Source organism: Streptomyces sp. NPDC020884 (assembly GCF_044333935.1).
In the GTDB taxonomy this organism is placed as follows: Bacteria; Actinomycetota; Actinomycetes; order Streptomycetales; family Streptomycetaceae; genus Streptomyces.
This window is the reverse complement of the sequence record NZ_JBIRRY010000002.1, coordinates 401,107-457,132: the sequence shown is the minus strand read 5'-3', so window position 1 is coordinate 457,132 and position 56,026 is coordinate 401,107. Positions and strand designations below refer to the sequence as shown.

Annotated in this window: 53 protein-coding genes (2 of these 53 running past the window's edge); 25 read left to right on the top strand and 28 right to left on the bottom strand. The window is 71.9% G+C overall.

Translation table 11 applies throughout. The features are described from left to right. The 3 genes from ACH4UK_RS08830 to ACH4UK_RS08820 all read right to left on the bottom strand — a co-directional run. Positions 1-646 carry the start of a glycosyl hydrolase family 18 protein gene (locus ACH4UK_RS08830; RefSeq protein ID WP_398355334.1) on the bottom strand. It extends 1,226 nt beyond the left edge of the window, so the window shows 646 of its 1,872 coding nt (coding positions 1-646); it begins with the start codon at positions 644-646; the stop codon falls past the left edge of the window. A 166-nt stretch (positions 647-812) separates the two neighbouring features. Continuing rightward, positions 813-1,463: a response regulator gene (locus ACH4UK_RS08825; protein WP_398355333.1), complete on the bottom strand. Its 651-nt coding sequence runs from the start codon at positions 1,461-1,463 to the stop codon at positions 813-815. After that, the gene (locus ACH4UK_RS08820; protein WP_398355332.1) at positions 1,460-2,659 is read right to left on the bottom strand and encodes a histidine kinase; all 1,200 of its coding nucleotides are present in this window, start codon (positions 2,657-2,659) and stop codon (positions 1,460-1,462) included. Before ACH4UK_RS08820 ends, ACH4UK_RS08825 begins: the two co-directional genes overlap by 4 nt. A 151-nt stretch (positions 2,660-2,810) precedes the next feature. On the opposite strand from ACH4UK_RS08820, the gene ACH4UK_RS08815 reads away from it, so the two are divergent. Continuing rightward, a complete protein-coding gene (locus ACH4UK_RS08815; RefSeq protein WP_398355331.1) occupies positions 2,811-3,377 on the top strand; it encodes a hypothetical protein in 567 nt (188 codons plus the stop codon). Between the two features lie 30 nt (positions 3,378-3,407). Here the strand turns inward: ACH4UK_RS08815 and ACH4UK_RS08810 are convergent, their stop codons facing one another. The 3 genes from ACH4UK_RS08810 to ACH4UK_RS08800 are packed head-to-tail and all read right to left on the bottom strand — an operon-like array spanning position 3,408 to position 5,536. Then, entirely contained in the window at positions 3,408-3,980 is a 573-nt protein-coding gene (locus tag ACH4UK_RS08810) for a cob(I)yrinic acid a,c-diamide adenosyltransferase (RefSeq protein WP_398355330.1), read from the bottom strand. Positions 3,981-3,993: 13 nt separating this feature from the next. Then, on the bottom strand, positions 3,994-4,743 hold the full coding sequence (locus tag ACH4UK_RS08805; RefSeq protein WP_398355329.1) for an ABC transporter permease: 750 nt from the start codon (positions 4,741-4,743) through the stop codon (positions 3,994-3,996). A 10-nt stretch (positions 4,744-4,753) separates the two neighbouring features. Beyond that, the gene (locus ACH4UK_RS08800; protein WP_398355328.1) at positions 4,754-5,536 is read right to left on the bottom strand and encodes an ABC transporter ATP-binding protein; all 783 of its coding nucleotides are present in this window, start codon (positions 5,534-5,536) and stop codon (positions 4,754-4,756) included. A gap of 90 nt (positions 5,537-5,626) precedes the next feature. Between ACH4UK_RS08800 and ACH4UK_RS08795 the strand changes: the two genes are divergently transcribed. The 4 genes from ACH4UK_RS08795 (at position 5,627) to ACH4UK_RS08780 (ending at position 10,646) form a co-directional block, all read left to right on the top strand. Next, positions 5,627-6,268, top strand: a complete 642-nt coding sequence (locus ACH4UK_RS08795; protein ID WP_398355327.1) for a TetR/AcrR family transcriptional regulator — start codon at positions 5,627-5,629, stop codon at positions 6,266-6,268. Positions 6,269-6,417: 149 nt separating this feature from the next. Then, positions 6,418-7,266: a 3-hydroxyacyl-CoA dehydrogenase family protein gene (locus ACH4UK_RS08790; protein ID WP_398355326.1), complete on the top strand. Its 849-nt coding sequence runs from the start codon at positions 6,418-6,420 to the stop codon at positions 7,264-7,266. A gap of 237 nt (positions 7,267-7,503) precedes the next feature. After that, positions 7,504-7,827 carry an STAS domain-containing protein gene (locus ACH4UK_RS08785; RefSeq protein ID WP_398355325.1) on the top strand — a complete coding sequence of 108 codons (324 nt, stop codon included), beginning with the start codon at positions 7,504-7,506 and terminating at the stop codon, positions 7,825-7,827. 314 nt (positions 7,828-8,141) lie between these two features. Further along, positions 8,142-10,646, top strand: a complete 2,505-nt coding sequence (locus tag ACH4UK_RS08780; protein ID WP_398355324.1) for an ATP-binding protein — start codon at positions 8,142-8,144, stop codon at positions 10,644-10,646. Between the two features lie 82 nt (positions 10,647-10,728). On the opposite strand, the gene nucS is transcribed toward ACH4UK_RS08780, so the two are convergent. Beyond that, complete coding sequence (gene nucS / locus ACH4UK_RS08775) at positions 10,729-11,400, bottom strand: endonuclease NucS (protein WP_398355323.1); 672 nt, start codon at positions 11,398-11,400, stop codon at positions 10,729-10,731. 272 nt (positions 11,401-11,672) lie between these two features. Between nucS and ACH4UK_RS08770 the strand changes: the two genes are divergently transcribed. Then, on the top strand, positions 11,673-12,065 hold the full coding sequence (locus ACH4UK_RS08770) for an SCO5389 family protein (RefSeq protein WP_398355322.1): 393 nt from the start codon (positions 11,673-11,675) through the stop codon (positions 12,063-12,065). 116 nt (positions 12,066-12,181) lie between these two features. Here ACH4UK_RS08770 and ACH4UK_RS08765 read toward each other — a convergent pair whose 3' ends face one another. Then, complete coding sequence (locus ACH4UK_RS08765) at positions 12,182-13,231, bottom strand: LLM class flavin-dependent oxidoreductase (RefSeq protein ID WP_398355321.1); 1,050 nt, start codon at positions 13,229-13,231, stop codon at positions 12,182-12,184. A 214-nt stretch (positions 13,232-13,445) separates the two neighbouring features. Here ACH4UK_RS08765 and ACH4UK_RS08760 point away from each other — a divergent pair, with 214 nt between their 5' ends. Next, a complete protein-coding gene (locus ACH4UK_RS08760) occupies positions 13,446-13,775 on the top strand; it encodes an ATP/GTP-binding protein (protein ID WP_398355320.1) in 330 nt (109 codons plus the stop codon). A 53-nt stretch (positions 13,776-13,828) separates the two neighbouring features. Here ACH4UK_RS08760 and ACH4UK_RS08755 read toward each other — a convergent pair whose 3' ends face one another. From ACH4UK_RS08755 to mce, 7 genes are all read right to left on the bottom strand, one after another. After that, a complete protein-coding gene (locus ACH4UK_RS08755; protein WP_398355319.1) occupies positions 13,829-14,677 on the bottom strand; it encodes an ABC transporter permease subunit in 849 nt (282 codons plus the stop codon). After that, positions 14,674-15,840, bottom strand: coding sequence for an ABC transporter ATP-binding protein (locus tag ACH4UK_RS08750; protein WP_398355318.1), 1,167 nt, complete (start codon positions 15,838-15,840; stop codon positions 14,674-14,676). Before ACH4UK_RS08750 ends, ACH4UK_RS08755 begins: the two co-directional genes overlap by 4 nt. Before the next feature lie 151 nt (positions 15,841-15,991). Further along, positions 15,992-16,771 (bottom strand): ABC transporter permease subunit, encoded by a 780-nt coding sequence (locus tag ACH4UK_RS08745; RefSeq protein ID WP_398355317.1) that lies wholly within the window; start codon positions 16,769-16,771, stop codon positions 15,992-15,994. A 5-nt stretch (positions 16,772-16,776) separates the two neighbouring features. Next, positions 16,777-17,784: an ABC transporter ATP-binding protein gene (locus tag ACH4UK_RS08740; protein ID WP_398355316.1), complete on the bottom strand. Its 1,008-nt coding sequence runs from the start codon at positions 17,782-17,784 to the stop codon at positions 16,777-16,779. 83 nt (positions 17,785-17,867) lie between these two features. Further along, entirely contained in the window at positions 17,868-18,806 is a 939-nt protein-coding gene (locus tag ACH4UK_RS08735; protein WP_398355315.1) for a cellulose-binding protein, read from the bottom strand. Positions 18,807-18,990: 184 nt separating this feature from the next. Then, positions 18,991-22,884 carry a polarized growth protein Scy gene (scy, locus tag ACH4UK_RS08730; protein WP_398355314.1) on the bottom strand — a complete coding sequence of 1,298 codons (3,894 nt, stop codon included), beginning with the start codon at positions 22,882-22,884 and terminating at the stop codon, positions 18,991-18,993. 242 nt (positions 22,885-23,126) lie between these two features. Further along, positions 23,127-23,555 (bottom strand): methylmalonyl-CoA epimerase, encoded by a 429-nt coding sequence (gene mce / locus ACH4UK_RS08725; protein ID WP_398355313.1) that lies wholly within the window; start codon positions 23,553-23,555, stop codon positions 23,127-23,129. Positions 23,556-23,689: 134 nt separating this feature from the next. Between mce and ACH4UK_RS08720 the strand changes: the two genes are divergently transcribed. Continuing rightward, a complete protein-coding gene (locus ACH4UK_RS08720; protein WP_398355312.1) occupies positions 23,690-24,895 on the top strand; it encodes an acetyl-CoA C-acetyltransferase in 1,206 nt (401 codons plus the stop codon). 37 nt (positions 24,896-24,932) lie between these two features. After that, entirely contained in the window at positions 24,933-25,901 is a 969-nt protein-coding gene (gene meaB, locus ACH4UK_RS08715) for a methylmalonyl Co-A mutase-associated GTPase MeaB (protein ID WP_398355311.1), read from the top strand. A 100-nt stretch (positions 25,902-26,001) separates the two neighbouring features. On the opposite strand, the gene ACH4UK_RS08710 is transcribed toward meaB, so the two are convergent. After that, on the bottom strand, positions 26,002-26,751 hold the full coding sequence (locus ACH4UK_RS08710) for a PepSY domain-containing protein (protein ID WP_398355310.1): 750 nt from the start codon (positions 26,749-26,751) through the stop codon (positions 26,002-26,004). Positions 26,752-26,870: 119 nt separating this feature from the next. On the opposite strand from ACH4UK_RS08710, the gene ACH4UK_RS08705 reads away from it, so the two are divergent. Next, positions 26,871-27,533: a response regulator transcription factor gene (locus ACH4UK_RS08705; protein WP_398355309.1), complete on the top strand. Its 663-nt coding sequence runs from the start codon at positions 26,871-26,873 to the stop codon at positions 27,531-27,533. Further along, positions 27,530-28,987, top strand: coding sequence for an ATP-binding protein (locus tag ACH4UK_RS08700; protein WP_398355308.1), 1,458 nt, complete (start codon positions 27,530-27,532; stop codon positions 28,985-28,987). The genes ACH4UK_RS08705 and ACH4UK_RS08700 overlap by 4 nt, the downstream gene beginning before the upstream one ends. A 39-nt stretch (positions 28,988-29,026) precedes the next feature. On the opposite strand, the gene ACH4UK_RS08695 is transcribed toward ACH4UK_RS08700, so the two are convergent. The 4 genes from ACH4UK_RS08695 to ACH4UK_RS08680 form a co-directional block, all read right to left on the bottom strand. Continuing rightward, positions 29,027-29,503: a MarR family winged helix-turn-helix transcriptional regulator gene (locus tag ACH4UK_RS08695; RefSeq protein ID WP_398355307.1), complete on the bottom strand. Its 477-nt coding sequence runs from the start codon at positions 29,501-29,503 to the stop codon at positions 29,027-29,029. Between the two features lie 147 nt (positions 29,504-29,650). Next, the gene (locus ACH4UK_RS08690; RefSeq protein ID WP_398355306.1) at positions 29,651-30,415 is read right to left on the bottom strand and encodes an AIM24 family protein; all 765 of its coding nucleotides are present in this window, start codon (positions 30,413-30,415) and stop codon (positions 29,651-29,653) included. Further along, complete coding sequence (locus tag ACH4UK_RS08685) at positions 30,412-31,062, bottom strand: AIM24 family protein (RefSeq protein ID WP_398355305.1); 651 nt, start codon at positions 31,060-31,062, stop codon at positions 30,412-30,414. The genes ACH4UK_RS08690 and ACH4UK_RS08685 overlap by 4 nt, the downstream gene beginning before the upstream one ends. After that, the gene (locus ACH4UK_RS08680) at positions 31,062-31,694 is read right to left on the bottom strand and encodes an AIM24 family protein (protein ID WP_398355709.1); all 633 of its coding nucleotides are present in this window, start codon (positions 31,692-31,694) and stop codon (positions 31,062-31,064) included. Before ACH4UK_RS08680 ends, ACH4UK_RS08685 begins: the two co-directional genes overlap by 1 nt. A 232-nt stretch (positions 31,695-31,926) precedes the next feature. On the opposite strand from ACH4UK_RS08680, the gene ACH4UK_RS08675 reads away from it, so the two are divergent. The 4 genes from ACH4UK_RS08675 to ACH4UK_RS08660 all read left to right on the top strand — a co-directional run bounded on the left by ACH4UK_RS08675 (position 31,927) and on the right by ACH4UK_RS08660 (position 36,515). Then, a complete protein-coding gene (locus tag ACH4UK_RS08675; protein ID WP_398355304.1) occupies positions 31,927-32,277 on the top strand; it encodes a DUF3817 domain-containing protein in 351 nt (116 codons plus the stop codon). Beyond that, positions 32,274-32,567 carry an MTH1187 family thiamine-binding protein gene (locus ACH4UK_RS08670; protein ID WP_398355303.1) on the top strand — a complete coding sequence of 98 codons (294 nt, stop codon included), beginning with the start codon at positions 32,274-32,276 and terminating at the stop codon, positions 32,565-32,567. Before ACH4UK_RS08675 ends, ACH4UK_RS08670 begins: the two co-directional genes overlap by 4 nt. A gap of 171 nt (positions 32,568-32,738) precedes the next feature. Beyond that, positions 32,739-34,556 (top strand): glycosyltransferase family 2 protein, encoded by a 1,818-nt coding sequence (locus ACH4UK_RS08665; protein ID WP_398355302.1) that lies wholly within the window; start codon positions 32,739-32,741, stop codon positions 34,554-34,556. Positions 34,557-34,559: 3 nt separating this feature from the next. Next, the gene (locus ACH4UK_RS08660) at positions 34,560-36,515 is read left to right on the top strand and encodes a galactose oxidase-like domain-containing protein (RefSeq protein ID WP_398355301.1); all 1,956 of its coding nucleotides are present in this window, start codon (positions 34,560-34,562) and stop codon (positions 36,513-36,515) included. A gap of 25 nt (positions 36,516-36,540) precedes the next feature. Here the strand turns inward: ACH4UK_RS08660 and ACH4UK_RS08655 are convergent, their stop codons facing one another. Both ACH4UK_RS08655 and ACH4UK_RS08650 read right to left on the bottom strand, forming a co-directional pair. Then, entirely contained in the window at positions 36,541-37,620 is a 1,080-nt protein-coding gene (locus tag ACH4UK_RS08655; protein WP_398355300.1) for a glycoside hydrolase family 6 protein, read from the bottom strand. Positions 37,621-37,743: 123 nt separating this feature from the next. Further along, positions 37,744-38,727 (bottom strand): DUF5937 family protein, encoded by a 984-nt coding sequence (locus ACH4UK_RS08650; RefSeq protein WP_398355299.1) that lies wholly within the window; start codon positions 38,725-38,727, stop codon positions 37,744-37,746. Between the two features lie 83 nt (positions 38,728-38,810). On the opposite strand from ACH4UK_RS08650, the gene ACH4UK_RS08645 reads away from it, so the two are divergent. From ACH4UK_RS08645 to ACH4UK_RS08630, 4 genes are all read left to right on the top strand, one after another. Then, on the top strand, positions 38,811-40,247 hold the full coding sequence (locus ACH4UK_RS08645) for an MFS transporter (protein WP_398355298.1): 1,437 nt from the start codon (positions 38,811-38,813) through the stop codon (positions 40,245-40,247). Positions 40,248-40,257: 10 nt separating this feature from the next. Further along, positions 40,258-40,767 (top strand): MarR family winged helix-turn-helix transcriptional regulator, encoded by a 510-nt coding sequence (locus ACH4UK_RS08640; protein WP_398355297.1) that lies wholly within the window; start codon positions 40,258-40,260, stop codon positions 40,765-40,767. A 65-nt stretch (positions 40,768-40,832) separates the two neighbouring features. Continuing rightward, entirely contained in the window at positions 40,833-41,159 is a 327-nt protein-coding gene (locus tag ACH4UK_RS08635) for a DUF3817 domain-containing protein (protein ID WP_398355296.1), read from the top strand. 74 nt (positions 41,160-41,233) lie between these two features. Next, positions 41,234-42,934, top strand: coding sequence for a methylmalonyl-CoA mutase (locus tag ACH4UK_RS08630; RefSeq protein ID WP_398355295.1), 1,701 nt, complete (start codon positions 41,234-41,236; stop codon positions 42,932-42,934). Here the strand turns inward: ACH4UK_RS08630 and ACH4UK_RS08625 are convergent. Together ACH4UK_RS08625 and ACH4UK_RS08620 are read right to left on the bottom strand one after the other, a co-directional pair. Then, positions 42,910-44,382: a sensor histidine kinase gene (locus ACH4UK_RS08625; protein WP_398355294.1), complete on the bottom strand. Its 1,473-nt coding sequence runs from the start codon at positions 44,380-44,382 to the stop codon at positions 42,910-42,912. The genes ACH4UK_RS08630 and ACH4UK_RS08625 overlap by 25 nt on opposite strands. Next, positions 44,379-45,083, bottom strand: a complete 705-nt coding sequence (locus tag ACH4UK_RS08620; protein WP_398355293.1) for a response regulator transcription factor — start codon at positions 45,081-45,083, stop codon at positions 44,379-44,381. Before ACH4UK_RS08620 ends, ACH4UK_RS08625 begins: the two co-directional genes overlap by 4 nt. A 63-nt stretch (positions 45,084-45,146) precedes the next feature. Here ACH4UK_RS08620 and ACH4UK_RS08615 point away from each other — a divergent pair, with 63 nt between their 5' ends. Together ACH4UK_RS08615 and ACH4UK_RS08610 are read left to right on the top strand one after the other, a co-directional pair. Then, positions 45,147-46,352, top strand: coding sequence for a UDP-N-acetylglucosamine--N-acetylmuramyl-(pentapeptide) pyrophosphoryl-undecaprenol N-acetylglucosamine transferase (locus tag ACH4UK_RS08615; protein ID WP_398355292.1), 1,206 nt, complete (start codon positions 45,147-45,149; stop codon positions 46,350-46,352). Continuing rightward, complete coding sequence (locus ACH4UK_RS08610) at positions 46,349-47,389, top strand: GDP-mannose 4,6-dehydratase (RefSeq protein ID WP_398355291.1); 1,041 nt, start codon at positions 46,349-46,351, stop codon at positions 47,387-47,389. The genes ACH4UK_RS08615 and ACH4UK_RS08610 overlap by 4 nt, the downstream gene beginning before the upstream one ends. 6 nt (positions 47,390-47,395) lie before the next feature. On the opposite strand, the gene ACH4UK_RS08605 is transcribed toward ACH4UK_RS08610, so the two are convergent. Beyond that, positions 47,396-48,022 (bottom strand): TetR/AcrR family transcriptional regulator, encoded by a 627-nt coding sequence (locus ACH4UK_RS08605; RefSeq protein WP_398355290.1) that lies wholly within the window; start codon positions 48,020-48,022, stop codon positions 47,396-47,398. A gap of 401 nt (positions 48,023-48,423) precedes the next feature. Here ACH4UK_RS08605 and ACH4UK_RS08600 point away from each other — a divergent pair, with 401 nt between their 5' ends. The 4 genes from ACH4UK_RS08600 to ACH4UK_RS08585 all read left to right on the top strand — a co-directional run bounded on the left by ACH4UK_RS08600 (position 48,424) and on the right by ACH4UK_RS08585 (position 52,671). Then, complete coding sequence (locus ACH4UK_RS08600; RefSeq protein WP_398355289.1) at positions 48,424-49,374, top strand: tetratricopeptide repeat protein; 951 nt, start codon at positions 48,424-48,426, stop codon at positions 49,372-49,374. Between the two features lie 652 nt (positions 49,375-50,026). Then, the gene (locus ACH4UK_RS08595) at positions 50,027-50,689 is read left to right on the top strand and encodes a DUF6230 family protein (RefSeq protein ID WP_398355288.1); all 663 of its coding nucleotides are present in this window, start codon (positions 50,027-50,029) and stop codon (positions 50,687-50,689) included. A 97-nt stretch (positions 50,690-50,786) separates the two neighbouring features. Next, positions 50,787-51,362, top strand: coding sequence for a DUF6114 domain-containing protein (locus ACH4UK_RS08590; RefSeq protein ID WP_398355287.1), 576 nt, complete (start codon positions 50,787-50,789; stop codon positions 51,360-51,362). Beyond that, the gene (locus ACH4UK_RS08585) at positions 51,352-52,671 is read left to right on the top strand and encodes a hypothetical protein (RefSeq protein ID WP_398355286.1); all 1,320 of its coding nucleotides are present in this window, start codon (positions 51,352-51,354) and stop codon (positions 52,669-52,671) included. The genes ACH4UK_RS08590 and ACH4UK_RS08585 overlap by 11 nt, the downstream gene beginning before the upstream one ends. Before the next feature lie 101 nt (positions 52,672-52,772). On the opposite strand, the gene pyk is transcribed toward ACH4UK_RS08585, so the two are convergent. The 3 genes from pyk to pta form a co-directional block, all read right to left on the bottom strand. Further along, on the bottom strand, positions 52,773-54,203 hold the full coding sequence (gene pyk / locus ACH4UK_RS08580; protein WP_398355285.1) for a pyruvate kinase: 1,431 nt from the start codon (positions 54,201-54,203) through the stop codon (positions 52,773-52,775). A 102-nt stretch (positions 54,204-54,305) separates the two neighbouring features. Further along, positions 54,306-55,517 (bottom strand): acetate kinase, encoded by a 1,212-nt coding sequence (locus tag ACH4UK_RS08575; RefSeq protein WP_398355708.1) that lies wholly within the window; start codon positions 55,515-55,517, stop codon positions 54,306-54,308. 41 nt (positions 55,518-55,558) lie between these two features. Next, positions 55,559-56,026 carry the end of a phosphate acetyltransferase gene (gene pta / locus ACH4UK_RS08570; RefSeq protein WP_398355284.1) on the bottom strand. Its footprint extends 1,614 nt past the window's final position, so only the last 468 of its 2,082 coding nucleotides appear in the window; the start codon falls outside the window, past its right edge; its stop codon occupies positions 55,559-55,561.

Here is a 56,026-nt window from a genome sequence, read left to right as displayed (position 1 = left end):
CCGCGGTCAGGCCGGTGTTGGTGTACGTGGTGCCGGTGACCGTGGCGACCTTCGCGCCGTCCCGCAGGACGTCGTAGTTCTTGACGCCGTTGTCGTCCGTCGCGGCGCTCCAGCTGAGCTTCACCGAGGTGTCGGTGACACCGCTGGTGGTGGGGGCGCCGGGAGCGGAGGGCGGGTTGTCGCCCGGCACGCTGCCGCCGTCACAGGAGGCGCCGTTCAGCTTGCAGCCCGAGGGGGAGCCGGAGCCGGTGCCGTTGAAGCCGAAGCTGATGCTGGCGCCGGGGGCCACGGTCCCGTTCCAGGACAGGTTCTTGGCGGTCCAGTGGTTGCCGCTGCTGGTGACGGTGGCGTCCCATGCGGAGCCGGCCGAGGTGCCCGAGGGGAAGTCCCACTCGATGGTCCAGGAGGAGAGCGCGGTGGTGCCGGTGTTCTTCACCGTCCACTGGCCCTCGAAGCCGGTGCCCCAGTCCGACTTCTTGGTGTACGTGGCGGTGGCCGACGCGGCCGCCGATGCGGGGGAGGCGAGCGTGACCATCGCGGCCAGTGGCACGACGAGCGCGGTCAGGGCCGCGACGACCTTGGATCTGCCGCTCGGGGTGGGGATCCATCTGAATCTGGAACGGCGTCTGGGGGATTCAGTGCTCAACGGTGCTCCTCGGGTGAGGTCCAACAAACGGGGGTAATTCGTGGACTGCAAACCCTGCGCCGCCCTGAGTACGGGTGCTCTCGTACTCACCGCAGTGTGTGTTCGGTGACAGTAGAAAGGTCTGGACCAACCGTCAAGAGGTCTGGACCAAAGATCGGGTACCCGATCAGATCCCCAACTCCTGGGCCAGAACGGCCGCCTGGACCCGGCTGCGCAGCTCCAGCTTCCCCAGCAGCCTGCTGACATGGGTCTTCACCGTGGCCTCGGCCATCGAGAGGCGCAGCGCGATCTCCGCGTTCGACAACCCCTCGCCCAGACACCCCAGCACCTCGCGTTCGCGCCGGGTGAGCGCGTCCAGCACCGCCGGATCGGCGGCCCCCCGGCCGCGTACGGATGTCGCCCCGGCGAACTCCGCGATCAGCCGGCGGGTCACGGCCGGGGCGATCAGCCCCTCGCCGCGCGCCACCGTCCGTACCGCCTCCAGCAGATCGCGGGCGTCGGTGTTCTTCAGCAGGAAGCCGGACGCCCCCGCGCGCAGCGCCCCGAAGACGTACTCGTCCAGGTCGAACGTGGTCAGCACGAGGACGTCCGCGAGCTCCTCGGCGACCACCTGCCGGGTCGCCGCGACCCCGTCCAGCCGGGGCATCTGCACATCCATCAGCACCAGGTCCGGGCGGAGTTCACGTGCCAGGCGCACCGCCGCCTCACCGTCCCCCGCCTCTGCGACGACCTCGATGTCCGGCGCGCTGCCGAGGATCAGCACCAGCCCCGCGCGCACTGCCGACTGGTCCTCCGCGACCAGTACCCGGATCGTCATTCCCGCATCGTCCTCTCCGTCACGGGCAGTTCGGCCCGCACCCGCCAGATCTTGTGGTCGTCGCCGTCCGGCTCGGCCGCGGCCCGAAACGTCCCGCCGAGCAGCGCGACCCGCTCCCGCATGCCCACCAGGCCCGCCCCGGAACCCGGCGCCGTGGGCCCCGGACGGCTCCCGAACACGCTGGTCACCTCCACTCTCAGCGCCCCCTCCGGGTGGGCGAGCCGTACGGTGACCGGGCCCGGCGCCGCGTGCTTGAGGGCATTGGTCAAGGACTCCTGCACGATCCGGTACGCGGCCAGCTCGACGGGCGTCGGCAGCGCGTCGGCCCCCGGGGCCCGGGTGTCCTCCAGGGTGCAGACGAGGCCGCTGGAAGCCCCGTTGACGTTCGTCTGCTCGACCAGGGCGTCCAGGGACGCGAGCGTCGGGGCCGCTGCCGGGGCGTCGTCCTCGCCGCCCTCCCGCAGCAGCCCGATCAGCCGGCGCATCTCCGCGAGCCCCTCGACGCTGTTCTCCCGGATCACCTTCAGCGCGTTCCGCGAGGTGTCCGGGTCGTCGATGGACAGGGCCGCCGTGGAGTGGATCGCCACGGCGGAGAGGTGGTTGGCCACCATGTCGTGCAGCTCCCGGGCCATCCGGGCGCGCTCGGCGACCACCGCCTGCGTCCGGTCCATCTCGGCGAGCCGCGCGGTCTGGCGGGCTGCCAGCCGGGCGGCCTCGGCGGCGACGCGGTGGTTGCGCACGACGACGCCGGTGATGGCGGGCAGGAAGGAGATCAGCCCCGTGACGACGCCGATCAGCAGCGCCTCGGGTCTGCGGAACCAGGCCAGGAAGCCGATCGTGCTCGCGACGGTGACCAGGAGCGTGGTCACCGGGATCCGGCGGGCCGCGGCCGGGGTCCCGTAGAGCACGGCCGCGTACATGACGTCCGTGAACATCAGGATGGTCGCCAGGCTGCCGCGGGTGAACTGGTCCGCGACCACCGCGAGGGTGCCGACGACCAGGGCCGTCTGCGGGGCGCTGCGGCGCAGCAGCTCCATCGCGGCCATCACCGTCAGCGGTACGAGGGCCATCCAGGGTGCGGCGAAGGGGCGGCCGACCTGGGTGTGCAGGCCGAGCAGCCACAGGAGCAGCCCCCCGAGCAGCCCGGAGGCGGCGAGGGCGACGTCGTCGCGGTGGGGGCGGAGGGCGGTGAGCACCCCTCCATCCAACACGCAGCACCGCCGCCGGGCCTCCCTTCAGGGGCCGATGCGCGGCTACATCGAAGGATGCAGTCCCGTTTCGTCACTGCCGACGACGTTTCGACGCGCGACGGCCGGGAGGCTGGAGGACAACGGGAGGAGAGACACTGTGATCGCGCTACTGGTCGTGCTCTGTGAGGTCGCGTTCTGGGTGCTGCTGGCCGCCGGGCTCGCGCTGCGGTACGTCGCGAGGAAGCCGAGGCTCGGCGCGGCCGTGCTGCTGTGCGAACCGCTGCTGGAGGTCGTGCTGCTGGTGGTGACGGCGATCGACCTGAGGAACGGGGCCGAGCCGGACTGGAAGCACGGCCTGGCCGCCGTCTACATCGGCTTCACGGTGGGCCTGGGCCACTCCACCATCACGTGGGTGGACGCGCGCGTCGCCCACCGCTGGTTCGGCGGCCCGCCGCCGGTGAAGCCGCCGAAGTACGGCATGGCGCGCGCCGTCCACGAGTGGCGCACCGCCGCCCGCTGGATCCTGGCCGCGGTGGTCGCGCTGGGCCTGCTCCAGGCGGCGGTCTGGTACGTCGGCGGGGGAGGGGACACCGGTTCGCTGCGGATGTGGCAGCAGAAGATGGGCTGGGTGATCGGCATCAACCTGATCATCGCGGGGGGCTACACGGTGTTCCCCAAGCAGGCCCCGAAGGGCGTTGCCGAGCGGGAGCCCGTCGACCGCTAGGGCCTCGCGACGAACTCCCGCCGGGCGGTGTCAGCGCTCGCCGCCCGGCACCCACAGCACGTCCCCGACCTCCTTGTTCGCGCTCCGCGCCAGGATGAACAGGAGGTCGGAGAGGCGGTTGAGGTAGGTGGCGGTCAGGGTGTTCATGGAGTCGCCGTGCACCTCCAGGGCCGCCCAGGTGGACCGCTCCGCCCGCCGGACCACGGTGCATGCCTGGTGCAGCAGGGCGGCCCCCGGCGTACCTCCCGGGAGGATGAAGCTGCGGAGCTTCTCCAGCTCCTCCAGGAAGCGGTCGCAGTCCTTCTCCAGCTTGTCGATGTAGGACTGCTCCACCCGCAGCGGCGGGTACTCCGGGTTCTCGACCACCGGGGTGCACAGGTCCGCGCCCACGTCGAAGAGGTCGTTCTGGACGCGTAGCAGGACCTTCGCCAGGTCCTCGGGCAGCTGACCGAGCGCGATGGCCGCGCCGATCGCGGCGTTGGCCTCGTTGGCGTCCGCGTACGCCGAGATCCGCAGATCGGTCTTGGCGGTGCGGCTCATGTCGCCGAGGGCCGTGGTGCCCCGGTCGCCGGTCCGGGTGTAGATGCGCGTCAGATTGACCATGGGGCCAGCCTAGTTATGCTCCGGCCCGCCGGAAGACCCGTGTGCCCACCGTCACGGCCGCGGCGGCGAAGCCCACGGCGACCAGGGCCCCGTAGAGCATGTGCGCCGTGGCGTACGAGCCCAGGTAGGCGTCCCGCACCGCGTCCACCAGATAGCGGAACGGCGTGAAGTGCGAGAGCACGTCCAGCCAGCCGGGGCCGAGGGTGATCGGCAGCATCAGACCGGAGAGCAGCATGGCCGGCATCGTCAGCGCGTTGATCACCGGCCCGAACTCCTGCGGGGTGCTGACCCGCAGGGCCAGGGCGTACGAGAGGGAGGCCAGCGAGAGCGCCAGCAGACCGGTGAACGCGAAGCCGATCAGGACGCCCGCCAGCGGTGCGCGCAGCCCCATGAGCAGCGCGGCGAGCACCAGCAGGACGGCCTGGAAGGTGAAGAGCAGCGCATCGCGCAGCACCCGCCCCAGCAGCAGGGCCAGTCGGCTGACCGGGGTCACCCGCATCCGCTCCACCACCCCCGTCGACTTCTCGACGATGATCGCGAAGCCGGCGAAGGACGCGCCGAACAGGCTGAGTTGGAGGAGCAGGCCGGGCACCAGGATCTGCCAGGAGTCGGCGGCGGAGCCGAGCGGCAGATCCTGGAGCAGCGGGCCGAAGAAGAGGAGGTAGAGCAGCGGCATCAGCATGCCGAAGAAGATCTGGAAGCGGGAGCGCAGGGTCTGCCGGGCGTACCGCCCGAAGATGATCGCGGTGTCGTGGAAGAGCACGGGAGGGTTCCTATACGGCTGCGGGGGCGGGGTCGGCAGGGGTGACGGGACGGCCGGTGGCGGCCAGGAACGCGTCCTCGAGGGGGGCGTCGGGGGAGCCGGCGTACCGGCTCTTCAGCTCGGCCGGGGTCCCCTCCGCGACCACCGTGCCGCCGTCGATCAGGATCAGCCGGTCCGCCAGCGCGTCGGCCTCGTCGAGGTAGTGGGTGGTCAGGACGACGGTGGTGCCGTGCTCGTCGCGCAGGCTCCGCACCAGGTCCCACAGGTCGGTCCGGCTGCCCGGGTCCAGGCCCGTGGTGGGCTCGTCCAGGAAGAGCACGGCCGGGCGGTGGGTGAGCGCCATGGCGATGTCGAGCCGCCGCCGCTGGCCCCCGGAGAGGCTCGCCGCCTTCCGGTCGAGCAGCCCTTCGAGGCCGAGCAGGGCGGCCAGCTCGTCGGTGCGCGCGACGGCCGCCACCCGGCTCAGCCGGTACAGACGGCCCTGGGTCACGAGCTCCTCCCGGACGGTCAGATACGGGTCGACGCCACCGGACTGGGCGACGTACCCGCAGACCTCGCGGACGGCCGCGGGATCGGCGAGCAGGTCGTGGCCGGCCACGGTGGCCGCGCCGCCGGTCGGGGTGAGCAGCGTGGTGAGCATGCGCAGGGTGGTCGTCTTGCCCGCGCCGTTGGGGCCGAGGAGGCCGACGATCTCTCCCGCGCGGATGGTCAGGTCGATGGAGCGGACGGCTTCCACCGGGCCGCTCGGGGTCGTGAAGGTCCGGGCGAGCCCGGACGTGCTGATGACGGTCATGGGGCCAGAAAAACAGAGCCACTCCAAAATTGCAATGCCACCAAAATTTCATCGACATCATGATCGCCCGGCGCGTCCTACGATGGAGGCATGGCTGAGGGACTCAGGGAACGCAAGAAGCGCCAGGCCAGGCAGCGCATCTCGGACATGGCGACCGGGCTGTTCCTCCAGCACGGCTTCGTCACGGTGACCGTCGCCGAGATCGCCGATCTGGCCGAGGTCTCCGTCAACACCGTCTACAACTACTTCCCGGCCAAGGAAGACCTCTTCCTCGACCGGATGAAGGGCGTCACCCAGCGCGTCGCCCGGTACGTCCGCGCCCGCGACAAGGGCGAGTCGGCCGCCGAGGCCGTCCTGCGCGAGGTGCGCGCCGCCGTCGTCGCCGTCTCGCCGGAGTTCGGGCTGATGGACGGCTTCGCCGACTTCATGCGCGTCATCGAGGACGCCCCCACCCTCAAGGCCCGCCTCTGGTACCTCCAGCAGGAGGTGCTCCAGTCCGTCGTCGACACCCTGCGCGAGGACACCGGCGCGAGCGGGGACGACCCGCTGCCGCTCCTCGTCGGCGGCCAGATCGCCTGGATCGAACACGCCCTCGTCGGCTATGTCAGCCAGGAGATGCTGAAGGGCCGCAAGGCCGTCGAGGTCTCCCGGGACGCCCTCGGCGTCCTCGACGACATCGAGGGGCTGCTCGGCGATCAGGTCCTCAACTACGCGCGGCGCGGAGCCGAATGACGCGTCCCGGTGTGATGTCCGTCATCTGAGACGTGACGCGCATCTCTTCACCGCCCCAGCGCGCCCGACGGGTACTAACCTCCGCCGAAGAGCATGTGAACCGCCGTGAACGAATGCGCACGGGCGAAGAGAGACCAAGGGGTGCGAACGTGGCCAGGAAGCTCGCCGTCATCGGGGCCGGACTCATGGGGTCCGGCATCGCGCAGGTCTCCGCACAGGCGGGCTGGGACGTCGTGCTGCGGGACGTCACCGACGCCGCGCTGACCCGGGGCCGTGACGGCATCAAGGCCTCGTACGACAAGTTCGTCGCCAAGGGCAAGCTGGACGCGGCCGACGCCGGGGCCGCGCTCGCCCGCATCACCACGACCACCGACCTGGACGCCGTGGCCGACGCGGACATCGTCGTGGAAGCCGTCTTCGAGAAGCTGGAAGTCAAGCACGAGATCTTCCGCACCCTGGACAAGGTCGTCGGCGAGCACACCGTCCTGGCGTCCAACACCTCCGCCATCCCGATCACCAAGATCGCGGCCGTGACGGAGCGTCCGGAACGCGTCGTGGGCGTGCACTTCTTCTCGCCGGTCCCGATGATGCAGCTCTGCGAGCTGGTGCGCGGCTACAAGACCAGCGACGAAACCCTCGCCACCGCAAGGGAGTTCGCCGAGTCGGTCGGCAAGACCTGCATCGTCGTCAACCGTGACGTGGCGGGCTTCGTCACCACCCGGCTGATCTCGGCGCTCGTCGTCGAGGCCGCCAAGCTGTACGAGTCGGGCGTCGCCTCGGCCGAGGACATCGACACCGCCTGCAAGCTGGGCTTCGGCCACGCCATGGGTCCGCTCGCCACCGCGGACCTGACCGGCGTCGACATCCTGCTGCACGCCACCGGCAACATCTACACCGAGTCGCAGGACGAGAAGTTCGCCGCCCCGGAACTGATGCGCCGGATGGTCGACGCAGGTGACATCGGGCGCAAGAGCGGGCAGGGGTTCTACACGTACTGACCGGACCCACCCCCTTCCGGACGCCGGCCCGCCGCCGTCCGGGCCGGGGGAGCCGGGGATTGTACCCGGCAGGGACCGGTCGCCGACGAACCGGAGTCACTCCACCGAGTGAATTCGGTATCGGTTCGCTTACAGACGGCAACTTCCCTGTCGTCGCGGCAGTCAGTTGTGGCAGAGACAAGGCCGACGACAGAACAGACAGACGGACCTTCTACGGAGCATGACCGGGGAGCGCATATGTACATCAGGGGCGACCACGCCGAGCTGGTCGTCGGGGGCCGCCTCGACGTCCGAAGCGCGGCGGACGCCCGTACGGTCCTGCACTCGGCCGTGGACGACGGAGTCGGCGATCTCGTGCTGGACCTGACCGAGCTGGACTCCTGGGACGCCACCGGACTCGGCGTCATCATGGGGGCCCACCGCCGGGCCGGACGGGCCGGACGCCGCCTGGTGCTGCGCGGCGTGCCGCCGCAGATGCAGCGCCTCCTGGTGGCCACCCGGCTGCACCGCATCCTGGCGATCGAGGGCGGCATCGCCGCGGAGTCGCTGCCGCGCGTCTGAGGACCTGGCGCGGGTGCGGGGTGTGCGGGGGGCCGAGGGCCTGCCGTGCGTCCGGGGGCCCGGGGGCCTCCCACCGGGATCCGGACGGCCGGACGGACCGTACCCGGCGGCAGAAGCCACGCAATCCTCATCGGAACGTGACGTCCTGGACGGCGCGGCACCCCGGCGGTTTATGGATACTGTGCCAAGGTCTAAGGTTCGGCCCGTCCGCCGATCGACGACGAACCCATGGGCGGACACCGGACCGGAAGCGACAGCGGGGCGTGTGAGGCCGGGAGGGGCAACCGCGCACCACGCGTCTGGGGGACTTTGCGATGGACCCGACACACCGGGCACCGGAAGAGTACGGGCAGGGCCACGACCGCTCCGGCGGCGACCCCGGCCACCGCCGGCCGTCCCGTGAATCCGGCGCCGCCGACTTCGGCCAGCAGACACCGCAGCAGATCCGCGTCGTCCAGCTGACCGCGGGCGACCTGCTGCTCACGGTCAATCCCGTCGACGGCAGCGAGGTCGAGGCCTGCCCGCCCGGCCGGGGCCCCGACGCCCCGGCCCGCCGCACCCCCGCCGAACGCGCCGACCACGAACGCGCCGGCGCACCCCCCGTGCCCACCGGCCCGCCCGCTCCGCAGCTGCCCCTCATGGAGCGCCAGGAGGAGCGCGAGCGCCTGGTCGGCCTGCTGGCCCGCGGCCGCAGCGTACGGCTCACCGGCCAGGCCGGCTCCGGCCGCACCGCGCTGCTGGACGCCGTCGCCGGCGACTGCGCGGACCTGGCCCCCGACGGGGTCGTCCGGCTCAACGGCCGGGGCCGCACCGGCGCCGACCTGCTGCACGCCCTCTTCGACACCGTCTACAAGGCCCCGGGCCACCGCCCCGACCGCGACGAACTGCTCGCCCTCCTCCGGGGTGTCGGCGCCGTCGTCACCATCGACGACCTGGAGATCGGCGCAGCGGCCCTCGATGAACTCCTCGCCGCCACCCCCGAGTGCGCCTTCCTGCTCGCCGCCACCCCCGACGCCACCCACCCCGGCGTCGATGCCCACCTGGAGGAGGTGCTCCTCGCCGGGCTCGGCCGCGGCGCCTCGCTGGCCCTGCTCGAGAAGGTCGTCGAGCGCCCCCTCACCGAGGAGGAGCGCAACTGGGCGGGCGACCTCTGGTTCGAGTCCGAGGGCCTGCCGCTCCGCTTCGTCCAGGCCGGGTCCCTCCTCGTCCAGCGCGACCGGCTGCGCGTCGACCCCGAAGCCTTCGACGAGTACGACTACTTCGAGCCACGCCCGGACGACGCGCCTCCGGCCCCCGGAGCACCCGCCGCCGAAGCCCTCGACGTCCCCCTGCCGAGCCTCGGCGAGGGCGCCGCGCCCGCCGTGCTGCTCGCCTCCCGGCTCAGCGAGGCGGCCCGCGAGACCCTGCGCTTCGCCGTCGCCCTCGGCGGCGAGGTGCCCCACCAGGCCCATCTGCCGGCCCTCGTGGGCGACACCCACGCGGACGCCGCGCTCGGCGAACTCGCGGGCTGCGGCCTGCTCTCCCCGGCCGGCCCCCGCTACCGCCTCGCCGCAGGAGTCCTCGCCCAGCTGGCGGCGGCCGGCTACGAGGACACCGCCGCCGCCCACGCCCGTACCGCCGCCCAGCACTACGCCTGGTGGACCTCGCACCCCTCGGTCACCCCGCAGCGGGCCGTCGCCGAGGCCGACGCGATCGTCGCCTCGCTGGCCCGGCTGGTCCCGGGCGACGAGGTGGGAGCGGCCAGCGCGGCCGTCCTGCTGGCCCGCAGCGCCTCCCCGGCCTTCGCCGCGGGCCTGGGCTGGGGAGCCTGGGAGCGGGCCCTCAGGATCGGCCAGGAGGCCGCCAGGATCGCCGGCGAGGTCGCCGAGGAGGCCTACTTCCACCACGAGTTGGGCGTCCTCGCACTCTGCTGCGGCAACCCGGACCGGGCCCGGACCGAGCTGGAGACCTCGATCGGGATGCGCGGCGCGCTCGCCGACAAGTCCGGGGCCGTCGCCGGACGCCGCGCCCTCGCCCTGGTCGCGGACCGCTCCGGCGACTTCGCACCGCTGGGCCGCGCCTCCTCGGGCGACGAGGTGCCCGTCGTACGCCAGGACGCCCCGGGCACGCCGCCCGGCGGGATCCCGGGTGCGCCGCTGTTCATCCGGCACACCGCCGAGGAGGAGCCCACGGTCATCTCCTCGCTGCCGCCCGGTCACGCCGCGCGCAGGACCGGCGGCCGTGCCGTCCTGGGCGGCGCCCGGCGCAACCTGGCCGCCGCGGGCGCGGGCGCCCTGCTGATCGCGGTGCTCGGCACCGTGGTCACGCTCGGCGTCACCTCGGGCGACGGCGACGAGCCGGACAGCCGCCACGTCACCACCGAGCAGACGGCCACCGAGGACGCGACCGACGACGGCCTGCCCGCGGACGAGCCCACGGGCGGCTCCGCCCCGGCCGGGGAGACGACCGGCGGCGAGACGTCCGCGACCCCCGGCCCCTCGGGCTCGGCCAGCCCGGGGACGTCCGGCTCCCCGTCCCCGAGCGCCTCCACCACGGGCGGTACGCCGCCGGGTTCGGACGGGCCGACGGACGACGGGAGCAGCTCGCCCGGTGAGCCGTCGCCGACCGGAAAGCCGACCAAGCCCACCAAGCCGCCGACGACCCCGCCCACCACGCCGCCGACGACTCCGCCGACCGAGACGCCGACGACCCCGCCGACCGAGACGCCCACCGACGACCCGGAGCCGCCCCCGGCCGAGGGCTCCTCGTCGGCCGGCGGCCCCGCCGAGTCGGCGAGCGCCCCGGAGTCCGACGCGGCCACCGACGACCCGGCGGCCTGAGGGCGCCGGGGCACAGGACGGGAAAGGGCCGGGCCGCCCACGCCGATGCGTGGGCGGCCCGGCCGCTGTCTCCAGCCGTCGGTCAGAACAGCCGCAGCTTGTCGTCCTCGATGCCCCGCATCGCGTCGTAGTCCAGGACCACACAGCCGATGCCGCGGTCCGTCGCCAGCACCCGGGCCTGCGGCTTGATCTCCTGCGCGGCGAAGACGCCCCGGACCGGCGCGAGGTGCGGGTCGCGGTTCAGCAGCTCCAGATAGCGCGTCAGCTGCTCCACGCCGTCGATGTCACCGCGCCGCTTCAGCTCCACGGCCACCGTCTGCCCCTTCGCGTCCCGGCACAGGATGTCCACCGGCCCGATCGCGGTGGGGTATTCACGGCGGATCAGGGTGTGACCCTCGCCGAGGATCTCGATCCGGTCCGCGAGCAGCTCCTGGAGGTGCGCTTCCACGCCGTCCTTGATGAGCCCCGGGTCGACGCCCAACTCGTACGACGAGTCGTGGAGGACTTCCTCCATCGTGATGATCAGTTTTTCGCCCGCCTTGTTCACCACCGTCCAGATGCCTTCGTCACCGTCGGCGCCCTCCTTCAGGGTGCACGGCGGGGACATCCAGTTGAGCGGTTTGTACGCCCGGTCGTCGGCGTGGATGGAGACGCTTCCGTCCGCCTTCACCAGGATCAGTCGGGGGGCGGAGGGCAGGTGGGCTGTGAGCCGGCCCGCGTAGTCCACGGAGCAACGGGCGATGACGAGACGCATGGTCGGCAACGCTACTCGACGACGGGGGCCCGACGCGATTTCCCCACCCGTGGCCTCCTGTCACTCGGTGCGCGCGGCGTCACGGCCGAGCGGGCTTGCCCCTCTTTGCGCCCCTTCGTTATTGGCCGGTTGTGTTCCCAATCTCCTGGTGCGGCCCGGACTGCGCGCTTAACGTGGAAGCAGGAGGTCGCCGTCCGTGCACGCTGCGTCGTCGCCCCCCTTCCCTGCCCGTAAGGCCCCGGCCACTGCCCGGGGTCGCGAGAGGAGAACCCATGTCGCTCGACGTCTCACCGGCGCTGTTGGAACAGGCCGAGCGAGGCGAGGTCGACGAAGCCGACTTCGTCGACTGCGTCCGGACCTCCCTGCCCTTCGCATGGGAGATGATCAGCTCGCTGGTGGCTCAACTGAAGGTCGACGGCGGACAGTTCGCCGACAACCAGACGCCGCCGCCGGACGAGCAGGCACGTGGTCAGCTGCTGCGCGCGCTCGCGAGTGATGCGATACGCGGCGCGCTGCAGCGGCACTTCGGAGTGCGTCTCGCATTCCAGAACTGCCACCGCGTCGCGGTGTTCCCGATGGACGCCTCGGTCGACGACCGCCTGGCCAAGTTCACCTCGGTGAGGGGCCAGTTGCTCAACCAGTCGCCCGAACTACGGGACTGCTGACGCTTCTGCTGCCGTCCCGTGCCGCGGGAGGTGCAACTGGCTCCGGGGCGGCAGCTCCCGTACCACCGCACCACATGTCCCACTGATGTCCCCGAGGGAATACCGGCATGCGCAGGTCAGGTGAGCAGCGGCAGCACATCGGCGCCCAGCCGCCGGACGTTCTCCTCGGTCGCCGTGAGATCGCCCGACCCCTCCACCAGGAGGGCGAAGCGCGTGATCCCGGTCCGCTCGGCGGTGGCCGCGAGCCGGTCGGCGGCCAGCCGCGGCGGGCCCACCGGATGCAGCCCGCACAGCAGTTCCGTGTACGCGACCGGGTCCCGCATCACGCGGTGCCGGCCGTCGACCGTGACATGGGCGTCGAGCCCCTGGCGCAGCCAGCCGGGCATCGCCTTCACCAGCGTCTCCGTGGCGTCCCGGGCGCCGTCCGCGATCTGGGCCACCCCGGCGGACACATGTGCGGCCCCCTCCACCACCTCGGGCGGATGGCCGGCCTCCCGGGCGGCCGTACGCCACAGGGCGACCATCTCCGCCTTCTCCTCGTCCCCGCAGTGCATGCCCAGCAGCATCGGGAGCGCCTGCCGGGCCGCCAGCCGCACGCTCTTCGGCGAGGTGCACGCCACGACGACCTCGGGCCCCGAGGCGCCCGGACCCGCGTCGGCCGCCCCCTCCAGCAGCTCGTCCGCGCGCGGCACCACCGCCACCTCGCGGAACCCGAACCGCTCGCCGCGCCCCGCGACGCGCGCCTCCCGCAACCAGTCGAGCACCAGGTCGAGCGCCTCGGGGAAGCCGTTCTCGTACGCGTCGAGACCGCCTCCGAACACCTCCAGGTCCACCCACGGACCGCCCCGGCCCACCCCGAGCGAGAAGCGTCCGCCGCTGGTCAGGTGCAGCAGTGCGGCCTGCTCGGCGAGGGCGACCGGGTGGTGGTTGGGCAGCACGCTGACCGCCGTGCCGACCCGGATTCTGCGGGTGCGGCCCAGCAGCAGCGCGGCCAGCGTGGTCGCGGACGGACAGACCCCGTACGGCACGAAGTGGTGCTCCGCCAGCCAGACCGAGTCGAGCCCGCTCTCCTCCGCGGCCTCGGCGGACCGGACGGCCCGGTGCAGGGCCTCACCCGGCCCCTGACCCGGGAACTGGGCTGCCAGAACGAACGTTCCGATGCGCATCGCCTATTGCCTCCTTGCGGCCCGACGCGTTTCTCCCCCACTGGCAACAACGTCTGACACGTGCCAAAGGCACGGTCCAGGCGGAAGTTGTTGCGATTTTCCGCTAACTCACCCCACTGCCGGATCGGACCGCCCGGGACACCCGGCGACCGCCCCCGACACCAGGCTCTAGGCTGGGACGAACCGTGCCCGATCCGCCCCCGTGAGGTGTCCTGTGTCCCCGCGCCGTAACCGCCCCCGTGGCGGCGAGAGTCCCGACGAACACCCCGGCACGGCGCCCGGCAGGTACGGCGGGGGAGGGGCCAGCGAGAGCTGGCAGGGCGAGGAGTGGTCGGTGCGCCCGGTCAGCGGCGCGAGCGCCCAGGGCAAGCGGTACCGCTGCCCCGGCTGCGACCAGGAGATCCCCTCCGGGGTCCCGCACCTCGTCGCCTGGCCCGAGTTCGGCGGCATCGACGACCGCAGGCACTGGCACAAGGCCTGCTGGAACGCGAGAGACCGCCGCACCACCCGGGTGCAGCGGTCCCGCAACGCGCCGCGCCACTGAGCGCACCCGGCTCCGCAGGTGTGCACGAGGGCCCTCGGACGTCGCCCGGCCCCTCAGACGTCGCGCCGGTTCAGTATCGCGACCGCCCCGCCCAGAACCACGGCGGCCACGGCCAGCATCAGCAGCAGCGGCTCCCAGCCGGACGGGCCGGTACTGGTCATCGTCGTGCCGTACAGCCCGCCGATCTGGTTGGGGATCGAGTAGTCGATCAGGAAGCGCTGAAGGCCCCGCAGGTTGTCGGCGAACATGAACAGCGCGAGGACCAGGGGCAGCAGCACCACGCCGATCATGATGGTGATCGCGCCCGCCGAGTGCCGCACGATCGCGCCGATCCCGAGCGACAGCAGGCCGAGAGCCGCGATGTAGAGCCCGATCCCGATCGTGGCGCGCAGCCAGTCGTCCCCCGTGGCGGTGGCGCCGTCCAGGGTGAGGGTCTGGAGCCCCGCCACGAAGGTGGCGGTCACCGTCGTGACGACGAAGGTCAGCGAGAAGAAGACGATCGCCTTCGCCACGAGCACCCGGCCCCGGCTCGGGCAGGCCGTCAGCGTCGTACGGATCATGCCGGTGCTGTACTCGGATCCGATGGTCAGTACCCCGAGCGTGATCACACAGATCGAGCCCAGCAGCACCCCGAAGAAGCCCAGGCCCAGCACCGGCTCGTTGGCCAGGCTGCCGCCGTCCGCCGCGATCAGCAGCGCGGTGCCGAGCCCGATCGTCAGCATCAGCACGATCATCACGCCGAGCGTCCAGACCGTGGCCCGCACGGAACGGATCTTGGTCCACTCCGAGGCGACCGCGTCGCCGAGGGTGGCGGGCCGGATCGGGATCGGCGACTGGTAGGAACCCAGCAGGCCGGTGTCCGGCGCCTGCTGATGGGCCTGCGGGGTGGCCGGCGTCGTCATCGGAGGTCCTTGCTGGTCTGCTCCCGGGCCGGAGCGGTGGAAGAGGGCTCGGCGGCGGCGGGTGCGGGTGCGGGTGCGGGGGAGAGCCCGGGGAGCCCGGGGGCCTGGCCGGGAACGGGCGGCGGCGGGGCGTACCAGCCCTCCTGCGGCACTTCCAGCGTCTCGGGGAGCGGCGGGCCGCCGGCGCCGAGAACGTTGCCGTACGCGTCCTGGGGTGGTGGTTCCACCAGGCCCGCCTTGGCGTCGTCCGTCGAGCGGTAGTCCACCATGCCCTGCGTCAGCCGCATGTACGCCTCCTCCAGGGAGGCCTGGTGCGGCGACAGCTCCCAGAGCCGTACGTCGCTCGCGTGGGCCAGGTCGCTGATCCTCGGCAGCGGCAGCCCGGTGACCCGCAGCGCCCCGCCCGGCTCCGACATGACCCGGCCGCCCGCCTCGATGAGCGAGGCCGTCAGCTTCTGCCGCTCCTCGGGACCGTCGTCCGGCACCCGGACCCGGGCGAAGTCGGCGGAGTTCGCGGAGATGAAGTCCGTGACGCTCATGTCGGAGAGCAGCCGGCCGCGCCCGATCACGATCAGGTGGTCGGCGGTCAGCGCCATCTCGCTCATCAGGTGGGACGAGACGAAGACCGTGCGGCCCTCGGCGGCCAGCGTCTTCATCAGATTGCGGACCCAGTGGATGCCCTCCGGGTCGAGACCGTTGACCGGCTCGTCGAACAGCAGCACCTGCGGATCGCCGAGCAGCGCGGCCGCGATCCCGAGCCGCTGCCCCATCCCGAGCGAGAAGCCGCTGGAACGCCGCTTGGCGACGTCCCGGAGACCGACGACGCCCAGCACCTCATCCACCCGCGCCGCCGGGATGCCGGCCAGCTGGGCCAGGGACAGCAGGTGGTTGCGGGCGGTGCGTCCGCCGTGCACGCCCTTGGCGTCCAGCAGCGCGCCCACCTGGCGCGGTGCGTTCGGCAGGCTGCGGTAGGGATGGCCGCCGATCGTGACGTGGCCTGCGGTGGGGCGGTCCAGACCGAGGATCATGCGCATGGTCGTGGACTTGCCCGACCCGTTGGGACCGAGGAAGCCGGTGACGGCCCCCGGCCGCACCTGGAAGGACAGGTCGTCCACGGCCGTCTTCGCGCCGTAGCGCTTGGTCAGGCCGATTGCCTCGATCATTCTCCAGCCCCATCGACTCACTCTGTCGTTCGGGGCTCGGGCCACCCGGCCGCACACCCCCGTAAGAGTTAGGAGGATAACCAGGTGCTGATGGTTCCGGCCAAGTTGCGCACAGCGTGCGACCGGGCCGTCACGCCGACCGGGGCGCCTCCTACGCGTCCCGGTTCTTCAGGACCAGGAATCCGCCGAGCACGGCCGCCAGGACCCAGAGCACCATGATCCCGAGCCCCGCCCAGGCGCCGTACGGGGCCGGATCGCTGCCCATCGCGTCCGGGACGACCTGCATGATCTTCGACCCGGCCTGGTCGGGGAAGTACCGGGCGACGCTCTTGGCCCCCGGCACCGCCGCCAGGATCTGCGAGACCAGGAAGAAGAACGGCATCAGGATGCCGAGCGACAGCATGGAACTGCGCAGCATCGCCGCCACCCCCATGGAGAAGATCGCGATCAGCCCCATGTAGAGCCCGCCGCCGACGACCGCGCGCAACACGTTCTCCGCGCCGAGGTCGGTGCCCCGGTCGCCGAGCATCGCCTGGCCCAGGAAGAACGAGACGAAGCTGGTGAGCAGCCCCACGCCGAGGGCCAGCGCACCGGCCACCGTGATCTTGCTGAGGAGGAACGTCGCGCGCTGCGGCACCGCCGCCAGCGAGGTGCGGATCATGCCGGAGCTGTACTCCGTACCGACCACGAGCACCCCGAACACCACCATCGCCAGCTGGCCGAGAATCGTCCCGGAGAAGCTGACGAAGGTCGGGTCGAAGGTGGCCTGCTCGGCCTCGGAGAGGTCGTCGAACTGGGCGTTCAGCAGGGCGGCGAGCGCCGCGCCCATCACGACCGTGACGAGGAACGCCGAGATGAGGGTCCAGGTGGTCGAGGAGACCGACCGGATCTTGGTCCATTCCGAGGTGAGAACCGCGGGTACCGATGCCATGGTCGTCAGGCCCCCTTGCCGTCGGCGTCGTCGCGCGGGGCTGCGCCCGGCTGATTCCAGTTCTCGCCCCAGCCGGCTCCCACCGCGGGTGGTTCGACCGGGTCCCGTTCGGAATGGGCGTGGTACTCCACCGAGCCCGCCGTCATCTGCATGAACGCCTCCTCCAGGGAGGCCCGCTGGGAACTCAGCTCATGCAGCGTCACCTGGTGCCGGGCCGCCAGCTCGCCCAGCTCCTCGGTGCTCGCGCCGTCGATCTCCAGGGTGCCGCCCGCCGTCTCGACGGCGGTGAAGCCCTCCTGGTGCAGCACATCGCGCAGCCGCTCCTGCTGCGGGGAGCGCAGCCGCGTGTAGCTGCGGGAGTTCTCGTGGATGAAGTCCGCCATCGAGGTGTCGGCGAGCAGTTTGCCCTGGCCGATCACGATCAGATGGTCGGCGGTCAGCGCCATCTCGCTCATCAGGTGGGACGAGACGAAGATCGTCCGGCCCTCCGAGGCGAGCGCCTTCATCAGATTGCGGATCCAGTGGATGCCCTCGGGGTCCAGTCCGTTGACCGGCTCGTCGAACATCAGGATCTCGGGATCGCCCAGCAGCGCGGACGCGATGCCGAGCCGCTGTCCCATGCCCAGGGAGAACCCCTTGGACTTCTTCTTCGCCACCGCGCTCAGGCCGACCATGTCGAGGACCTCGTCGACCCGGCTGCTCGGGATGCGGTTGCTCTGGGCCAGGCACAGCAGGTTGTTGTACGCGCTGCGGCCGCCGTGCATCGCCTTGGCGTCGAGGAGCGCCCCGATGTACTTCAGCGGTTCCTGGAGTTCGCGGTAGTGCTTGCCGTCGATGAGCACCGTACCGCTGGTCGCGTGGTCGAGATCGAGCATCATCCGCATCGTGGTGGACTTGCCCGCCCCGTTCGGGCCGAGGAAGCCGGTCACGATACCCGGCCTGACCTGACACGTCAGATGATCGACGGCGATCTTGCTGCCGAAACGTTTGGTGAGTCCCTCGAGCTCGATCATGCGCACACGCTAGAACGCCCGAGCGCCCGGCGCCACCACAAGGGCGGAACCGGGCGCACACGGGGTACGGAACGTGCCGGGGGTCAGCGGGTCTGCTGGGCCGGAACACCGCGGGGAGCGGGCTCGTCCTCCGCCGGGGAGCCGGCGGCGGCCACGGCGGCGCCGGTCAGCGTCGCCAGCATCTCGCGGACGTTGGTCAGCTGCGCGTTGATCGAGTCGCGGCGGTTGGTGAGCGCCGCCAGCTCGCGCTCCGATTCGCTGCGGATCCGGTCGGCCTTGGCGTTGGCGTCGGCGACGATGTCCTCGGCCTGGCGCTGCGCGGTCTCCACCGTCTGGCGGGCCCGGCGCTCGGCGTCCGTGCGGAGCTTCTCGGCCTCCAGGCGGAGCTGCTCGGCGCGGTGCTCGATCTCGGCGAGACGCTTCTCGGCCTTGGCCTGGCGGGACGCGAGGTCGCGCTCCGACTGCTCGCGGCGCTTGGCGAGGTTGGTCTCGAAGTCGGCCGCTGCCTGGGCGGCCTTGGCGCGGGTCTCCTCGAAGAGGGCGTCGGCCTCCTCGCGCTTCTGCTGGGCGTCCTTCTGGGCGTCGGAGCGCAGGGTGGTCGCCTCGCCCTGAGCCTTCTCGACGATGCGGACGCCCTCGTCCTCGGCCTTCGCCTTGCGCTCGGAGGCGAACGACTCGGCGTCGTTGCGCACCTGCTGGGCCGCCGACTCGGCGAGCTCGCGGTGCTGCTCGGCCGCGCGACGGGCCTCCTCGCGCAGGTCCTTGGCCTCCTCCTCGGCGAGGCGGAGAATCTTCTCGACACGGGCGCCGAGGCCGGCGTACGACGGCTCGGCGTCGTTTACCTGGGCCTGTGCGTTCTGCGTCTCGAGGTGCAGCTCCTCGATGCGCTTTTCCAGAGAGGTGATTCGGGCCAGGGCACTATCACGGTCGGCGACGAGCTTGGTAATGCGGTCGTCCACCTGACCGCGGTCGTAGCCACGGCGCACGAGCTCGAAGCCGAAGGGGGAGGAAGGGTCACTCATGGGGTTCCTGTCGAATGAGACCGGTGAGGTGATAGGGGGAATCCTAGGGGCCATAGCGGCGTGTCAGCGTGCAGATGCCGGTTTGATCTGGAGAATGACACCCCTTTTGAGTGGCTGACCCCCGGAGTGCTTGCCACTCGAAGGGTTGAACGTCCATGGCGAGGCACGGCAGACCCCGGATGCGCTACCGCCCGGACGACTTGCCCCCTGATCGAGTGCCCGCCGCCGCCGGGGCCTTGACGCCCCCCGCGGGACCGCCGGCCGGTTTCCCGCCCCCGGTCGGAGCCTCGAAAGACTCCAACGCTTCGAGCACGTCCTGGACACGGGAGATCTCCGCATTGATGTCCTCGCGTCTGCGCACCAGGACGTCCAGCTCGCGCTTGCCCTCGTCGACCGTCTGCTTCGCCTCCGCCTCGGCGTCGGCGCGCAGCTTCTCGGCCTCGCGGATCAGCCCGGCCTTCTTGGTCTCGGCCTCCTTCAGCAGCGACTCGGCCCGTTTCACCGCGGCGATACGGACCTTGCTCGCCTCCGAATTGGCCTCCGCCATCAGCTCCTTGGCCTTCGCCTCGGCCTCGTCGCGCTGCTCGGTCGCCGCCTTCATCAGGTTGTCGACGCGCTCGCCGGCGGTCTTCATCTGCTCGGACGTCTCCCGGCGGGCCCGCTCGTGCAGCTCCTCGATCTCGCTCTCCAGCCGGACCCGCAACTCCTCGGCCCGCTCCCGGATCTGGGTCGCGTCGCGCCGGGCGCCGACCAGCAGCTCGTCGGCGTCCGTACGGGCCCGCTCCACCAGGGTGTTGCCCTCGACGGTCGCCTCCGAGGTGATGCGCAGGGCCTCCGTGCGGGCCGCGCCGACCATCGTGTCGGACTGCCCCTCGGCCTCGGTGGCCGTACGCAGCGCCTCTTCCCGCGCCTTGTTGATGAGCTGGTCCGCCTGCTCGGCCGCGTCCGCCCGGCGTTTGGCCGCCGCCTCGCGCGCCTCGTCCAGCACCCGGTCCGCCTCCTGGCGGGCCTCCGAGCGCAGCTCCTCGGACGCCGACTCCGCGTCCGCGCGCAGCCGTGTCGCCTCCTCGAGGGTGCGGGCCGCGTGCTCCTGCGCGGAGCCGAGCCGCTCCGCCGCCTCGCCGCGCAGCCGCTCGGACTCGCCGGTCGCCTCGGCCAGCATCCGGTCCGCCCGCTCGGTGGACTCGGCACGGCGGCGGTTGGCCTCCGTGGTGGCCTCGACGACGAGCTGCTCCGAGGCCTGGGCCGCCTCGGTGCGGATGCGTTCGCTCTCGGTGGTCGACTCGCCGATCAGCAGGTCCGACTGGGCCGCCGCCTCCGAACGGATCCGGTTGGCGTCCTGACGGGCCTCGGCACGGGCCTTCGACGCGTCCTGCTCCGCCGATGTGAGGGCGTCGGACGCCTCCGTGCGCACCCGCTGGCTGTACTCCGAGGTGTCCGAGCGCAGCCGTTCGGACTCGGTGATCGCGTCGGAGACCGTACGTTCGGCCAGCGCCTTGGCGGCCTCGGTCTCCTCGTGGGCCTCCTGACGGAGCCGGGTCGCCTCCTCGTTCGCCTCGCGGCGCAGCCGGACCGCGTCCTCGGACGCACGCTCCCGCTCCGCGTGCGCGTCGGCGCGGACCCGGTCCGCCTCCTCCTGCGCCTCGCCCCGGGTGCGCTCCGCGACATGCTCCGCGGTCGACCGCAGCCCGGCGATCTCCTCCTCGGCCTGCCCGTGCAGCCCCGCGACGGAGTCCCGTACCTGCTGGGCGGTCTGCTCGGCGGTCGAGACCAGCTCGGTCGCCCGGGTGTCCGCCTCCTCGACCAGCCGGTGCGCCTCGGCCTGCGCGTCCTCGACCCGCTTGCGGGCGGTGGCGAGCAGTTCCTCGCTCTGCTCGCGGGCCCGCTCGCGCTCCTGCTCCGCCTCGGTCCGGGCCGCGCCGAGGATCTCCTCGGCCTCCCGGCGGCGGCGCGTGGCCTCCTCCTGGGCGGCGTCCAGCGCCTCGGCGGCCTCGGCGGCGACCCGCTCGGCGGCGGCTGCCGCCTCCGCGCGCACCCGGTCGGCGCTCTCCTGCGCCTCGGATTTGAGCCGCTCCGCCTCGGTGGCGGCCTCGCTCCGCAGCCGTACGGCGACGCTCTCGCCCTCGGCACGGGACTGGGCGGCGTCGGCGGCGGCCTCGTCGCGCAGCCGCTCGGCCTCCGTCCCGGCCTGCTCGGTCAGCACCCGCAGCCGCTCGGCGGCCTCCTGGCGCAGCCGCTCCGACTCCTCGTTCGTCTCGCGGCGGATCCGCTCGGCCTCGGCACGGGCCTCGCCCAGCGCCTCCTCGGCGGCGGCGAGCCGGGTCTCGGCCTCGGTGTGCAGCCGGGTCAACTCGTCGGCGGCCTCGGCCTGCCGGGCGGCGACGCCGCGCTCGGTCTCCTCGCGCAGCTCGGCCGCGGCCCGCTCGGCCGCCTCCGTGGCGGCCGCGGCCTGCTCCTCGGCCTCGGCCCGCAGGGTGTCGGCCTCGGTCCGGGTGCGCTCCAGCGTCTCCTCGGCCTGCTTGCGCAGGGTCGCGGCCCGCTCGGCGGCCTCGGTGCGGATGCGCTCGCTCTCGCCGTTCGCCTTGGTGCGCAGCTCGTCCGCGTCGGAGCGTGCCCTGGTCAGCAGCTCCTCGGCGGTGCGGGCGCCCTCCTCCAGCTGCTGGACCGCCTCGCGGCGGGCCTCGCCCCGGATCCGCTCGCCCTCGGCGACCGCCTCGGAGCGCAACTGCTCGGCCTCGCCGCGCAGCCGGCGGGCCTCCTCCTGGAGCTCGACCGTCTTGGCCCGGTACTCCTTGGTGTCGTCCTTGGCCGCGCCCTTGAGCTCGTCGGCCTGCTCGGCGGCCTCGCCGCGCAGCCGGTCCGCCTCGGTCTCCGCCTCGCGGCGGATCCGCTCGGCCTCCTCGCTCGCCGCCTTCGTCGTCGACCGGGCGTCCTCGGAGGCCTTGGTGAGCACCTCCTCGGCGCTGCGGGCCGCCTTCGCCAGCTGGGCGGCGGAGTCCTCGGCGGCGACCGTGCGGGCCTTCTCGCCCGCCTCGGCGACCAGCCGCTCCGCCTCGGCACGGGCGTCGACGAGAGCCTGCTCGGCCTCTTCCTTCAGCGCCTCGGTGCTCTTGGTGGCCTCGCCGACCAGCCGGGCGATCTCCGACTTGGCCGTACGGGTGCGCTGTTCGTTCTGCGACTCGGCGGCGGCCAGCTGCTTGGCGACGGCCTCCTTCGCCTCGGAGAGGACCTTCTCGGCCTCCAGGCGGGACTCGCGCAGCCGGGTCTCGGCCTCCGAGAGGCGCTGTTCGGCGGACCGGTTCAGCTCGGCGGTCTGCTGGCGGGCCTGGTCGGTCTCCGTGGTCGTGCTGGAGCGCAGCTGCTCCGCGTGGCTGGTGGCCTCCTGGGCCTGCGCGGAGGCGGCTCCCAGGAGGCGCTCGGCGTCCTTGCGGGCGCGCAGCAGGATCGCCTCGGCCTCGGCCCTGGCCGTCTCGGTCTCCGAGCCGGCCCGCTGGCGGGTCTCCTCGGCCAGCCGGGCGGACTCGTTGCGGGCGGCGGCCAGCGCCTGCTCGGCCTCCGCGCGCGACTCGTCCAGCAGCCGGCGGGCCTGCGACTCGGTGCGGGCGCGCAGTTGCTCGGCCCAGGCGACGTTCTCGTTGACGTGCGACTCGACGGTCTGGCGGCGCTCCGCCAGCTCCTGGTCGAGCCGCTGCCTGCGCTGGACGGCCTCGGTGTGCAACTCGGCCTGAAGGCGCGCCTGGTGCTCGGCGTGCTCCTGGAGGATCCGCTGCGTCTGGGCACGGGCATCGCGCAGCTCGCGCTCGGCGTCGCTGCGCATCTGCTCGGCCTGGACCTGCGCGTTCCGCAGCGCCTGCTCGGCCTGGTAGCCGATGTCCGCGCTGTCGTAGGCGGGACGGGTCGCGAGATTGCGCCGAGCCTCGTGCAGCTTGGCGCGCAAGACCTCGACCTGGTAACCGAGGTCCTCGGCGTGCTGGACGGCCTTCTCCCGGTCGGTCTTCAGCCGGTCCATCTCGGCTTCGAACCGCGAGAGATGGTCGTCTTCAGCTCGGTGGCTCTCCTGGCGTTCGTAGCCCCGCACTGCGCGGTCCCATCCTTCCCCGAGCTCTCAACTTCTTCCCCGAGCTCTCAACGTTGTTCGAGCCGGGGAGACCTCACTGAGCAGGGGAGACCCCAACCCTGGTCGAAACTCTCCACACGAGCAGGGCTCGCCGGAGCGTTGTCCCCCGGGGAATGGTGACAGACAAACGACGAGGACGCGGTACGGCCCCGACCCGGCCCCGGCCCGGAACCGCCCACTCTACCGGGCCGGGTATCGCGGGGTCAGTGCTCCGTCCGGCTCGTGACCAGTTCGGTGAGGACGCCGTGGCAGTCCTTGGGGTGCAGGAACGTGATCCGGGACCCCATCGAACCCGTCCTGGGCTCGTCGTACAGCACCCGGACGCCCTTCTCGCGGATGTCCGCGGCGTCCCCGTCCACATCTTCCGTGCCGAAGGCGATGTGGTGCACACCCTCCCCGTTCTTGGCCAGCCACTTGCCCACGGCCGAGTCCTCCCGGGTCGGCTCCAGCAGCTGAAGGTACGAAGCGCCGCCGTCCGAGGTCTCGTTGATCTTCAGCATGGCCTCCCGGACGCCCTGCTCCTCGTTGATCTCGGAGTGGAACACCTCGAACCCGTACGTGGCACGGTAGAACTCGACCGTCCTGTCCAGGTCGAAACAGGCGATCCCGATGTGGTCGATTCGCGTCAGCATGGATCCAGTGCAGCGCTACCGCCGTGGTTACGCAACGTGCGCGCCATCACACCGGCTGCCGGATGACGGGCGCGGTACCGCTCAGTACATTCAGGTAAACCCTCGTTCACATCCGATCCCAAGGGGCCGTGCCCATGCCAGCAACGACCGGTACCACCACCTCAGTGATCGTCGCGGGCGCCCGGACGCCCATGGGCCGCCTCCTCGGCTCCCTGAAGAGCTTCTCCGCCGCCGAGCTCGGCGGCTTCGCGATCAAGGCGGCCCTGGACCGGGCCGGCATCGGCGGCGACCAGGTCCAGTACGTGATCATGGGCCAGGTGCTCACGGCCGGCGCGGGCCAGATTCCCGCCCGGCAGGCCGCGATCAAGGCCGGCATCCCGATGAACATCCCCGCGCTCACCGTCAACAAGGTGTGTCTGTCCGGGCTCGACGCCATCGCCCTGGCCGACCAGCTCATCCGCGCCGGGGAGTTCGACGTGGTGGTCGCGGGCGGCCAGGAGTCGATGACCAACGCCCCGCATCTGCTGCCCAAGTCCCGCGAGGGCTACAAGTACGGCGCGATCGAGATGCTGGACTCGATGGCGTACGACGGTCTCACCGACGCCTACGAGAACATCCCGATGGGAGAGTCGACCGAGAAGCACAACGGCCGTCTCGGTCTCGACCGCGCCGCCCAGGACGAGATCGGCGCGCTGTCCCACCAGCGGGCCGCCGCCGCCCAGAAGAACGGTCTCTTCGAGGCCGAGATCACCCCGGTGGAGATCCCGCAGCGCAAGGGCGACCCGGTCCTGTTCGCCAAGGACGAGGGCATCCGCGCCGAGACGACCGTGGAGACCCTCGGCAAGCTGCGCCCCGCCTTCGCCAAGGACGGCACGATCACCGCGGGCACCTCCTCGCAGATCTCCGACGGCGCGGCCGCGGTCGTCGTGATGAGCAAGGCCAGGGCCGAGGAGCTGGGCCTCGACTGGATCGCCGAGATCGGCGCCCACGGAAACGTCGCGGGCCCCGACAACTCCCTCCAGTCGCAGCCGTCCAACGCCATCCGGCACGCCCTGAAGAAGGAGGGCCTGGCCGTCGGGGATCTCGACCTGATCGAGATCAACGAGGCGTTCGCCGCGGTCGCCGTCCAGTCCATGAAGGACCTGGGCGTCACCTCGGACCAGGTCAACGTCAACGGCGGCGCGATCGCGCTCGGCCACCCCATCGGGATGTCCGGCGCCCGGGTCGTCCTGCACCTGGCCCTGGAGCTGAAGCGGCGCGGCGGCGGCACCGGCGCGGCGGCCCTGTGCGGCGGCGGCGGTCAGGGCGACGCGTTGATCATCCGCGTCCCGGGCAAGTAGTACCCGTAACGGTCACGAGGGCAAGGGATACGGAGCGGTGAACGTGGACGTGGACGTCCCCACGCTGGTCGAACAGGCGCGAGCAGGCAGGCCGCGTGCGGTGGCCCGGCTGATCTCGCTGGTGGAGGGGGCGTCCCCGCAGCTGCGGGAGGTGATGGCCGCGCTGGCGCCGCTGGCGGGCCACGCCTACGTGGTCGGCCTCACGGGGTCGCCGGGCGTGGGCAAGTCCACCTCCACCTCGGCCCTCGTGTCGGCCTACCGCCGGGCGGGCAAGCGGGTCGGCGTGCTGGCCGTCGACCCGTCCTCGCCGTTCTCCGGCGGGGCGCTGCTCGGCGACCGGATCCGGATGGCGGACCACGTCTCCGACCCGGGCGTCTACATCCGCTCCATGGCGACCCGGGGCCATCTGGGCGGCCTCGCCTGGTCCGCGCCGCAGGCCATCCGGGTGCTGGACGCGGCGGGCTGCGACGTGGTCCTCGTCGAGACCGTCGGCGTCGGCCAGTCCGAGGTGGAGATCGCGTCCCAGGCCGACACCTCCGTCGTGCTGCTCGCCCCGGGCATGGGCGACGGCATCCAGGCGGCCAAGGCCGGGATCCTGGAGATCGGCGACGTCTACGTGGTCAACAAGGCCGACCGGGACGGCGCGGACGCCACGGCCCGCGAGCTGAACCACATGCTGAGCCTGGGGGAGTCCCGGGGCCCCGGCGACTGGCGCCCGCCGATCGTGAAGACGGTCGCCGCCCGGGGCCAGGGCACGGACGAGGTCGTCGAGGCCCTGGAGAAGCACCGGGCCTGGATGGAGGAGCACGGCGTCCTGGCCGAGCGCCGCACCGCCCGCGCGGCCCACGAGGTCGAGACGATCGCGGTCACCGCCCTCCGCGAGAGGATCGCGGACCTGCGCGGCGACCGCCGCCTGAACGCCCTGGCGGAGCGCATCGTGGCGGGGAGCCTGGACCCGTACGCGGCGGCGGACGAGCTGGTGGCGGGGCTGACGGGAAGCGCCTGAGGACCCGGTGAAGGCCTCCGGGAGCGATGTGCCGCTCCCGGAGGCCTTCGGCTGTCCGTACGCGCCGTCCGTCCGCGCTGCCGTACGCGCCGGGCTTCCGTCAGCCGTCGTCGCCGTCCCGGTCATCGCGGTCGTCCCGGTCGTCGCCGTGGTCGTCACGGTCGTCGTTCCGGTCGTCCGCGCGGTCGTCCCGGTCGTCGTCACCGTCGTCGTCGCGGTCCACGGTGACCTTGCCGGTCTTCGCGTCCACGCGCAGTTCGTGCTGCTTGCCGTCCTTGCCCACGATGTCGATGTCCCAGCGCAGGACGTCGCCCCGGCGGCCGTCGTCGTCATCGTCGTCGTCCAGGTCGATCGACGTGACGCTGCCCGGAGCCTTCTTCAGGGCCGCGTCCACCGCCGCGTTCAGGGTGACGGCGGAGGAGCGGGGCGCGTTGCGGTCGCGGTCGTCGTTGTCGTCGTCGCGGGTCTTGAGGACCTTGCCGTTCCCGGCGTCCACGCGCACGTCGTGCCAGCCCTTGTCGGAGCCGTACACGTCCAGCTCCCAGACCGCGCGGCCGTGGTCGTCGTCGTCATCGTCCAGCTCGGCCTCGGTGACCGTGCCCGGGACGCTCTTCAGGGCGGCGGCGACGGCCTGGTCGAGGGTGATCCGGGTGTTCTTCGCGCCGCCGTCCGTCCGGGGGGTCTCCGCGTCGGCGTAGGACCGGTCGTCGTCGCGGTCCGTGCCGGCCCGCTGCTGCGTCGACGTGCCGTCCCGGCGGTCGCCGTCGTCCGCGAAGGCGACGGTGGCGGCGGTGGTGCCGCCGATGAGAACGGCCGCGGTGATCGCTGCGATGGTGACGTTGCGCTTCATGAGGTTCCTCCCCGAGAGCTGCTGTGCTGTTCGACGTGACCCACACTGCCGGGGCGATGCTGAACGCAGCCTGAAGCCACCTGAAGCCTTCTTCAGGTGGAGTTTGCGAGGCTGTGCGCATGCGCCTGTTGATCGTGGAGGACGAGAAGCGCCTCGCGGTGTCCCTGGCCAGGGGACTCACCGCCGAGGGCTTCGCCGTGGATGTCGTGCACGACGGGCTGGAGGGGCTGCACCGGGCGAGCGAGGGCGGCTACGACCTGGTGATCCTCGACATCATGCTGCCCGGTATGAACGGCTACCGCGTCTGCTCGAACCTGCGCGCCGCCGGACACGAGGTGCCGATCCTCATGCTGACCGCCAAGGACGGTGAGTACGACGAGGCCGAGGGCCTGGACACCGGCGCCGACGACTATCTGACCAAGCCCTTCAGCTACGTCGTCCTCGTCGCCCGGGTCCGTGCCCTGCTGCGCCGTCGCGGCGGCGGCCGGGCCGCTCCGGTCCTGACCGTCGGGGGCCTGCGCATCGACACCGCCGCCCGCCGGGTCCACCGGGGCGAGGACGAATACGCGCTCACCGCGAAGGAGTTCGCCGTGCTGGAGCAGCTCGCCCTGCGCGCGGGCCAGGTCGTCAGCAAGGCGGAGATCCTGGAGCACGTCTGGGACTTCGCCTACGACGGTGACCCGAACATCGTCGAGGTCTACATCTCCACCCTGCGCCGCAAGCTCGGCGCGGCCGCCATCCGCACCGTGCGCGGCGCGGGCTACCGGCTGGAGGCGCGTTGAGGTCCGTACGGGCCAGGGCCGCCCTCGGGGCCACCCTGGTCGTCGCCGTCGCCCTGGTCGCGGCCGGCCTGGCCGTGCTCCTGGTCCTGCGGGCCAACCTGATCGACCAGGCGGACCTCCAGGCCGAGGTGGCGGCCCGTGAGGTGGCCGGACAGCTGGCCACGGACACCCCGTACGACGAACTGGAACTGGACGACGAGGAGGACCACCCGGTCCAGGTGACCGACGAGGAGGGCCGCGTGGTCATCGTCTCCCAGGACCTGCGGGCCGTCACCGGCACCGGCACGAGCGGCGTCACCCCGGTGCCCTCGGCCTCGGCGGGGGCCTCCCCGTCGCCCGGCGACGACGGGGACGACGACGCCGACGACTCCGACGACGGGGACGACGACAGCCGCCCCGGCCGCGGTCAGGTGTCCTCCGACGACCCGGACTTCTCCGACGGCACCGCCACCGTCGACCGCACCACCGCCGACTACCGCTTCGCCGCCGTCGAGGCGACCACCCCCGACGGGGTCACCCTCACCGTGTACGCGGGCGCGCCGCTCGCCGCCGAGCAGGAGGCGGTCGGCACGGTCCGCGGGGCGATGCTCACCGGGCTGCCGCTGCTCCTGGTGGTCGTCGCGGGGGTGACCTGGCTGGTGACCCGGCGGGCGCTGCGGCCGGTCGAGGGCATCCGCCGCGAGATGGCGGCGATCACCGCGTCGGAGGACCTGGCCCGCCGGGTGCCGGAGCCCGATTCGCGGGACGAGATCGCCCGGCTGGCCCGGACGACGAACGAGACGCTCACCGTCCTGGAGGCGTCCGTGGAGCGGCAGCGGCGGTTCGTCGCGGACGCCTCGCACGAGCTGCGCTCCCCGATCGCCTCGCTGCGCACCCAGCTGGAGGTGGCCGAGGCCCACCCGGAGCTGCTGGACCTTCCGGGCGCGGTCGCCGACACCGTACGACTCCAGGTGCTGGCGGCGGACCTGCTGCTGCTGGCCCGGCTGGACGCGGGGGAGAAGCCCGGGAACGCGACGGTGGAGCTGGGCGCGCTGGTCCGGGAGGAGGTGTCGCAGCGCACCGGGGACCGGATCGCGGTGGGCGTTCAGGTCCCGGAGGGCGGCGCGTTCGAGGTGAGCGGGTCGCGCGGGCAGCTGTCCCGGGTGATCGGCAACCTGCTGGACAACGCGCAGCGGCACGCCGGGGGGAGCGTCGCGGTGTCGGTGGCGGCCGACGGGCGCGGCGTACGGGTGGAGGTCCGGGACGACGGGGCCGGCGTTCCCGAGGACGAGCGGGAGCGGATCTTCGAACGGTTCGTCCGGCTCGACGACGCCCGTGGCCGGGACGACGGTGGCGCCGGTCTCGGCCTGGCCATCGCCCGGGACGTGGCCGCGCGGCACGGCGGGACGCTGACGGTGCACAGTGCGGCCGAGGGCGGTGCGGCCTTCCGGCTGTGGCTGCCCCGCCCGGCCTGATCGGGTCTCTCTTGCGGCGGCCTGGTCCGGACGACGGCCCTACAGCTTGCCGCGCTTGCCGCGCAGGTGTTCCGCGATCGGGGTCAGCGCCGCGTGCAGGTCGACGAGCGCCTCGGGGGACAGCAGGTCCATGAAGTGCTGCCGCACCGAGGCGACGTGGTGCGGGGCGACCTTGCGCATGATCTCGGCCCCGTGCTCGGTGAGGACCGCGAACAGTCCGCGCCGGTCCGACTCGCAGTGGGTGCGGCGGACCAGTCCGGCGGTCTCCATGCGGGTGATCTGGTGCGAGAGCCGGCTCTTGGACTGGAGGGTGGCTGCGGCGAGGTCGCTCATCCGCATCCGCTGTTCGTCCGATTCGGAGAGGTTGACCAGGATCTCGTAGTCGTTCATGGTCAGGCCGAACGGCTGGAGGTCCTTCTCCAGTTGGTGCATCAGCAGCCTGCTGACGTCCAGGTGGGTGCGCCAGGCGCACTGCTCCGTGTCGCTCAGCCAGCGGGTGGCCGTCTCGGTCTCCATATATGGATTCTACCTAAGAAGTTGAAAGCCGGACGAAATGGGGATGTGACGACCGGCACCCCCGACCCGCAGGAGTGCCGACAGGCCCGTCGGCAAGGACCGACGGCTGGGCGCAGACGTTCGACGTCACACTCCGCAGACTACCGCTCACAACCCGAAGCGACGCTGGAGGTCCCCCAGCTGGCCGGGCATGCGCGGTGCGGATCCGTGTTGACCCCCGCCGCCCGGAACACCCGGCTCGTCCCGCACCGCACCCACCGGTTGCTCCGCCATCAGCGCCTCGGACGACTGGAGCAGTACCGTACCCGCTCCGACGAACTCGAACTGGTGCTCCTCGCCCGACGTCCCGCCGATCCCCGTGAGCGACCGGATGCCGCCCAGCACGCCCGACATATAGCCGTGGTCGTAGTGGTGGCACGGGGAGGGGCAGTCGGCCCACCCCACCAGCGCCTGCGGGTCCACCCGGAGCGGCGGCTCCATGAACACCACCGGGCCGTTCGACGCGGCCACGAACTTCCCCGTCCCGATCAGCGTCACGAACCCCGGCACGATCGACTGCTTCAGTGCCATCGTCGGCTGGTACGCCAGCAGGTTGCCGGACCGGATGGTGAGGTTGCCGTCCTCCAGATCGAAGGAGTTCACATCGAACGCCCGGTCCGCCAGCAGCATCTTCCCGCTGCCCTCGGCCACCACCCAGTCGCTCGCGTGCAGCGGTGAGTGGAAGCTGGAGCGCACCAGCCGCTCGAACCGGCCGTGCCCGATGCCGTCGAACTGGATCTGCCCGTAATAGGCGATCATCTTGCCCTTCTGCAGGAACCACCGGCTCCCCTTGAGCTCCACGCAGAAGGTGTAGGAGTTGACGTTGTCGTCCGACGGCAGCGTCATCGGGTCGAAGACCACGGGCGTGCTCACAGCTTCTCCTCCGAGGCCTGGACGTACACCGCACCGCTGCCGCTCAGCTCCAGCTGGAACGCCTCGCCGGAGCCCCGCCCCACCATGTCCCGCCAGCCGACCGCGGTCGACAGCTTGTTCCGGACCTCGCCGTGGTGGGCGACGTAGGCCTGCGGGTCCACATGGACCTCCCGGCCCGGGGTGATCGGCAGCTCGATCACCCCGCCGTGCGCCATCACCGCGACCGCGCCGTGCCCCTTGAGGGTGGTGGTGAACAGGCCCTGGCCGGTCACCTGGCCGCGCACCATGCCCATCACCCCGCCCTGCGAGCCCATGAACATCGTGCCCTGCTGGAGCGTCCCGTCGAACGCGAGCAGCCGGTCGGCCTCCACGTACAGGGTGTCGCCCGCCAGATTGATCACCTGGATGTGGTGGCCGCCGTGGCCGAACAGCACTGTGCCCGCGCCCTCGACCGTCATCAGCGGCGTCGACTCGCCCGCCACCCGGCGGCCGAGCATCGACGCGACGCCGCCCTGGCCGCCCTGGATGTTCGGGGTGAAGGACACCTCGCCCCGGTAGGCCAGCATCGCGCCGCGCTGGCTGAACAGCTTCTGGCCCGGGGCCAGGGTGGCCTCGACCATCTTGGAGTTGATCTCCCGGAACGGCATCAGACATCGCCCCCGACGGTGTTGCGCTCGCTGGGCTGCACGTAGACCAGGCCGTCGCCCTCGAAGCGGATCTGGAACGCCTCGCCGGAGCCCTCGCCCATCAGCGTCCGGAAGTTCACCCCCGCCTGGAAGTTCTGCTGGAGCCGCCCCTGGTGGGCGATGTACGCGCCGGGGTCGACCGTCAGCGGATACTGCGGGGACACCCGCAGCAGCACCGCCGCGCCGTCCGACATGATCGCCGCCTGTCCGGTGCCCTCCACCGTGGTGGTGAACAGGCCGTTGCCGCTCGCTCCGCCGCGCAGCCCGGTGAACGTCGTCCCCGTGCGCAGCCCGGCATCGGTGGCCAGCAGATTGCTCGCCTCCACGTACAGCGTGTCGCCGTGCAGCGCGACCAGGTTGATCTCGCTCGCCCGGTCGGCGAAATAGCACGTGCCCTGCCCGGACACCTCCATCACCGTCATCTGCTCGCCGGTCAGCCGGCGGGTCACCATGCCGCGGAGCCCCTCACCGCCGCCGGACATCTTCTTGAAGGTCATCCGGCCGTCGTACGCGACCATCGAGCCGTTCTTCGCCTTGACGGCGTCGCCGGTCAGGTCGACGGCGAGCGTCTTGCTGCCTTGGAGTCGGAACATCGCCACGCGACGAAGGTAGCCCGCCGCCCCACGTCGCGGCCAGGGTCCGCTGAACCGTTATGCCCCGACGCTCCCCTGATGCGTACCCGGCTCGGCCCTGATATGCGGCGATACGCGCACCCGTGCGCGCGGCGGCCCCCGGCGGCCGGGGCCGACCGGCGCGATGCCACAATGGGGGCGGCTTGTGCCTGGGTTCACAAGCCGCCGCGACCCTCCCACCGAAGGTGCCCCTGTGGACATCAAGACCGCTTCCGCCCTGCACCGGCTGCGCCTCATCTCGATTCCCGAGGCGCTGTCCTTCCCCGCCCTGATCCTCTTCGGCTCGGTGCTCAGCCGCGTCTCGGACATCGACTTCCTGATGATGCCGCTCGGCATGATCCACGGCGTGCTCTTCGTGATCTACGCCGTGTTCCTGCTCGACGTCTGGACGAAGGCGAAGTGGCCGCTCAAGCGGGTCGCCCTCTTCTTCGTCCTGTCCCTGATCCCCTTCGGCGGCCTCTACGGCGACAAGCTCCTCAAGGGGTACGAGGCCGACGGCGTCATCGCCGCCCGCGCCCGCCGCGAGGGCACGGTCAGCGCATGATCGTCGCGTTCTCGGTCTCCCCGCTCGGTGTCGGCGAGGACGTCGGTGAGTACGTCGCCGACGCCGTGCGGGTCGTCCGCGCGTCCGGGCTGCCCAACCGCACCGACGCCATGTTCACCTCCATCGAGGGGGAGTGGGACGAGGTCATGGACGTCGTCAAGCGCGCCGTGGCCGCCGTCGAGGCCCGCGCCGGGCGCGTCTCCCTGGTGCTGAAGGCCGACATCCGGCCCGGTGTCACCGACGGTCTGACCTCCAAGGTCGACACCGTGGAGCGCCACCTCGCCCCCTGACGCACCGTCGCGCGGACCCCTCCGCGTTCACCCGATAAGCCCCCGGCGCCACACGGCCGGGGGCTTTTCCGGTCCCGGATCAAAAACCCCTCACTCGGACCTGCCAAGTCGACACGCCGTTAGCCGTCCCCTTCTGTGGGGATATCAACCCGTTCGACAGTGGGAGGCACGGTGCGGTCGGAGGGCTACGACTACGACACCTACAGCCGGCTCGCGGGTCCGCTCACCGAGCCGGATCCGACGGGGTACCGGGTGCGGTACAAGAGCCTGCTCTCGACGGAGAAGCACCGAATAAGGGCCGTCCTGCTGATGACCCTCGCCCCGGTGCTCACCGGCATCCTGCTGCTGTACCTGGTCTGGCCCACGCACTGGACCGAGCGTGAGAACGGGGAGCGCTGGCTGGTCGTCGCCGACAGCGTGATGCTGGCGTCGATCGCCCTGATCGAGCTCTTCATGCTGGTCAACGTGGTCTCCATCGCACACGCCACGCTCGTCGCGCGGGACCCCGTCCCGGTCACGCCCGAGCCCGGCACCAAGGTCGCCTTCCTGACCACGTACGTCCCCGGCAAGGAACCGCTCTCCATGGTCCGCGCCACCCTCAAGGGGGCCGTGCTCCTGGAGCACTCCGGCCCGCTGGACGTCTGGCTGCTCGACGAGGGCGACGACCCCGGGGCCCGGATGCTCTGCGCCGAACTGGGCGTCCACCACTTCACCCGGCGCGGGGTCCCCGAATGGAACCGCGACAAGGGCGTCCACAAGGCGAAGACGAAGCACGGCAACTACAACGCCTGGATCGCCCTGCACGGCGGCGACTACGACTTCTTCGCCTCCGTCGACACCGACCACGTGCCCATGCCCAACTTCCTGGAGCGGATGATGGGCTACTTCCGCGACCCGGACGTCGCCTTCGTCGTCGGACCGCAGGTGTACGGGAACTACGACTCGGCCGTCACCAAGGCCGCCGAGTCGCAGCAGTTCCTCTTCCACGCCCTGATCCAGCGCGCGGGCAACCGCTACGGCGCCCCGATGTTCGTCGGCACCAACAACGTCGTGCGCATCGCCGCGCTGCGACAGGTCGGCGGCCTGTACGACTCGATCACCGAGGACATGGCCACCGGCTTCGAGATCCACCGCCGCCGCAACCCGCGCACCGGGCACTACTGGCGCTCCGTCTACACCCCCGACGTGCTCGCGGTCGGCGAGGGGCCCGCCTCCTGGACGGACTTCTTCACCCAGCAGCTGCGCTGGTCCCGGGGGACGTACGAGACGCTGTTCAAGCAGTACGGCAAGGCGCTGTTCCGGGTGCCCCCCGGCCGGCTCCTCAGCTACACGCTGATGCTCGTCTACTACCCGATGACCGCCGTCAACTGGCTCCTCGGTGTGCTCAGTTGTGTGCTGTTCCTCTGGTTCGGCGCGTCCGGTACCCAGGTCGCCGCCTCCATCTGGCTGATGCTCTACAGCGATGCCGCCGCCCTCCAGATCGGGCTCTACCTCTGGAACCGCCGGCACAACGTCTCGCCGCACGAGCCCGAGGGCTCCGGCGGACTCGCCGGGATGGCCATGTCCGCGCTCTCCGCGCCGATCTACCTGAAGTCGCTGGGCTCGGCCGTGCTGCGCACCGACGGCCGGTTCGTCGTCACGCCCAAGGGCGGCCAGGCCTCCCCGGACCGGCTGCTCACCTTCCGTATCCACCTCTTCTGGGCGGCGGTCCTGCTGTCCTCGCTCGCCGCGTCCGTCTACCTCGACCACACCCACGTCGCGATGCGGACCTGGGCGACGCTGGGCCTGGCGATCTCCCTCTCCCCGGTCGCGGTGTGGGCCTGGACCGCTCGGCAGGACAGGCGCGCCGAGCGCGCGAGCGCCGCCCCGGTCCCGGCGCCCCCGCTGCCCGAACCGGTGTACGCCACCACCGCCACCACCCCCGCCCCGTCGGCGACCACCACCGCGACGGCCGGCACCACCGCCACCACCACCGCAGGAGGGAACTGAGCCATGGCCTACCGGCCCTCGAAGAAGATGAGGAAGACACTCCTGGGCGGCGGCGCGGTGGTGCTGCTCGCCGGGCTCAACGCACCCGCGGCCCTGTCCTTCGCCGAGGACAGGTACCACGCGTACAAGATCGACCAGCCGGCGTACAAGGCGGAGTACGGCTCCTGGGAGCGGGTGAACATCCCGAAGGAGTACCGGACCAACGCGATCCACGCGGCGCTCCTGCACACCGGGAAGGTGCTGATCGTCGCGGGCTCCGGCAACGACGAGAAGAACTTCGACGCGGGCACCTTCGACACCGTGCTGTGGGACCCGGCCGAGAACACCTTCCAGAAGATCCCCACCCCCGAGGACTTCTTCTGCGGCGGCCACGCCCAGCTCCCGGACGGACGCCTCCTGATCGCGGGCGGCACCGCCCGCTACGAGGTGCTCGACGACAAGGTGGATCGGGCCGGCGGCGGCATGCGGGTCAAGAACGAGAACCCGGACAAGCCGCTGACGCTCAAGAAGGGCACGGTCTTCCGCTCGCCCTCCGGGGCCGAGTACACCGCCAAGTTCGACGTCACCGTCCCCAAGGCCAAGCGCGAGTTCGAGGTCAAGTACTTCAAGAACGGCCAGATGAAGCCGTGGAAGACCAAGGTCACCGCCGCCGAGCAGCGGGTCTTCGTCGAGGCGGTGGAGGACGGCCCCCAGGCGGTGGCGACGGACGCCGCCCAGTACGAGATCGTCGGGCTGAAGGGCAAGGCCGCCGACAACTCCTACGGCCTCGCCGAGAAGATCACCATGGACAAGCAGGACTTCCAGGGGATCCGGGCCGCCTACGAGTTCGACCCGACGGCCGAGAAGTACATCAAGGTCGACCCGATGAAGGAGGCCCGCTGGTATCCGACGCTCGTCGGCCTGGAGGACGGCAAGGTGCTCGCCGTCTCCGGTCTCGACGACGTCGGCGCGATCCTCCCGGGCGACAACGAGATCTACGACCCGAAGACCAAGAAGTGGTCCAAGGGGCCCTTCCACTACTTCCCGACCTACCCCGCGCTCTTCCTCACCAAGGGCGGCAAGCTGTTCTACCCGGGCGCCAACGCCGGTTACGGTCCGGCGGACAAGGGGCGCGAGCCCGGGATCTGGGACATCAAGAAGAACACCTTCACCAAGGTCCCCGGGTTGAGCGACACCGACGAGCTGGAGACGGCGGCCTCGCTGTTGCTGCCGCCCGTGCAGGACCAGAAGGTGATGGTGCTGGGCGGCGGCGGGGTCGGCGAGTCCAAGAAGTCCACGGCCCGCACGGCGGTCATCGACCTCAAGCAGGACAGCCCGGCCTTCGAGCCGGGGCCCGACCTGCCGCAGGGCACGCGCTACCTCAACAGCGTGATCATGCCGGACGACACCGTCTTCACCAGCGGCGGTTCGGAGGACTACCGGGGCCGCGGCAACAGCAACATCCTCAAGGCGCAGTCCTACGACCCGAAGACCAACACCTTCAAGGAGGCGGCCGAGCCGACGGTGGGCCGCAACTACCACTCCGAGGCGCTGCTGCTGCCCGACGGCCGGGTCGCCACCTTCGGGTCCGACCCGCTCTACGGGGACAAGGACAACACCAAGCTCGGCAAGTTCGAGCAGCGCATGGAGGTCTACACCCCGCCCGCCCTGCACCGCGGCAAGGACAAGCGTCCGGTGATCGGGGACGGCCCCGAGGACACCGAGCGCGGCGCGACGGTGACCTACGGGAGCGCCGACGCGGACCGGGTCGCCACGGCCCGGCTGATGCGGCCGAGCTCCGTCACCCACACCACCGACGTGGAGCAGCGCTCCATCGAGCTGGGCCTCGAGAAGAGCGAAGGCAAGCTGAGCGTGACCGTGCCGGACGACCCCACGCTGGTGCCGTCCGGCTGGTACATGCTCTTCGTCACCGACACCGACGGCATCTCCTCCGAGGCGAAGTGGGTCAAGGTCGGCTGAGCGGCGGGGGCGTCCCGCCGGTGGCTCAGGAGGCGGCGCGCCGGGCGAGGCCGAGCGCGTACTCCGGCCACCAGTCGCCGGCCGGCGGGCCGCCCCGGCAGGTGCCGTCGGAGTCGCCGGGCCGCTTGATCCACAGATAGGCGTCGAGCCGCTCGTCGCCGGTGTCGGTGGTCGGCGGGGTGCCGAGCCCCCGGCCCGGCGGATTGCACCAGGCCTCCTCACGGCCCCCGGACAGGGGGCCGTTGGCGTTGCGGCTGGTGTCGATCACGAAGTGCGAGCCGCCGACGGCGTCGGAGAGCCGGTCGGCGTACGTCTTCACGCTCCCGTTCGACTGGAAGTTGGAGACGTTCAGCGAGAAGCCGTCGGCCCGGTCGATGCCGGCCTGCCGCAGCGGCTGCGCCATCTTGGACGGCTCGTCGATCCAGTCCGGGTTGCCCGCGTCCAGGTAGACCTTGGTGTTCGGCCGGGCCTTGAGCGTGTCCACCGCCTCCGAGAGGAGCTGGTAGCGCTCGGCGTGGTGCTCGGGCGGGGTGCAGCCGTCCGTGATGTGGGGGAGGGCGTCCGGTTCCAGGATCACGGTCGCGGGCGCGTTCCCGATGGCGTCGGAGAACTCCCCGATCCAGGACCGGTAGGCGTCCGCGTCCTTCGCGCCGCCCGCGGAGTAGAGCCCGCAGTCGCGGTGCGGGATGTTGTACGCCACGAGCAGGATGGTCTTCTTCGTGCGGGCGGCGGACTTCGCCGCGGCCCGGATCCCCGGCGCCGGGTCGTCCCACGCGGGCCAGTCGGCCACCGGCCGGCCGGAGATCCGCCGCAGGATCTTGGCTTCCGTCTCGCGCCCCTGCTTCTCCCAGGTGCGCACCTGCCGGGCGGCGTCGCTGTTGGGGTCGACCCAGTACGGCGAGGCCGCGCTCGGGGCGGGTTCCCCCCGGACGAGTTCGTTCTGCTCCTCGCCGCCCCGCGCGGGGTCCGACGAGGAGCAGCCCGCCGTGAGGGCGGCCGCCAGGAGGGCTGCCGACAGGGCGGGGACGGCGCGGGGAAGGGCGCGGGGCGCTGTGCGCGGGACGGCACGGGCGAAGGCGCGGGGGACGATTCTGCGGCCGGACATCCAGACCCCTCGGACGGCGGTGGCTCACGGACACGGGAAACGTGGGCAATCGTGACATATCGGTCACCGAGAGTGGCGGTGCGACACTGTCGGTGACCCGGGCGCCCTGATGTCCCGACGCCCTCAGTCCGAGGCGGCCAGCGCGATTCCCAGCGGCGTGCGCTCGTACAGCACTTGATGTCCGTAGCGCCGCGAGACCAGCAGCCCCGCCCCGCGCAGCACGGACAGATGGGCCGACACCGACGAGGGGGCGAGGCCCAGCCGGTGCGCCAGGGCGCTGGTCCCGGCCGGTTCGTCCAGCGCGCACAGCACGTCGGCCCGGACCCGCCCCAGCAGCCGGCCGAGCGCCTCGGGCGTCCGGTCACCGGCCCGGGACCAGAGCCCGCCGATGCCGCGCGCCGGATAGATCAGACCGGGCTGCCACGGCTCCTCGTGGCCGCCCACCACCTCCGGCCAGACGAAGACGCTCGGCATCAGCACCAGCCCCTGACCGCCCAGCACCCGCTGGTGGTCGCCCCGGGTCCCGGCCAGGGTGAGCGTCGAGCCGTTCCAGCTCAGCCGCGGACTCACCTCGCCCAGCAGCTGTTCCAGGCCGCTGTCCGCGAGCCGCCGGGAGTGGTGGGCGATGTCCGCCTCCAGCAGGGCCCGCAGCCGGGGCCAGTACGGCTCGATCAGCGCCTGCCAGGTCCGCTCCAGCAGATCGGCGAGCTCGAGCACGGCCCGTGCCGGATCGGCCAGCAGCCGCCGCCCGGTCGCCGACTCGCGCCCGCCCGGCCGGTCCGCCAGCGCCAGCGCCATGTCCGCCCGCGCCACCTCGGGATCGACCGCCCTGACCGCCGCGATCTCCTCCTCGAACGTGGCGAGCGGACCGATCGGGGGCGGGCAGATGAAGTCCGGGTTGTGGCCGTTGTCCGGCATCAGCAGCCACAGCGGCTCCAGGTCCAGGCCCGCGGCCGCCTCCCGGATCAGCCGGAGCCAGGGCAGGTGGTAGCCGTGGCGGTAGGGGCGGGACAGGGTGCGCACGGCCTCCTGGGTCTCGAAGAGCGGTGACAGGGCGAACCGGCAGCGCAGCAGATCGCTCTCGCCGAAGTGCAACTGGAACGGCACGCCTCCGTCACCTCCAGGACCGTGGACATTCGCCTCGGGCCGAAAGTCTACGGAGGAGCCGCGACCGGCCCCAGGCTCGTCCCATGCCGAACGACAGCCCTGCCCCGGCGGGCACACCCCGCACCCCGCCCGCCTCCGCGGCGCAGGTCCCGGCTCCGCCCCCGGAGCGTGCCGCCCACCGTGACCCGAGCCCCGGGCCCACGCTCCGGGAGCCCGACGTCGCGATGCCCGCTGGGGCGATGCCCACCGCCCCGATGCCCGCCGCCGGGCCCGGCTACGGCGCGGTGTTCGCCGTCACCGAGTTCCGGGCCGTCTTCGCCGCGCACCTGCTCTCGCTGCTCGGCGTCGTGGTCAGCGAACTCGCGCTCACCGTGCTCGTCTACGACCTCACCGGCTCCCCGCTGCTCAGCGCGCTGACCTTCGCGCTCGGACTGCTCCCGTACATCGTGGGCGGCACCCTGTTCGCCGGGGTCGCCGACCGCTATCCGGCCCGCCGGGTCCTGGTCGTCTGCGACCTGCTCTGCGCGGCCTGCGTCGCCGTGATGCTGGTGCCCGCCACCCCGGTCGCCGGACTCCTCGCCCTGCGCTGTCTGGTCGCCGCGATCGCGCCCGTCTTCACCGGGACCCGGATGGCGGCCCTCACCGACATCCTCGGCGAGGGCGACCTCTACGTACTGGGCCGCTCGCTGCTGCGGATCGTCTCGCAGAGCGCGATGCTCATCGGGTTCGGCGCCGGCGGCGTGCTGCTCACCGTGCTGTCCCCGCGCGGCGCGATCACCGTCACCGTGGTGACCTTCCTCTGCTCGGCCGCCCTGCTCCGCTTCGGCACCCGTGACCGCCCCGCCCGCGCCGCCACCGGTGACGGCGGCGGGACCCTTCTCAAGGAGTCGCTCGCCGGGGCCCGGCTGGTGCTGGGCGACCGCCGCATCCGGGGGCTGCTGCTGCTGTTCTGGCTGCCCGCGATGTTCGTCGTGGCCCCGGAGGCGCTCGCCGCCCCGTACGCCGACGCGATCGGGGCCCCGCCCGCCGCGCTCGGGCTGCTGCTCTGCGCGATGGCCGTCGGGCACATCGGGGCCGAACTGTTCGTGGGGTCCGCGCTCAGCCCCCGTACCCGCTCCCGGATCGTCCTGCCGGTCGCCGCCGTCGGCCTGCTGCCGCTGCTCGTGTACGCGGTCCGCCCCGGGCTGCCGCTCGCCCTGGCCGCCCTCGCGCTGGCCGGCGCGGGCGCCGCGTATGTGATCGGGCTCGACCAGTGGTTCGTCGACGCCGTTCCCCAGGAGCTGCGCGGCCGGGCCATGACGCTGCTCACCGCCGGGCTCATGACCGTCCAGGGCCTCGGGATGGCGCTGGCGGGGCTCGCGGCCGAGTTCTTCCCGGTGCACCGGGTGGTCGCCGGATCGGGAGTCATCGGGACCGTCTGCACGCTCCTGCTCGTCGCCGAGGTCCGCAGGACAGCCCCCGGACGGATGTCCGATACCGAAGGCCGAGACGGGGCTGACCGGCATGTGGCCAATCGGTAAGGTCGACGACGTGCCGAAGCCGCTCAGCCTTCCCTTCGATCCCATCGCCCGCGCCGACGAGCTCTGGCAGCAGCGCTGGGGACCCGTGCCCTCGATGGGGGCGATCACCTCGATCATGCGGGCCCAGCAGATCCTCCTCTCCGAGGTCGACGCCGTCGTCAAGCCGTACGGACTGACCTTCGCCCGGTACGAGGCGCTGGTGCTGCTCACCTTCTCCAAGGCCGGTGAGCTGCCGATGTCCAAGATCGGGGAGCGGTTGATGGTGCATCCCACCTCGGTCACCAACACCGTGGACCGGCTGGTGAAGTCCGGTCTGGTCGGCAAGCGGCCGAACCCCAACGACGGCCGCGGAACGCTCGCCTCCATCACCGACAAGGGGCGCGAGGTCGTCGAGGCGGCCACCCGGGACCTGGTCGCCGTCGACTTCGGACTCGGCGTGTACGACTCCGAGGAGTGCGCCGAGATCTTCGCCATGCTGCGGCCGCTGCGGGTGGCGGCCCAGGACTTCGACGAGGGGTGAGGCCGGCCCCGGTGAGGCCGGGGCCGCGCGAAGATCGCCCCGGACTGCCCGTTACGCTCGTAGCCATGAAACAGAACGTGCTCACCCGCTACCGGGTGATGGCCTACGTCACCGCGGTCTGGCTGCTCGTCTTCACCGCGGCGATCATCGCGAAGTACGGGTTCGAGACCGGCGACACCATGCTGATCTCCCAGATCCACGGCGTGCTGTTCATCGTCTACGTCGTCTTTGCCTTCGATCTCGGCTCCAAGGCGAAGTGGCCCTTCGGCAAGCTCCTGTGGGTGCTGGCCGCGGGCTGCATCCCCTTCGCCTCGTTCTTCGTCGAGCCGAAGGTCAGCCGCGAGGCCCGCGCCCTGGTCACCGCCCCCGTGCCGGCGCCCGCGAAGGCCTGAGCCGACCGCCCCGCGCGAAAGCGCCGGGCGGTTTGCCATCGACATTTACTAGGACGTCCTAGTAAATTCGAGGGATGGACGCTGACGCGATCGAGGAAGGCCGCCTCCGCTGGCAGGCCCGTTACGACAAGGCCCGCAAGCGTGACGCGGACTTCACCACGCTCTCCGGGGACCCGGTGGAGCCCGCGTACGGGCCCCGCCCCGGCGACACGTACGAGGGATTCGAGCGGATCGGCTGGCCGGGGGAGTACCCCTTCACCCGCGGGCTGCACCCCACCGGCTACCGGGGCCGCACCTGGACCATCCGCCAGTTCGCCGGCTTCGGCAACGCCCAGCAGACCAACGAGCGCTACAAGATGATCCTCGCGGCGGGCGGCGGCGGACTGAGCGTCGCCTTCGACATGCCGACGCTGATGGGCCGCGACTCCGACGACCCGCGCGCGCTCGGCGAGGTGGGCCACTGCGGGGTCGCCATCGACTCCGCCGCCGACATGGAGATCCTCTTCGGTGACATCCCTCTGGGCGATGTCACCACCTCGATGACGATCAGCGGCCCGGCCGTCCCCGTCTTCTGCATGTACCTGGTCGCCGCCGAGCGGCAGGGCGTCGACCCGGGGGTGCTCAACGGCACGCTCCAGACCGACATCTTCAAGGAGTACATCGCGCAGAAGGAGTGGCTCTTCCAGCCCGAGCCCCACCTGCGCCTCATCGGCGACCTGATGGAGCACTGCGCCCGCGACATCCCCGCCTACAAGCCGCTCTCCGTCTCCGGCTACCACATCCGCGAGGCCGGGGCGACGGCCGCGCAGGAGCTGGCGTACACCCTGGCCGACGGCTTCGGCTACGTGGAGCTCGGCCTCTCCCGCGGGATGGACGTCGACACCTTCGCCCCCGGCCTCTCCTTCTTCTTCGACGCGCACCTCGACTTCTTCGAGGAGATCGCCAAGTTCCGCGCCGCCCGCCGGATCTGGGCCCGCTGGATGAAGGAGACGTACGGAGCCAAGACCGACAAGGCGCAGTGGCTGCGCTTCCACACCCAGACCGCCGGGGTCTCGCTCACCGCGCAGCAGCCGTACAACAACGTCGTGCGCACCGCCGTCGAGGCGCTCTCCGCCGTGCTCGGCGGGACGAACTCGCTCCACACGAACGCCCTCGACGAGACCCTCGCCCTGCCCTCCGAGCAGGCCGCCGAGATCGCCCTGCGCACCCAGCAGGTGCTGATGGAGGAGACCGGCGTCGCCAATGTGGCCGACCCGCTGGGCGGCTCCTGGTACGTCGAGCAGCTCACCGACCGCATCGAGGCCGAGGCCGAGAAGATCTTCGACCAGATCAAGGAGCGCGGCACCCGGGCCCACCCGGACGGTCAGCACCCCATCGGGCCGATCACCTCCGGCATCCTGCGCGGCATCGAGGACGGCTGGTTCACCGGCGAGATCGCCGAGTCCGCCTTCCAGTACCAGCGGGCCCTGGAGAAGGGCGACAAGCGGGTCGTCGGCGTCAACGTCCACCACGGCTCGGTCACCGGCGACCTGGAGATCCTCCGGGTCAGTCACGAGGTCGAGCGCGACCAGGTCAGCCAGCTCGCCGACCGCAAGTCCAACCGCGACGACGCCAAGGTGACCGCCGCCCTCGACGCGATGCTCGCCTCCGCCCGCGACGGCTCCAACATGATCGCGCCGATGCTGGACGCGGTACGGGCCGAGGCCACGCTCGGCGAGATCTGCGGGGTGCTGCGCGAGGAGTGGGGCACCTACACGGAGCCGCCGGGCTTCTGATCCCGCGGTGACGGGGAGGGCCCGCCGCTCCGAGGGCCCTCCCCGAACGTCAGCGTGAACAGCGCCCCGCCGCCGGGCGCCGCCCCCGCCGTCAGCTCCGCTCCGTGCGCGCGGGCGATCTGCCGGGCCATCGCCAGACCCAGCCCGGAGCCGGGCAGGGCACGTGCCGCCTCGGCGCGGTAGAAACGGTCGAAGACATACGGGAGATCCTCCGCCGGGATCCCCGGCCCGTGGTCCCGGACCGTCAGCCCGAGCCCGTCCGCGAACCCGCGCCCGGTCCCGTACGCGCTCAGCACCACCTCCACCGGAGTGCCCGGCGGGCTGAACTTGGCCGCGTTGTCCAGCAGGTTCGTCAGCAGCCGGGCCAGCCGCGCCGGGACGCCGGGCCGGGTCGCCTCCGCCGCGTCCGGCCCCACCTCCAGCAGAAAACGGGTCCGCGGCCAGTGCGTCCGGGCCGTGGCCACCGCGTGCTCCGCCACCGCCGCGATCCGCACCTCCTCCACCAGAGGCAGCGGCTCCTCGTCCCGGGCCAGCTCGATCAGGTCGTTCACCAGCCCGGTCACCTCCCGGATCCCCCGCCCCAGCGCCCCCGACGCCCGCTCGCGCTGCGCGGGCGTCAGCCGGTCCACGCGGGCCAGCAACTCCGCGTTGGCGCGCAGCGCGGTCAGCGGGGTCCGCAGCTCGTGCGAGGCGTCCGCGACCAGCCGGCGCTGCGAGCTCACCGACTGCTCCAGCTCGCCGAGCATCGTGTTGAAGCTGGCGGCCAGCCGCGTCACCTCGTCCCGCCGCCCGGCCGGGCCCGGCGGCAGCTCGATGCGGTGGCGCGGGTCCCGGGTCGCCGCGATCCGCTCGGCGGTCGAGGTCAGCCGGGCCACCGGGGCCAGCCCGGTGCGCGAGACCGCGTACCCGAGCAGCCCCGCCAGCAGCACCCCCGCCCCGCCGACCGCCGCGAGCAGCACCGCCGCCTGCCGCACGCCCTTCTCCACCGGGTCCGCCCGCAGCGCCACCTGGAGCGCCCGCCCGTCCCCGAACCGGGTGGTCAGCATCCGCAGCGGCTTCCCGAAGCGGGTGACGTTGCTGTAGTACGGGGCCCGCGTCCCCGCCGCCACCTCGCGTACGGGGGCGGAGACGGGCAGCGGATAGGGCTCGCCCGGGTCCGCCGAGGGGGCGGCCGGGACGATCTGGGCGCAGGCGGGCGCGGACAGATAGCGGCACTCGCCCGCCACGGTCTGCGGACCCCCGCCCCGGTTCTCCTGGATCACCCGGGTCGCCGACTGCGTGAGGGACAGGTCCAGTTGGTGCAGCAGCTCGTAGCGGATGACGAAGAACGCCGCCGCGCACACCCCGACCGCGACCAGCGCCACCGCGGCCGAGGCCGCCAGCGCCAGCCGGGTCCGCAACGGCCGCCGGCGCCGCCAGCGGGCGCCCAGCCGGCGCACCCCGCTCACGCCGTGTCCAGCCGGTAGCCGAGCCCGTGCACGGTGTGGACGAGCCTCGGCTCGCCGCCCGCCTCCAGCTTCCGCCGCAGATAACCCACGTACACCGCGAGCGAGTTGGAGTCGGGCCCGAAGTCCTGGCCCCAGACCCGCTCCAGGATCACCTCGCGGGCCAGCACCTGCCCCGGGTGGCGCAGGAGCAGCTCCAGCAGGGCGGCCTCGGTACGGGAGAACTCCACCGGCCGGCCGCCGCGCCGCCCGGTCCGGGTCGCCGGGTCCAGCGTCAGATCCGCGAAGGCGAGGTCCCCGTCCGTCGCCGGCGGTGCGGCCCGCCGCAGCAACGCCCGTACTCTCGCGACCAGTTCGTCCAGTGCGAACGGCTTCACCAGATAGTCGTCGGCCCCGGCCTCCAGACCGTCCACCCGCTCGCTCACCGACGACAGCGCGGTCAGGACCAGCACCGGCGTCCGGTCCTCCACCGCCCGCAGCCTCCGGCACACCGCGAGCCCGTCCAGCACCGGCATCATCACGTCCAGGACCAGCGCGTCCGGCTCCCAGGCGGCCACCGCCGACAGCGCGGCCAGACCGTCCCCGACCCCCCGGACCTCATACCCCTCGACGCTCAGCCCGTCCTCGACGGCGGCCCGCACGTCCGGCTCGTCCTCGGCCACCAGAATCCTGCTCGTACCCCGCATGCCGCTCATGCCGTTCATACCCGAAGACTGCCAAACAGGACTCTTAGAACCCTCTTAGGCCGCCCGCCGAGAGTGGCGGCCATGCGCACACCACTCTCCGTCGTGATCGGTGCGGGCGGCACCGGCGGCCACATCTACCCCGGTCTCGCCCTCGCCGAGGCCCTGCGCCGCGCCGACCCGGACGCGGTCATCTCCTTCGTCGGCACCGAACGCGGGCTGGAGACGACCCTGATCCCGGCGGCCGGATACCGGCTGCACACCGTCGACATGATCCCCTTCGACCCCGCGCTCGGCGCGAAGCGCTTTCTGCTCCCGGCAGCCCTCCTGCGCTCCGGCGCCCAGGCCCGCTCGATCCTGCGCACCCAGAAGGCCCAGGTCGTCGTCGGCATGGGCGGCTACCCGAGCGCCCCGGCGATCGTCGGCGCGAGGATGGCCGGACTGCCCAGCGTGATCCACGAGTCCAACGCGGTCCCCGGCCGGGCCAACCAGTTCGCCGCCCGGCTCACCGAACACCTCACCGTCGCCTTCGACGGCAGCCGCGCCCATCTGTCGGGCGGCGAGCGGGCCCTGACCGTCGGGATGCCGATCGCCGCCTCCCTGGCCGCCCTGGACCGGCCCGCCCTGCGCGAGGAGGCCCGGCGCGCCTTCGGCATACCCGACGGGGCGCGGGTCGTCCTCTTCAACGGCGGCAGCCTCGGCGCGGCCCGGCTCACCACAGCCGCCGTGGGCCTCGCCGCCCGCTGGCGGGGGCGCGCGGACGTCCACCTCCTGATCAAGACGGGCCCGGCCGCGCTCGCGGAGACCCGGCGGAAGCTGGCCGAGGCCGGCGCCGGCGCCGACGCCGGTGCGGGGCCGGTGGCTCGGGCGGGGCGCGACGCCGACGCGGGGCCCGTCGCGCAGGCGGTGCCCTACCTGGACCGGATGGACCTCGCCTACGCGGTGGCGGACCTGGTGGTCTGCCGGGCCGGGTCCGCCACCATCGCCGAACTCGCCACGACCGGGGTGCCCGCCGTGCTCGTGCCGTACCCGCACGCCCCCGGCGACCACCAGACCCACAACGCCCGGGTCCTCTCCGACGCCGGAGCCGCCCACCTCGTCCCCGACGCCGAGGCCACCGCCGACCGGCTGGCCGAACTGCTCGCACCGCTGCTCGCCGACCCGGCCCGGCTCGCCGTCATGGGGCGCGCGGCCGACCCGGGAAACCACGCCCGCGCCGCGGACCTGCTCGCCGAGACGGTCACCCGCCTCGCCGTACGACCTTCCATCGCACAGGAGTTCACCTCATGACCAACACGTTCGGCAGCGCCATCGACCGCGCTCCCGCCGGCACCGTCGACTGGAACGGCCGCACGGTCCTCGTCACCGGCGCCGAGGGCTTCATCGGCTCCACCCTCGTCGACCTGCTCGTCCGGCGCGGCGCCCGCGTCAGGGCGTTCGTCCACTACAAGCCGTACGCCGACAAAGGGCACCTCGCCCGCTACCTCGACGACCCGCACGGTCCCGTCGAGATGATCGCCGGGGACGTCGGCGACGCGGGCCGGGTGATGGACGCGGTCGAGGGCTGCGACACGGTCTTCCACCTCGCCGCGCTCATCGGCATCCCCTACAGCTACGACTCCCCGGGCGCGTACGTCCGCACCAACGTCGTCGGCACCGAGAACATCGCCGAGGCCTGCCGCCGCCACTCCGTGCGTCGCCTCCTGCACACCTCCACCAGCGAGGTGTACGGGAGCGCGCTGACGGCCCCGATCAGCGAGGACCACCCGCTCCAGCCGCAGTCCCCGTACTCCGCCTCGAAGATCGGCGCGGACATGATGGCCCTGTCCCACTGGCACGCCTTCGAGCTGCCGGTGACGGTGGTGCGGCCGTTCAACACCTACGGGCCCCGCCAGTCGGCCCGCGCGGTGATCCCCACGATCCTGGCCCAACTGCACGCCGGGGCACGGGAGATCCGCCTCGGCTCGCTGACCCCCACCCGCGACTTCACCTACGTCACCGACACCGCGGCCGGGTTCCTGGCGCTGGCCGGCTGCGACCGGGCCCTGGGGGAGAGCGTCAACCTCGGTACCGGCCGGGAGATTTCGGTCGGGGACCTCGCCAAGGCCCTCATCACCGCCTCCGGCCGGGACGCCGAGATCGTCGTGGACCCGGCGCGGCTGCGCCCCTCGGGCAGCGAGGTGCACCGGCTGCTCTCCGACAACACCCGCGCCCGCGACTGGGCGGGCTGGGAGCCCGAAGTCGGCCTGGAGGAAGGCCTGGAGCGCACCTCGGCCTGGGTGGCGGAGCATCTGCACCTCTTCGCGCCGGGCCGCTACCAGGTCTGAGCCCGGTCAGACCGCCTGCGCGCCGGCCAGCCCGAGCAGCAGCAGGGCGGTGAAGCCCCTCGCCCACTCGGCGTCCACCGGCTCGGCGCTCACCAGCGCCCGGTGCACGACCGCCCCGGCGATCACGTCGAAGATCAGGTCCGCGTTGCGGGCGGCCGTCGAGGCGTCGTCCTCGTACCGCAGCTCGCCGCGGGCCTGGGCGCGTTCCCGGCCCACGAGTACCAGCCGCTTCTGCCGGTCGACGATGGCCGCGCGGATCCGGTGGCGCAGCGAGTCGTCGCGGGTGGACTCGGCGACCACCGCCATCAGGGCGGTCCGGGTCTCCGGCCGCTCCAGCAGGGCCGCGAACTGGAGCACCACGCCCTGCACATCGGCGGCCAGGCTGCCCCGGTCGGGCAGCTCCAGCTCGTCGAAGAGAACGGCGACCGCGTCCACGACCAGCTCGTTCTTGCCCGCCCAGCGCCGGTAGAGGGTCGTCTTGGCGACGCCGGCCCGGGTCGCCACATCGCCCATCGTCAGCTTCGACCAGCCGAGATCGACCAGGGACGCCCGCGTCGCTTCGAGGATCGCGGCATCGGCCGCGGGGCTCCGCGGACGTCCTGTTCGGGTGGCTCGGGGGTCGCAGTCGCTCATGATGCGGCGACCATACCGGCCGGTAGGGAGAACCGTTGTGCCCCGGTGTCCGTGAGACAGATCACCGGGATTCCCTGTGCCGCCCGGGTGATCGGCAGTTACGCTACGGGTCGTAGCGTAAGGAAGGCGGCCAGCCCGCCCCCGGTACGCCACGGCATGAGCGACAGCCACCGGGGTCTTCACGAAGACCCCAGGCGCCGGGTGGGGACCCGGAGCCGCACGGACCGGCCGGATGGGGATCCGGAAGGTCCACCCGGGCCCTTTCGGGGGTCCGGCGCCGTACCGGCCCGCCTGCCCCCGCACACCGGTGGGGGCTGCGGTCCGGTCCGGTTCTCGCACTCGCTTTTCGGAACGGTGCGCTCAGGGGGGAGGATGTACGCATGCAGCCTAGGAACATGTCCATGAGCGGCGTTGTCGACCTCGCCGCCGTCAAGGCGGCCGGTGAGGCCAAGGCCAAGGCGGAGCAGGCCCGTGCAGAGGCCTCCCGTACCGGGGGCGCCGGCGCCGTCGCGCCCGCCGCCCTGGTGATCGACGTCGATGAAGCCGGTTTCGAGCACGATGTCCTCCAGCGTTCCGCCGAGGTCCCCGTCGTCATCGACTTCTGGGCCGAGTGGTGCGAGCCGTGCAAGCAGCTGGGCCCCCTGCTGGAGCGCCTGGCCGTCGAGTACAACGGCCGCTTCCTGCTGGCCAAGGTCGACGTCGACGCCAACCAGATGCTGATGCAGCAGTTCGGCATCCAGGGCATTCCGGCGGTCTTCGCCGTCGTCGCCGGACAGGCCCTCCCGCTCTTCCAGGGCGCGGCCCCCGAGGCTCAGATCCGCGAGACGCTGGACCAGCTGATCCAGGTCGGCGAGGAGCGCTTCGGGCTGACCGGGATCGTCGTCGACCCGGACGCCGCCCCGGCGGACGCCGTCCCGGCCGAGGTGCCGGCCGGCCCGTACGACGCCGTGCTGGAGGCCGCCGCCTCGGCCCTCGACGCCAACGACTTCGGCGGGGCGGTCCGGGCGTACGAGAACGTCCTCGCGGACGACCCGGGCAACCCGGAGGCCAAGCTCGGTCTGGCCCAGGCGGAGCTGCTCGGCCGCGTCCAGAGCATGGACCCGCAGGCGGTCCGCAAGGAAGCCGCGGAGAACCCCGGCGATGTGAAGGCCCAGATCGCCGCCGCCGATCTGGATCTGGTCGGCGGACACGTCGAGGACGCCTTCGGCCGGCTCGTCGAAGCGGTCCGCCGCACCGCGGGCGACGACCGCAACGCCGCCCGGGTGCGGCTGCTGGAGCTGTTCGAGGTGATCGGTCCGGAGGACCCCAGGGTCACGGCCGCGCGCACCGCCCTGGCCCGCGTCCTGTTCTGACGCCGGCCCGCCGTCCGCTCCGGACGAGTCCGATTGTTCCGATGTGACAAGGACGGCCGCACCGCCCCCGGGCGGCGCGGCCGTTTTGCCGTTCTGACGCCAAAGAAGGGCGCGAGGGATTTTCGCTTTGCCAAATCTTGACAAAGATGCAAGCTGTTACTCGCAGTAAGGCGGACTGGTTGTTCTGTCCCGTTTCCAGGAAGTTTTCCGCCATTCCGATGTCCCTTTCGTGCCACCCTGCGTTGCCGCTCGATGCCGCCCTGTCGCATGGAGGTTATCGGGCCGTTACTAGCCAGTAACGATCCCTCTTGTGTCGGGGCCGTGAATGCACCACGATCGGCCACGCTCGGTCCAATACCTCCAGCCCGGTCTCCAGCCGGTGCCTGAGGGTCTGTTGGGTCCCCACCGGGTGGGTCGGCGGCAGTGGCGCCGACCGCGGACAGGGGGGTTCCCGCTCACCGGCGGGGCCTGTCCGGCCGGCCGCGCGGAACGCGTGGCCAGTGGTTGTCGCTCGGGGGTGAACGCCGGTGGATCGGATGCGGGACACGTCTCCGATACGGGCGCTCTCCTTCCCGAGGACGTAGCACTTCTCCCATCCCAGGACGGGCACGATGCCCGGCCGGAGATGTACGTCCGAGAAGAAGGAGCAAGTATGAGTTCCCAGGTTCGCGGTGGGACGAGATGGAAGCGGTTCGCTCTGGTCATGGTGCCGAGCGTCGCCGCGACGGCCGCGGTGGGCATAGGCCTGGCGCAGGGCGCGCTGGCAGCGTCGTTCAGCGTGTCCGGCCAGGAGTTCAAGGTCAAGGCCACTGAACTCCACGGCTACGACTTCGTGCAGTACGGCAGCGTGGCCTCGGGCAAGACGCTGGACGGCAAGGAAATGAACGCGCCTGTCGCGGTGTCGGGCTTCAGCGAGGCCTACATCACGAACATGTGCCAGTCGGTGGTCACCCCGAACCTCCCGTTCGGTCTGGGCAACGTCACCCTGAGGCTGGAGGCGGGTGGCAAGGGACACGACCGTGTCTATGCCAAGGACCTCTACCTCGACGTGTCGCAGCTCGACGCCGACGCCAAGTTCAAGAACATCGACATCGGCGTCGCGGCGGGTTCGCTCAAGGACTACCCGGGTGGCAAGAAGGGGTCGACGGGCATCCAGCCCAACACCCAGGCCAACCCCAACGGCTTCTCGCAGCGAGCCGAGGAAGCCCTGCTGTCGAACGTCGAGCAGAAGGCGTGGGCCACGACGGCGGGCACCTTCAACCTCAGCGGTCTGAAGTTGCGCCTCCACAAGGGCACCGACAAGGAGTGCTACTAAGCACCCGTTCGGGTGGCCGGAGCCCGGGTTTCGCCGGCTTCCGGTCACCCACCCCTTCTCTTCTCACGGCAGTACCGGTTCCAGGGAGCTGTTTTCCATGAGCCCCGAGTCCACAGGGCAGAACGAGCACTACATCCGCGTCACTCGGCGACGCTTCCGCGCCTGGCGGGGTCACCGGCCGTTCTGGGCCGGACTGTTCACCATGGCCGGTGGCGTCCCCATCGCCTACTTCCCGTACGCCAACATGCACCTCGGCAACGTGACGCTGGCCATGTCCACCACGGCCGGCGCCGGATCCCTCATCATCGGGGTCCTGCTGATCACGCTCGGCCTGACGATGTGGTTCCACAGCATCGTCCGGGTCTTCGCCGGTGTCGCCGCCATCCTGCTGGCGCTGATCTCCATACCCGTCGCCAACATCGGCGGCTTCGTGATCGGATTCCTGCTCTCCCTCGTCGGCGGAGCCCTGTCCATCTCCTGGGCCCCCGGCGAGCCGAAGAGCGACGACGAGCAGCTCGACGAGCAGGACCCCCGGCGCGCGTCGCCGGAGAAGGACCTGCCGTACGAGGAGCGCTTCGAGGACGCCCTGCACGGCGCGGCCGTGCCCCAGCAATCGGGTGCCGGGTCGGACCTGGCAGCAGACGCCGACGGCGGGAGGCATCGTGCGGGGTGACGACGGACAGCAGATGAACGCCTACCCCGGCGACGAGCTCCACGAGCGCAGGGGTCCCCGGCACGCGGCCCCCAGGAAGTCGCTGCTGACCAAGCTCCACCTGCCCAGCGGCAAGCGGGCGCTGGCGCTCGCGGCGATGCCGACGGCGGTCTTCGTGGGCATGGGTCTGACGCCCAAGCTGGCCCTGGCCGACGACCGCGCCGACATCCCGTTCGCGCCGGGCCCCTGTGTCACCCGGTCCGACGAGCCGAGCGAGTCCGAGTCGCCCAAGGCCACCCCGTCCCCGTCGGCCACGGCGAAGGACGAGAAGGACGGCGCGGCCGGCCGGGACGACGCGGCGACGCCGAAGCCCTCGGCGAGCGGTTCCGCCGCGGACGAGGACCCGGCGGCCGGTGCGAAGCCCGACGCCGGTGCGGACGCCGCGGACCGGTCCGCGGGGGAGAAGCCCTCCGAGGCGCCCTCCGCGACCCCGACGCCGACCAAGTCGAAGAACCCGCTCGACCCGCTCGGCCTCGGCGACGCCCTCAAGGACCTCTTCGACGGGCCGGACAAGACCGAGGAGCCGGCGAGCCCGTCCCCGAGCCCCACGACCGGATCCCCGACCCCGTCCGACCAGCCGGCGGACCCGGCGAAGGACCCGTCGAAGGACCCGGCCAAGAGCGCGGCCGAGAAGGCGAAGGAGACGGCCGACAAGACGGCCGACGCCATCCGCGAGGCGGCCGGGAAGGCCGGCGAGGACGTCGAGGAGCTCGACGAGGACGTCAAGGGACTCGACCCCAAGAAGGACGAGGACATCCCGGACGGCGCCAAGCCCCGCTTCCCGTGCCCCGAGGCGGACCCGGACGCGCTGGCCGCGGCCGAACTGGAGCCCGGCATCCCGCTGCTCCCGTCCGACCCGTGGGTCCTGGAGTCGACGCTGCTCACGCTCACGGGCCTGGACTACCACGGCATCGTCGAGGTGAAGAAGGCGGACGGCAGCATCAAGAAGGTGCTGAAGTTCACCGCCAACTCCGTCGACATCAAGGACCTGCACCAGCTGACCGTCGGGCCCCGGGGAACGACCGGTCATGTGAAGTCGCGGCCCGGCTCCACGTCGACGATCCGCGACGGCGAGGTGACGATGTACACGGAGGAGCTGAAGGGCAACCTCTTCGGCCTCATCCCGATCACCTTCAGTCCGGAGACCCCGCCGCCGCTCAACGTCCCCTTCGCCTTCTTCACCAAGGTGAAGGTGATCCAGGCCGGCCAGTTCGGCGGCACGCTCACCGTCCCGGGACTGCAGAACTTCCTCGACGGCGGCAAGAGCTAGCCGACAGCCGCCCCCGAACCCGTCCGGGAGCCGCACAGAACCGTGGGCCGTACTCCTCACCAGGAGTACGGCCCACGGTCATGCGGTGGTGCGGGTGCGGGTCAGTCCCGCTCGCCGCCGCCCAGGTGGTGCACCCGGACCATGTTGGTGGTGCCGGGGACGCCGGGGGGCGAGCCGGCGGTGATGACCATCGTGTCGCCGTCGCTGTAGCGGTTCAGCTTCAGCAGCTCCGCGTCGACCAGGTCGACCATCGCGTCGGTGTTGTCCACGTGCGGGACCACGTACGACTCGACGCCCCAGCTCAGGGCGAGCTGGTTGCGGGTGGCCTCGTCCGTGGTGAAGGCCAGGATCGGCTGGGCCGTGCGGTAGCGGGAGAGACGGCGGGCGGTGTCGCCGGACTGGGTGAAGGCGACCAGGGCCTTGCCGTTGAGGAAGTCCGCGATCTCGCAGGCCGCGCGGGCCACCGAACCGCCCTGCGTACGGGGCTTCTTGCCCGGGACCAGCGGCTGGAGGCCCTTGGACAGCAGCTCCTCCTCGGCGGCCACGACGATCTTCGACATGGTCTTGACCGTCTCGATCGGATACGCGCCCACCGACGACTCGGCCGACAGCATGACCGCGTCCGCGCCGTCCAGGATCGCGTTCGCGACGTCGGAGGCCTCGGCGCGGGTCGGCCGCGAGTTGGTGATCATCGACTCCATCATCTGGGTCGCCACGATCACCGGCTTGGCGTTGCGCCGGCACAGCTCCACCAGGCGCTTCTGCACCATCGGGACCTTCTCCAGCGGGTACTCGACGGCCAGGTCGCCGCGGGCCACCATCACACCGTCGAACGCCGCGACGACGCCCTCCATGTGCTCGACCGCCTGCGGCTTCTCCACCTTGGCGATGACGGGGACCCGGCGGCCCTCCTCGTCCATCACCTTGTGCACGTCCTTGACGTCGTCGGCGTCCCGGACGAAGGAGAGGGCGACCAGGTCGCAGCCCATCCGCAGGGCGAAGCGCAGGTCCTCGACGTCCTTCCCGGACAGGGCCGGGACGTTGACCGCCGCGCCGGGCAGGTTGATGCCCTTGTGGTCGGAGATGACACCGCCCTCGATGACGATGGTCTTCACCCGGGGGCCCTCGACCGCGACGACCTTCAGCTCGACGTTGCCGTCGTTGATCAGGATCGGGTCGCCCTTGGTGACGTCGCCGGGCAGACCCTTGTAGGTCGTGCCGCAGATCGACTTGTCGCCGGGGACGTCCTCGGAGGTGATGGTGAACTCGTCCCCGCGGACCAGCTCGACCGGGCCCTCGGCGAACTTGGCCAGCCGGATCTTGGGGCCCTGGAGGTCGGCGAGCACGCCCACCGCGTGGCCGGTCTCGGCGGCCGCCTTGCGGACACGGTCGTAACGGCCCTGGTGTTCCTCGTGGGTACCGTGGCTGAAGTTGAAACGGGCCACGCTCATGCCGGCCTCGATCAGAGCGACGAGCTGCTCATGGGAGTCGACGGCGGGACCGAGGGTGCAGACGATTTTGGAACGGCGCATGAGGCGGATCCTATCGGTTTGTTTCGCTGCGGAATATTCCGTCTGGTGGAAGATACAAAGGGGCGCGGGGGTGCTCAGTTGTCGACCTGTCCGAACCGTGGACTACGGCCCCTCGACGAGCGCGAACGTCTGGTCGGCGATCTCCAGCTCCTCGTCCGTCGGCACCACGGCGACCGCCACCCGGGCGTACTCCGGAGAGATCAGCCGCGGCTCCCCGGACCGTACGGCGTTGAGCGAGGCGTCCACCGCCATGCCCAGCTCCTCCAGCCCGGCGATGGCAGCTTCCCGCACCGGAGCCGCGTTCTCCCCGACCCCCGCCGTGAACGCCACCGCGTCCACCCGGCCGAGCACCGCCGTATAGGCGCCGATGTACTTCTTCAGCCGGTGGACGTAGATGTCGAAGGCCAGCGCGGCCCGCTCGTCGCCCTCGTCGATCCGGCGGCGGATCTCCCGCATGTCGTTGTCGCCGCACAGGCCGACCAGCCCGCTCTTCTTGTTCAGCAGGACGTCGATGTCGTCGGCCGACATGCCCGCCACCCGCTTCAGGTGGAAGGTGACCGCCGGGTCGATGTCCCCCGAGCGGGTCCCCATCACGAGCCCCTCCAGGGGCGTCAGCCCCATCGAGGTCTCCACGCACCGCCCGCCCGCGACCGCCGAGGCGGACGCCCCGTTGCCCAGGTGCAGCACGATGATGTTCACGTCCTCCGGCGCCCGCCCCAGCAGCTCGGCCGTCTTCCGGGAGACGTACGCGTGCGAGGTGCCGTGGAAGCCGTAGCGGCGGATCCGGTGCGCGTCGGCGGTCTCCACGTCGATCGCGTACCGCGCGGCGGCCTCCGGCATCGTCGTGTGGAACGCCGTGTCGAACACCGCGACCTGCGGCAGGTCCGGCCGCAGCGCCTGCGCCGTGACGATGCCGGTGATGTTGGCCGGGTTGTGCAGCGGCGCCACCGGCACGAGACGCTCGATCTCCCGCAGCACCTCGTCGGTGATCACGGTCGGCGCGCTGAACCTCAGCCCGCCGTGCACCACCCGGTGCCCGATCGCGGCGAGTTCGGGGGAGTCGAGGCCGAGGCCGTCCGCCGCCAGCTCCTCGGCCGCCGCCTCCAGCGCCGCCCGGTGGTCCGCGATCCGGCCCGTGCGCTCACGGGGCTCCGCGCCGCCGCCGGTCAGCGGCGTGTGCACGAGGCGCGAGGTCTCCTCGCCGATCCGCTCGACCAGGCCCGAGGCGAGCCGGGAGCGGTCGCGCATGTCCAGGAGCTGGTACTTCACCGACGAGGAGCCGGAGTTGAGGACGAGTACGCGGTGCGGTTCCACAGGGGCTGCCGTGCCTTCGTTTCCGGGGGGAGTGGTCGTGGTCATGCGGGACGCTCCTCGCCCTGGGCCTGGATCGCCGTGATCGCCACGGTGTTGACGATGTCCTGCACCAGCGCGCCGCGCGACAGGTCGTTGACGGGCTTGCGCAGCCCCTGGAGCACCGGGCCGACCGCCACCGCGCCCGCCGAGCGCTGCACGGCCTTGTAGGTGTTGTTGCCGGTGTTCAGGTCGGGGAAGATCAGGACGGTGGCCTGTCCGGCCACCTCCGACCCGGGCAGCTTCGTCGCCGCGACGGACGGCTCGACCGCCGCGTCGTACTGGATCGGCCCCTCCACCCGCAGCTCGGGCCGCTCCGCCCGCACCCGCTCGGTGGCCTCGCGCACCTTGTCGACGTCCGCGCCCGAGCCCGAGGTCCCGGTGGAGTACGACAGCATCGCGATCCGGGGCTCCACGCCGAAGCGGGCCGCGGTCACCGCCGACTGCATCGCGATGTCCGCGAGCTGCTCGGC

Bases quoted from the DNA above. Each gene is read 5' to 3' on its own strand.
- ACH4UK_RS08745 (WP_398355317.1), bottom strand. From the start codon at position 16,771: ATGGCATCGGTACCCGCGGTTCTCACCTCGGAATGGACCAAGATCCGG.
- ACH4UK_RS08710 (WP_398355310.1), bottom strand. From the start codon at position 26,751: ATGAAGCGCAACGTCACCATCGCAGCGATCACCGCGGCCGTTCTCATC.
- ACH4UK_RS08615 (WP_398355292.1), top strand. From the start codon at position 45,147: ATGCGCACACCACTCTCCGTCGTGATCGGTGCGGGCGGCACCGGCGGC.
- mce (WP_398355313.1), bottom strand. From the start codon at position 23,555: ATGCTGACGCGAATCGACCACATCGGGATCGCCTGTTTCGACCTGGAC.
- ACH4UK_RS08720 (WP_398355312.1), top strand. From the start codon at position 23,690: ATGCCAGCAACGACCGGTACCACCACCTCAGTGATCGTCGCGGGCGCC.
- ACH4UK_RS08600 (WP_398355289.1), top strand. From the start codon at position 48,424: ATGAGCGGCGTTGTCGACCTCGCCGCCGTCAAGGCGGCCGGTGAGGCC.
- ACH4UK_RS08785 (WP_398355325.1), top strand. From the start codon at position 7,504: ATGTACATCAGGGGCGACCACGCCGAGCTGGTCGTCGGGGGCCGCCTC.
- ACH4UK_RS08595 (WP_398355288.1), top strand. From the start codon at position 50,027: ATGAGTTCCCAGGTTCGCGGTGGGACGAGATGGAAGCGGTTCGCTCTG.
- ACH4UK_RS08705 (WP_398355309.1), top strand. From the start codon at position 26,871: ATGCGCCTGTTGATCGTGGAGGACGAGAAGCGCCTCGCGGTGTCCCTG.
- ACH4UK_RS08610 (WP_398355291.1), top strand. From the start codon at position 46,349: ATGACCAACACGTTCGGCAGCGCCATCGACCGCGCTCCCGCCGGCACC.
- pyk (WP_398355285.1), bottom strand. From the start codon at position 54,203: ATGCGCCGTTCCAAAATCGTCTGCACCCTCGGTCCCGCCGTCGACTCC.
- ACH4UK_RS08740 (WP_398355316.1), bottom strand. From the start codon at position 17,784: ATGATCGAGCTCGAGGGACTCACCAAACGTTTCGGCAGCAAGATCGCC.
- ACH4UK_RS08765 (WP_398355321.1), bottom strand. From the start codon at position 13,231: ATGCGCATCGGAACGTTCGTTCTGGCAGCCCAGTTCCCGGGTCAGGGG.
- ACH4UK_RS08660 (WP_398355301.1), top strand. From the start codon at position 34,560: ATGGCCTACCGGCCCTCGAAGAAGATGAGGAAGACACTCCTGGGCGGC.
- ACH4UK_RS08770 (WP_398355322.1), top strand. From the start codon at position 11,673: ATGTCGCTCGACGTCTCACCGGCGCTGTTGGAACAGGCCGAGCGAGGC.
- ACH4UK_RS08695 (WP_398355307.1), bottom strand. From the start codon at position 29,503: ATGGAGACCGAGACGGCCACCCGCTGGCTGAGCGACACGGAGCAGTGC.
- ACH4UK_RS08750 (WP_398355318.1), bottom strand. From the start codon at position 15,840: ATGATCGAGGCAATCGGCCTGACCAAGCGCTACGGCGCGAAGACGGCC.
- ACH4UK_RS08630 (WP_398355295.1), top strand. From the start codon at position 41,234: ATGGACGCTGACGCGATCGAGGAAGGCCGCCTCCGCTGGCAGGCCCGT.
- nucS (WP_398355323.1), bottom strand. From the start codon at position 11,400: ATGCGTCTCGTCATCGCCCGTTGCTCCGTGGACTACGCGGGCCGGCTC.
- ACH4UK_RS08810 (WP_398355330.1), bottom strand. From the start codon at position 3,980: ATGGTCAATCTGACGCGCATCTACACCCGGACCGGCGACCGGGGCACC.
- ACH4UK_RS08655 (WP_398355300.1), bottom strand. From the start codon at position 37,620: ATGTCCGGCCGCAGAATCGTCCCCCGCGCCTTCGCCCGTGCCGTCCCG.
- ACH4UK_RS08620 (WP_398355293.1), bottom strand. From the start codon at position 45,083: ATGAACGGCATGAGCGGCATGCGGGGTACGAGCAGGATTCTGGTGGCC.
- ACH4UK_RS08780 (WP_398355324.1), top strand. From the start codon at position 8,142: ATGGACCCGACACACCGGGCACCGGAAGAGTACGGGCAGGGCCACGAC.
- ACH4UK_RS08645 (WP_398355298.1), top strand. From the start codon at position 38,811: ATGCCGAACGACAGCCCTGCCCCGGCGGGCACACCCCGCACCCCGCCC.
- ACH4UK_RS08670 (WP_398355303.1), top strand. From the start codon at position 32,274: ATGATCGTCGCGTTCTCGGTCTCCCCGCTCGGTGTCGGCGAGGACGTC.
- ACH4UK_RS08635 (WP_398355296.1), top strand. From the start codon at position 40,833: ATGAAACAGAACGTGCTCACCCGCTACCGGGTGATGGCCTACGTCACC.
- ACH4UK_RS08680 (WP_398355709.1), bottom strand. From the start codon at position 31,694: ATGTTCCGACTCCAAGGCAGCAAGACGCTCGCCGTCGACCTGACCGGC.
- ACH4UK_RS08795 (WP_398355327.1), top strand. From the start codon at position 5,627: ATGGCTGAGGGACTCAGGGAACGCAAGAAGCGCCAGGCCAGGCAGCGC.
- ACH4UK_RS08755 (WP_398355319.1), bottom strand. From the start codon at position 14,677: ATGACGACGCCGGCCACCCCGCAGGCCCATCAGCAGGCGCCGGACACC.
- ACH4UK_RS08590 (WP_398355287.1), top strand. From the start codon at position 50,787: ATGAGCCCCGAGTCCACAGGGCAGAACGAGCACTACATCCGCGTCACT.
- ACH4UK_RS08735 (WP_398355315.1), bottom strand. From the start codon at position 18,806: ATGAGTGACCCTTCCTCCCCCTTCGGCTTCGAGCTCGTGCGCCGTGGC.
- ACH4UK_RS08605 (WP_398355290.1), bottom strand. From the start codon at position 48,022: ATGAGCGACTGCGACCCCCGAGCCACCCGAACAGGACGTCCGCGGAGC.
- ACH4UK_RS08825 (WP_398355333.1), bottom strand. From the start codon at position 1,463: ATGACGATCCGGGTACTGGTCGCGGAGGACCAGTCGGCAGTGCGCGCG.
- ACH4UK_RS08685 (WP_398355305.1), bottom strand. From the start codon at position 31,062: ATGCCGTTCCGGGAGATCAACTCCAAGATGGTCGAGGCCACCCTGGCC.
- ACH4UK_RS08800 (WP_398355328.1), bottom strand. From the start codon at position 5,536: ATGACCGTCATCAGCACGTCCGGGCTCGCCCGGACCTTCACGACCCCG.